The following is a 55,899-nucleotide window of genomic DNA, read 5'->3' as shown; positions in this document are numbered from 1 at the left end:
GACCGTCACGATGGCGGTTGCGAGCGGATCGACGTTTCGGGCGACGATCGTTTGCAGGGCCATGACCAGTGACGCGGCCGCGACGACCGGATCGATCGTCTTGTGCGGAACGGCGCCGTGCCCGCCGTAGCCGACGATTCTGATCCTGACCGTATCGGCCGACGCCATGAACGCGCCGCTCCGGAAGCCGAAGCGACCGGCCGGCAGCCCGGGCATGTTGTGCATCGCGAATACCGCGTCGCACGGGAATCGGTCGAGCAATCCGTCTTCCAGCATCCGTAGCGCGCCGCCGCCGCTTTCCTCGGCCGGCTGGAAAATCATGCAAACGGTGCCGGCGAAGCCGCGGTTCCGCGCGAGGTATTGCGCGGCGGCGAGCAGCATCGCCGTATGGCCGTCGTGACCGCATGCATGCATGACGCCGACGTTGGTGCTCGCATAGGGCAACCCGGTGGCCTCCACGATCGGCAGCGCATCCATGTCGGCGCGCAGGCCGATCGTGCGGCCTGCGCCGTTGCGCAGCATGCCGACCACCCCGGTGCCGCCGATGCCTTCGTGCACGTCGTATCCCCAGCGCGTCAGGCATTCCGCGACCAGCCGGCTCGTATCGAATTCCTCGAAACTCAATTCGGGACGCGAGTGAATCAGCCTGCGCAAGGCGATCATCTCGCGTTCGATGTCGCACATGCCTTGCGGCACGAATTCGTCGATCGGGGTAGGCATGGCGTTTCCGGATGCGTTGGAGGGTCGAGACGGCGCCCATCATAGGCAGCGCGCTTTTCCGCCGGAAGCCGCAATATGGTTATATAGACAACCAACAGTTATCACCGTGATTTGCGCGAGCGTCGTATGAAAATTCACCAGATCCAGGCGTTGGTGGCGGTTGCCGACGCAGGCAGCATCCGGGCGGCCTCCAGGCTGCTCGGGGTGTCCCAGGCGGCGGCGACCAAGGCGTTGCGGGAGCTCGAGAACGAGCAGAAGCTCACGCTGCTCTCGCGCAGTTCGAGCGGCGTGAGCTTCACCGACGCCGGGCATGCGCTGCTGCGCCACGCACGGCTGATCGTCGGGCAGCTCGACCGGGCGGACGACGAGCTGGCCCGGCTGCGGGGCGACCAGTCCGGCAAGCTGACGGTCGCGGTGACGCCGCTGGTCATGCTGACGTTCATGAGCGAGACGGTCAGGCTGTTTCGCGCGCAGATGCCGCGGGTGCAGCTCGAGATGTTCGAGGGCCTGACGGCCGTCGCGTTGCCGCGGCTCCGGGAGGGCACGCTGGATCTGTCGGTCGTGCCGCTCACGTCGGTGGTGTCGAGTCGGGAGTTCGATCACGAACGGCTGTTCTCGTACGAATCGTGCGTGGTCGCCCGACGCGGGCATCCGCTGGCGGACCGGCGCTCGATTCACGACCTGCTCGATCACGACTGGGCCGTGAACTATACGGCGAGCAGCTACGACGGCATGATGCACAGCATCTTCTGGCAGCACGGCGCCGCGATCGACCGCTCCCGCCTGTATTGCGCGCATTCGAATTCGTTGCTGCTGCAGCTGGTTCGCCACAACGACATGCTCAGCCATTGCCCCAGGCCGTTGCTGCTCACCGATACGATGCATGGCTGGGCGCAGCCGCTCGAACTGGACGAGCGCTTCGAGGCCAACCAGGTCGCGATCATCGGTCTGCATAACGCCATGCGCAGCACGGCCAGCCAGTGTTTCGTCGACTGTCTGTCCCAGGCCATCCGCAAGCGCAGCCGTTCCGCGGCGCTCGAGAACCGAAGGCTCTTCGAGCATATCGAATTGCTTTTCTGAGCGGGCGGCGGGCGACGCCGGCGCGCCCCGGATTCCCGGCTACGCCCTTGATGCCAAAGGATTTCAGGGCGCGACGGCGGTCGGTGGCGTGGAGGATGCGAGGCGTGCGCCGTGCCGGTATCGCCGTGGCTCCGGCGGACCTCGGGGCCGCGACCGCCTCGCGCGGGCACGTTCTTAGGCGTCCCATCCCGTCGTGCGCGAACCCGTTGCCGGGCTGTCGCGCGGCGCCGATCGCCGGGCGGCGGGGCAGTCCGTTTCGCTTTTTGGGGGCCTGCTGTTGTAATATCAGGCGTTTTGTCCAAATTACCCGTCACGCATGCTCGATTTCTTTCGTAACCACCAGCGCCTGATGATGGCTCTCCTGCTCCTGATCGTGTTGCCGGGGTTGGGTTTCGTCGGGATTCAAGGCTTCCGCGGCTTCTTCGACGACAGCGCGAACGTCGCGGCAGTCAACGGGCACAAGATCACGCGGGTCGAATTCGACGGCGCCTTCCGCCAGCAGATCGACCAGGCGCGTCAGGCGCTCGGCGGGCAGTTCGACATCAAGATGCTCGACACGCCCGAACACCGCAAGCAGGTGCTCGACGGCCTGATCCAGCAACGCGTGCTGGCCGACGAGACCCAGCGCCTGCACCTGACCGCCTCCGACAATGCCGTGCGCGAAGCGCTGATGAGCGACCCGATGATCGCGTCGCTGAAGAAGCCCGACGGTTCGATCGACGTCGAGCGCTATGCCCAGTTGCTGTCGTTCCAGGGGATGACGCCCGAGCAGTACCAGGAGCGCGTGCGCTACAGCCTCGCGCTGCAGCAGATTCCGGCCAGCATCGTGTCGAGCGCGTTCACGCCTAAGAGCCTCGCGCAACGCCTGTCCGAACTCGCCGCGCAGCAGCGCGAAGTGCAGGCGCTCGTGCTGAAGACGAGCGATTTCGCTGCGAAGGTCCAGCCGACCGACGCGCAGCTCGCCGCATACTATGACGCGCACAAGCAGAGCTTCGCGACGCCCGAGACGGCAACGATCCAGTACCTCGTCTATTCGCCGGCCGCGGCGGCCGCCGGTGCGCAGCCGACCGATGCGGACATCAAGAAGTTCTACGACGACAATCCGACGCACTTCCGCACCGAAGCGCAGGTTCGCGTGAGCCACATCTTCATCGCCGCGCCCGGCAGCGCCAGCGCGGCCGACAAGGCTGCGGCGAAGGCCAAGGCCGACCAGCTGCTGGCCGACGTGAAGGCCCATCCGGACCAGTTCGCGCAGATCGCGCAGAAGAACTCGCAGGACGCGCCGTCGGCCGCGAAGGGCGGCGACCTCGGCTTCATCGCGCGTGGCTCGACCGCGGGCGGCAAGGCGTTCGACGACGCCGCGTTCGCGCTCAAGCAGGGCGACGTGAGCGGTGTCGTGCAGTCGGATCTCGGCTTCCATATCCTGAAGGCGACCGAAGTGAAGCCGGCGGCCGTCAAGCCGTTCGCGGACGTGAAGGACCAGATCGCAGCCGACCTGAAGCAGCAGTACGCGGCGAAGGCGTTCTCGGACAACGCGGAAGGCTTCACGTCGACCGTCTATGAAAAGGCGAAGACGCTGCAGCCGGCCGCGGACAAGTACAAGCTGACGATCCAGACGGCCACCGTCACGCCGACGCCGAATCCGCAGTTGCCGCCGACGAGCCCGCTGAACTATCCGAAGTTCCTGGCCGCGGTGTTCGCGAACGACGCGGTGAAGGGCCAGAACAACACGCAGGCGATCGACGTCGGCAACAACACGCTGATCTCGGCGCGCGTGACCGACTACAAGCCGGCAGCCGTGCCCGCGCTCGACGCGATCAAGGATGCCGTGCGCCAGAAGGTCATCGCCGAGCAGGCCGCTGTGCTCGCGAAGAAGGACGGTGTCGCGAAGCTCGCCGAGCTGCAGAAGTCGAAGTCGGCCGACGGGTTTGCCGCCGCGCAGAAGGTATCCCGCACGCAGTCGCAGGGCCTGACGCCGGCTGCGCTGAGCGCCGTGTACAAGGTCGATGCGAAGACGCTGCCGGCCTATGTCGGCGTCGATCTCGGCGCGGACGGCTATGCGATCTACCGCGTGAACGCAGTGATCCCGGGCTCGGCGGTCGATCCGCAGCAACTGGCGGCCGCGCAGCAGCAGATGGCGCAGGTCGATGCGCAGAGCGAAGGTGAGGCGTACCTTGCCGCGCTGCGCGATCGCTCGAAGGTGAAGCTGTACGGTTCGACGGCCAGCCAGTCGCAGGACGGCGACAACTGAGCCGCGTTTCGCACGCAACGAAAAGCCCCGCTTCACGCGGGGCTTTTTGTTTTTGGGCGGCGCGGTGCGCTCAGCCGCGCGGCTTGCCGAGCAGCGGCTTCAGCGCCGGCCAGACGTTGTCGAGCAGGATGCCCTGTGCCTGTTGCGCGGGATGCATCTGGTCGGCCTGGAACATCTCGGGCCTGTTCTCGATGCCGGCCAGCAGGAACGGCACGAGCGGCACGGCAAGATCCTTCGACAGCCGCGCGTAGACGGCATGGAACTTCTGCGTGTAGTCGGGGCCGTAATTGGGCGGCACGTACATGCCGACCAGCACGACCCTGGCCTGCGCCTGCCGTGCGCCGGCGATGATGTCGCGCAGGTTCTGCTCGGTGGTCGCGAGCGGCACGCCGCGCAGCGCATCGTTCGAGCCGAGCTCGACGACAACGATCGACGGCTTGAGCCGTTGCAGCACCGCGGGCAGCCGCGCGCGGCCGCCGCTCGTGGTGTCGCCGCTGACGCTTGCGTTCGCGACGCTATAATCGATTCGCTCGGTCGTGAGCCGTTGCCGCAGCAGCGCCACCCAGCCGGTGTCGCGCGGCAGCCCGTATTCGGCCGACAGGCTGTCGCCGAGCACGACGATCACGGGCTGGCCCGAGGTCGCCGCCGGCGTCGCGGCGTGTGCCGGCGCGGTGGCGGCCAGCAGGGTGCCCAGCAGCGCGGCGAGTGCCGCGCGTCTTTTCCAGCGAAATGTCGTGTCCATGTTCAAGATTACCGATCCGATCATCGAAGTCCATGACGTGTGCAAGCGGGTCGCCGATGCGACGGGCGAGCTGACGATCCTCGACGGCATCTCGCTCGCCGTGCGGCCGGGCAGCAGCCTGGCGATCGTCGGCGCATCGGGGTCGGGCAAATCGACGCTGCTCGGCCTGCTTGCGGGGTTGGACAGCGCGACGAGCGGCACGGTTCGCCTGCTCGGCCGCGCGCTCGACCAGCTCGACGAGGATGCGCGCGCCGCGCTGCGCAACGGCGCAGTGGGGTTCGTGTTCCAGTCGTTCCAGTTGATGCCGCACCTGACCGCGCTCGAGAACGTGATGCTGCCGCTCGAGCTGCAGGGCGGCATCGGCGCGCGCGATGCCGCCGAGCGCGCACGGGCGCTGCTCGTGCAGGTCGGTCTCGGCGAGCGCACCGCGCACTATCCGAAGCTGCTGTCGGGCGGCGAACAGCAGCGTGTCGCGCTCGCGCGCGCGTTCGTCACGCGTCCGGCGGTCCTGTTCGCCGACGAACCGACCGGCAGCCTCGACGCGGCGACGGGGCATGCCGTCATCGACCTGATGTTCGAACTGAACCGCACGCACGGCGCAACACTCGTGCTCGTCACGCATGATGCCGAACTCGCGCGTCGCTGCGCGACGACCGTGACGCTCGACGCCGGGCGTATCGTCGAGCCGCACGCCGAGCAGCGCGGCGCGTGAATCTTTTCGCCGGCCGCGCGGTTCCTGCCGTGCCGCCGGCAAGCATGCGACGCCGTCGCGTCAGCGCTTGAGCGCCGAGCGTGCGCGCTCGATCAGCGCGGTGGTCGACGAATCGTGCTTCGCGGGATCGAGCGACCCGGCCGTCAGGTCGGCTTCGACGACCTTGCCGAGGATCTTGCCGAGTTCCACGCCCCATTGGTCGAACGGGTTGATGTCCCAGATCGTCGCCTGCACGAGCACCTTGTGCTCGTAAAGCGCGATCAGCGCGCCGAGCGTGCGCGGCGTCAGCGCGTCGACGAGCAGCGTCGTGGTCGGGCGGTTGCCGGGGAACGTCAGGTGCGGCGCGAGCGCCTCCTTGCCGGGCCCGGCAACCTCGCGCGCTTCCTCGAGCGTGCGGCCGAGCATCAGCGCCTCGCTCTGCGCGAAGCAGTTCGCGAGCAGCTTCGGATGATGGCTCGCGAGCGGGTGCTCGGGCGTCAGCACCGCGATGAAGTCGATCGGCACGATCGTCGGCCCCTGGTGCAGCATCTGGAAGAACGCATGCTGGCCGTTGGTGCCCGGCTCGCCCCACGTGACCGCCGAGGTGGGGTAGTCGACGAAGGTGCCGTCCAGGCGCGCGGATTTGCCGTTGCTTTCCATCTCGAGCTGCTGCAGGTACGACGGCAGGTAGTGCAGTGCTTCCGAATACGGCGCGACGAGATAGCTCTGCGAACCGAAGAAGTTCCGGTACCAGATGCCGATCAGGCCGAGCAGCACCGGCAGGTTGCGCTCGAGCGGCGCTTCGCGGAAATGGCGGTCCATGTCGTTCGCGCCGGCCAGCAGCTCGTCGAACTGCTCGGGGCCGATCGCGATCATGATCGACAGGCCGACCGCCGACCACAGCGAATAGCGGCCGCCGACCCAGTCCCACATTTCGAACACGTTGTCCGCGGCGATGCCGAATTTCACGACTTCGGCCGGGTTTGCCGAAACGCCGACGAAGTGCTTCGCGAGCGCGTCCTCGGGGCAGCCGCGCGCGACGAACCAGTCGCGCAGCGAGCGTGCGTTGGTCATCGTCTCGAGCGTCGTGAAGGTCTTCGACACGATGATCGCGAGCGTTTCCTCCGGGTCGACCTGCTCGAGCACGCGCGCGAGATCGGCGCCGTCGACGTTCGATACGAAGTGGGTGGAGATCTCCGGCGTCGCGACGTGGTGCAGCGCGTGCACGACCATCTTCGGCCCGAGATCGGAACCGCCGATGCCGATGTTGATCACGTGGCGGATGCGCTTGCCGGTGTAGCCCGTCCACGTGCCGCCGCGCACGGCGCGTGCGAAGGTCGCCATCTTCGCGCGCTCGGCGCTGATCTGTGCGTGGAACGGCGCGTGCGGGTCGGTCGCGCGCAGCGCGGTGTGCAGCGCGGCACGGCCTTCGGTCGGGTTGACGATCTCGCCCGCGAACATCGCGTCGCGGCGCGCTTCGACGCCCGCGTCGCGCGCGAGCTGCACGAGCAGGCGCAGCGTGTCGTCGTTGATGCGGTTCTTCGAGAAGTCGGCCGCGAGACCGCCGCCCGCGAGCGTGAAGCGCTCGGCGCGGGTCGGCGCACGGTCGTTTTCCGGCGCGAACCAGTCGCGCAGCCGGGCGTGACGGATCTGCCCGAAGTGGGATTGAAGGGCAGTCCAGGCGGGGAACGAATTCAGCGTCATGGCGGTTCGAGTGAGGCGTGAATCGGGAAATGCCGCGCCGGCCCGGCGGAATCGGAAGGCCGGCGGACAAGGGGGCCGCCGTGCGGCGGGGCAGTCAGTATAGCGGCGTTATGTGTCGGCGCGCGGCGACGGGTAAAAAAGGCGGTTGATCAGTGCACGCACCGCAGGCGCGAGTTCGCCGGCCGTGAGCCCGGCCGGGCCGGTGCCCTGCGCGGTCAGCGTGTCGGCCGCGAGGCCGTGCAGGTAGACGCCCGCAAGCGCCGCCTCGTAGGGTGCGACGCGTTGCGCGAGCCATGCGCCGATCAGGCCGCCGAGCACGTCGCCGGTGCCGCCCGTGGCAAGCGCCGCGTTGCCGGTCGGGTTGATCGTCACGCGGCCGTCGGGCGCCGCGATCACCGTGCCCGAGCCTTTCAGCACGACGATGGCCGCATGGCGCGCGGCGAGCGCCTGCGCGGCCGCGATGCGGTCGCGCTGGACCGTTGCGGTATCGCAGCCGAGCAGCCGAGCGGCTTCGAGCGGATGCGGCGTCAGTACACAGGGATTGCCGCGCGCACCGCGCGCGGCGACGGCGGCCGCGAGATCGGCATGGGTCGCCACGAGGTTCAGCGCGTCGGCATCGAGCAGCGTCGCGGCGTCGTGCGCAAGCACGTCGCGCACGAGGGTCGCCGCGGCTTCGCGCGTGCCGAGCCCGCAGCCGGCCGCGATCGCGGTCATCGCGTCGAGCGCAAGGCTGTCGGCCGGATGCAGCATCAGTTCGGGGAACGGCGGGTCGTACGGCGGTGCGCCGGCGCCGAGGAAGCCGACGTGCACCTTGCCGGCGCCCGTGAACAGCGCGGCGCGCGCGGCGAGGATCGGCGCGCCGCACATGCCCGTGTCGCCGCCGAGCACCGCGAGGCTGCCGTACGTGCCCTTGTGGGACGCGAAGGCGCGTGCGGGCAGCGCCGCGGCGAACCGCGCGGGTGCATTCAGCACGATGGCCGGCGCGGCGGGCGGCGCGACGTCGAGCGAGGCGACCTCGATCTCGCCGGCGAGATCGCGGCCTTCGCCGGTGTAAAGGCCCGGCTTCGCGCCGATGAAGGTGAGCGTGTGGGTAGCGGCGACGGCGGCGCCCGCGCCGACGATCTGCCCCGTGTCGCCGTCGAGCCCGCTCGGGACGTCGAGCGCGAGCACGCGGCCGCCGCTGCGCGCATGCGCGGCGATGCGGGCGGCCTGCACGGCGAAGGCGCCGTCGAGCGCGCGGCCGAGGCCGATGCCGAACAGCCCGTCGACGACCCACGCATAGCCGTCCAGCGATGCGGGCGGCGTGGCCGACAACGGTACGCCGGCCGCGCGTGCGAGGCCGAGCGCCCATTGCGCATCGTCGGGTTTCACCGGCACGGGCATCCACGCCTGGGTCGCGACGCCGAGCTGCTGAAGATGCGCGGCGGCAACCAGCGCGTCGCCGCCGTTGTTGCCGGGGCCGACCGCGAACCACACGGGGCGGTCGTCGCCGGCGGCGCGCTCGGACAGCCAGCGCGCGGCGGCCGCGCCTGCGCGCCCCATCAGCGTGTGCGGCGGCAGCGCCGCGGCGGCGTCGGCTTCGGCCGCACGCAGGTCGGCGACGCGCAGCAGCGCGATCGGATCGGAATCGGGAAGCGGGCGGGTCGTGGTCATCGCGGGGTCGTGGCGGCTGGCAGGGCGGCTGCCGGGGACGAGCCCGCGGCGCTCAGGTCGTGAAGCGCCCGGCGCGCAGCGCGGCGAGCGTATCGGCGGGCCAGTGCTGCACGTCGCCGCCGAGGTAGTCGGTCACCACTTTAGCAGACCCGCACGCGAGCCCCCAGCCGGCCGGGCCATGCCCGAAGTTGACGAACACGCGCGGATGCGGGGTCGGACCCACGACCGGCAGGCCGTCCGGGGACAGCAACTGCGTGCCTTGCCAGGACAGGGCGGCCGAGATCCTCGCGGCGCCGGGCGCCCAGTCGTGGACGGCCTGGCCGAGCAGCGCGAGCGCGGCCTCGGACAGCGGCTCGGCGAGCGGTTTCGCGGTGTCTTGCCGGCTCTGCAGCACGGCGCCTCCGCCGACGCGTAGCCGCTGATGGGTGCGCGTGATCGAGATTCGCTTGATCGAATCGACGACGTTCATGTGCGGCGCGTATTCTTCGTAGGCGATCGGCGCGGTGAGCGTATGGACCCGCACCGGATGCAGCGGCGGGCGCCAGCCCAGCCGTTCGAGCAGCGGCAGGCTGCCGACGCCCGCGGCGACCACGATCGCGTCGGCGGAAATCACGTCGACCGCGCGCGCGTTCGACGCGTTGCGGTGGCCCGGTGGCACGAGCTCTACCGCGGCGCGGCCGGTGTCGACACGGATCGCGGCGACGTTGGCGCCGAAGCGGAACTGCACGCCATGCTCGTCGAGGGTTTGCTTGACCAGTTTCGTGAACAGCGGGCAGTTCCCGGTGCGTTCGGTCTCGAGCAGCACGCCGCCGGCGAAGCCGGGTTCGGCGGGCACCGACGGCTCGAGCGCCGCGCATTCGTCGGCGGTGAGCGGGCGGTACGGCTGGTCGAGCGTGCGCAGCAGGTCGAGCGCGGGCTGCAGCGCTTCCCAGTCGCGCGGGTTGCGCACGACGTGCAGGATGCCGGCTTTCTGCTCGAATTCGAGCTTGAGGCGCGCCTCGATGTCGGCGAGTGCGTCGCGCGATGCGTCGATCAGCGGGCGCAGCCGCGCGTACTGGGCGGCGAACGCGTCGGGATCGCGCAGCGCGCCGAGTTGCTTGACGAAGCGGCGCACACCGCCGTTGAAGCCCGGCTTGTAGATGATGCCGCTGTCGCGCGGCTGGCGCTGGCGCATGAAGGTCGGGCCGAACCAGACGTCGAGCGGGCTCGGCAGCAGCGCGCCGCCGTCGCCGTAGGTCGAACCCTGCGCGACGGTCGCGTGGCGCTCGACCACGCACACGTGGTGGCCGGCCGCGCGCAACTGGTAGGCGGTGGCGACGCCGCTGATTCCGCCGCCGATGACGATGACATCCATGGATTGCTTCGATGACGGGCGGCGCGCATGCGCCGTCCGGTGAGAATTCGCTGAGGGCCCCGGCCCGGTGAACCCGGAATGATAGCGCCAAAATCGCGGGAACCGGCGCCGCGCGAGCACGCGCCGGGCCATCGCGCCGCGCGCCCCGGCCGCCGCGCCTGCGCGGGCCGGCCCGGCGGCCCGCCGGGCGCGGCGCGCGGCGCGGCACCGTTGCGGTGCATGCGGGCCGCCGATCGGCCGGTCTTGGGCGACCGACTTCCGGGTATAATTACGGCCTTCCTTTCGCCCCACGTCGCCACCTCGCGCGACTCATCGACGTCAGTCCAGCCCATGGCTCACTTCTCGTGTTTTCCCGGCGCTTCGGCCCTCTCCGATTTCCGTCAAACCCGTCTGCTCGACACGCTCAGGCAAATCGACGGCAACATCGTCGCGGTGCGCGGCCAGTTCCTGCACTTCGTCAATGCTGCCGAGCCGCTGACGGCCGACGACAGCGCGCGCATCGACGCGCTGATGCACTACGGCGCGCCGTTCGTGCCGGCGGCCGAGAAGGGCGCGGCCGAGACCTTCGTCGTACTGCCGCGCTTCGGCACGGTTTCGCCGTGGGCGAGCAAGGCGACCGACATCGCGCAGCACTGCGGCCTCACGCGCGTGCGCCGCATCGAGCGCGGCGTCGAGTTCACGGTCACGCTGAAGTCGGGCTTGCTCGGCGGCAAGAAGGCGCTGTCCGACGACGCGCGCGCAGCCGTCGCGGCCGCGCTGCATGACCGGATGACCGAAAGCGTGGTCGCGGCGCGCGACGACGCGAAGCACCTGTTCGACGAACTGCCGGCCAAGCCGCTGACGAGCGTCGACGTGCTGGGCGTGGGCCGCGGCGCGCTCGAACGCGCGAACGTCGAGCTGGGCCTGGCGCTCGCCGACGACGAGATCGACTACCTGGTCGACGCGTTCCGCAAGCTCGAACGCAACCCGACCGACGTGGAACTGATGATGTTCGCGCAGGCGAACAGCGAGCACTGCCGCCACAAGATCTTCAACGCGCAATGGACGATCGACGGCGAGGCGCAGGACATGTCGCTGTTCGCGATGATCCGCAACACCGAGAAGCTGAGCCCGCAGGGCACGATCGTCGCGTATTCGGACAACTCGTCGATCATGGTCGGCGCCGAAGCCGAGCGCTGGTTCCCGCGCAACGCGGGCGCGACCGGCGAGCCGGGCGAGCGCTACGGCCGCCACACCGAGCTCACGCACACGCTGATGAAGGTCGAGACGCACAACCACCCGACGGCGATCTCGCCGTTCCCGGGCGCGGCGACCGGCGCGGGCGGCGAGATCCGCGACGAAGGCGCGACGGGCCGCGGTGCGCGCCCGAAGGCCGGCCTCACGGGCTTCACCGTGTCGAACCTCGATCTGCCCGACGCACGCCAGTCGTGGGAAAACGCACGCGATGCGGCCCAGCCGGTCGGTGAGCGCAACCCGAACGACGCACACGGCCCGTACGGCCGTCCGGACCGCATCGCGTCGCCGCTGCAGATCATGATCGACGGCCCGCTCGGCGGCGCCGCGTTCAACAACGAATTCGGCCGCCCGAACCTCGGCGGCTACTTCCGTGTGTACGAGCAGAACGTCGACGGCCAGGTGCGCGGCTATCACAAGCCGATCATGATCGCGGGCGGCCTCGGCAACATCGCCGATCAACATACGCACAAGCACGACGTGCCGGCAGGCTCGCTGCTGATCCAGATCGGCGGCCCCGGCATGCGGATCGGCATGGGCGGCGGCGCCGCGAGCTCGATGGCGACCGGCGCGAACACGGCCGAACTCGACTTCGACTCGGTGCAGCGCGGCAACCCCGAAATCGAGCGGCGCGCGCAGGAAGTGATCAACGGCTGCTGGCAGCTCGGCGCGGACAACCCGATCCTGAGCATCCACGACGTCGGCGCGGGCGGCCTGTCGAACGCGTTCCCCGAAATCGTCGACGGCGCCGGCAAGGGCGCACGCTTCGAGCTGCGCAAGGTCGCGCTCGAGGAATCGGGCCTGTCGCCGCGCGAAATCTGGTCGAACGAAGCGCAGGAGCGCTACGTGCTGGCGATCGCGCCGGCCGACCTGCCGCGCTTCGAGGCGATCTGCGTACGTGAGCGTTGCCCGTTCGCGGTGGTCGGTGTCGCGACCGACGAACGCCAGTTGAAACTCGTCGACGACGAGGCGACCGGCGCCGACGAATACCCGGTCGACATGCCGATGGAAGTGCTGCTCGGCAAGCCGCCGCGCATGCATCGCGACGTCGCGCGCGTGGCGACCGAGCGCGCGCCGGTCGACGTGACGGGCATCGCGCTGTCGGAAGTCGCGGTCGACGTGCTGAAGCACCCGACGGTCGGCAGCAAGTCGTTCCTGATCACGATCGGCGACCGTTCGGTCGGCGGCACGTCGGTGCGCGACCAGATGGTGGGCCCGTGGCAGGTGCCGGTGGCCGACTGCGCGGTCACCGCGCTCGACTACAAGGGCTTCAAGGGCGAGGCGATGACGATGGCCGAGCGCACGCCGCTCGCGGTGATCGACGCGCCGGCATCGGGCCGCATGGCGGTCGGCGAGGCGATCACGAACATCGCGAGCGCGCCGATCGCGTCGCTCGACAAGCTGAAGCTGTCGGCCAACTGGATGGCCGCATGCGGCACCGCCGGCGAGGACGCCGCGCTGTTCGACACGGTCAGGGCGATCGGCATGGAGCTGTGCCCGGCGCTCGGGATCGGCATCCCGGTCGGCAAGGATTCGCTGTCGATGAAGACGAAGTGGGACGAGCAGGGCGTCGCGAAGGAAGTCGTGTCGCCGGTGTCGCTGATCATTTCCGCGTTCGCGCCGGTCGAGGATGTGCGCCGTCACCTGACGCCGCAACTGCGCCGCGCCGCCGATGCCGGCGACAGCGTGCTGATCGCGATCGATCTCGGCCGCGGCAAGAACCGGATGGGCGGCAGCATCTTCGCGCAGGTCACGCAGCAGGTCGGCGACGCCACGCCGGACGTCGACGACGCGCAAGACCTGAAGCGTTTCTTCGACGCGATCCAGTCGCTCAATGCGCAGGACAAGCTGCTGGCGTACCACGACCGCTCGGACGGCGGCCTGTGGGCGACGGTGTGCGAAATGGCGTTCGCGGGCCACACGGGCGTGTCGCTGAACGTCGACATGCTGACGCTCGACCCGAATCACGAATCCGACTACGGCGACGCGAAGGACTGGGCCAAGCAGACGAGCGGCCGCCGCGACGACCGCACGCTGCGCGCGCTGTTCTCCGAGGAACTCGGCGCCGTCGTGCAGGTGCGTTCGGCCGACCGCGACGCAGTGCTCGGCGTATTGCGCGAGTTTGGCCTGTCGACGTGCTCGCACGTGATCGGGTCGGTGAACGATCGCGACGTGATCGAGGTGTACCGCGATGCGAAGAAGGTCTTCGACGCACCGCGCGTCGAACTGCATCGCGCATGGAGCGAAGTGAGCTGGCGCATCGCGCGCCTGCGGGACAACCCCGCGTGCGCGGATGCCGAATACGACGCGCTGCTCGACGCGGCCGATCCGGGCATTTCGCCGGTGCTGGGTTTCGATCCGGCCGACGACGTCGCCGCGCCGTTCATCGCGACGGGCGCGCGTCCGCGCGTCGCGATCCTGCGCGAGCAGGGCGTGAACTCGCATCTCGAGACGGCTTACGCGTTCGACCGCGCGGGCTTCGATGCGCACGACGTGCACATGAGCGACCTGCTCGCCGGCCGTGCGACGCTCGCCGATTTCGCGGGCGCGGTCGCATGCGGCGGCTTCTCGTACGGTGACGTTCTGGGCGCGGGCGAAGGCTGGGCGAAGACGATCCGCTTCAACGCGAACCTCGCCGACATGTTCTCGGCATTCTTCGCGCGTCCCGACACGTTCGCGCTCGGCATCTGCAATGGCTGCCAGATGCTGTCGAGCCTCGCATCGATGATCCCGGGCGCCGAAGCATGGCCGAAGTTCACGCGCAACAAGTCCGAGCAGTTCGAGGCGCGTTTCTCGTTCGTCGAGGTGCAGCAATCGCCGTCGATCTTCTTCGCGGGGATGGAAGGCTCGCGGATTCCGGTCGCGGTCGCGCACGGCGAAGGCTATGCGGACTTCTCGCAGCAGGGCGACATCGATCGCGTCGCGGTTTCGATGCGTTTCGTCGACCATCGCGGCGAAGCGACCGAGCGCTATCCGTTCAATCCGAACGGGTCGCCGGCCGGCATCACGTCGGTCACGACGGCCGACGGCCGCTTCTCGGTGCTGATGCCGCACATGGAGCGCGTGCACCGTACGGTCGCGATGAGCTGGCACCCGGAAGGCTGGGGTGAGGCGAGCCCGTGGATGCGCGTGTTCCGCAACGCGCGCCGCTGGATCGGCTGACACGGATGATGGTCGATCCGAACGCACCCGTCGAGGTCGTCACGTTGCGCGACGAGCGCAAGCGCGACGTCGATGCGATCGGCCGCGTGATCGTCGCCGCGTTCGCGGGCGAGCCGCAGGGCGGCGAGTTCGAGCGGCGGATCGTCGACGCGCTGCGCGCGGACGGTGCGTTGAGCGTCTCGCTCGTCGCGGAGCGCGACGGCCGCATCATCGGTCACGTCGCGTGCTCGCCGGTGTCGATCGGCGGCGAACCGTCCGGCAACCAGGGCTGGTACGGGCTGGCGCCGCTCGCGGTGCTGCCCGAATGCCAGCGGCAGAGCGTCGGCGCGGGGCTGGTGCGCACGGCGCTCGACGCGTTGCGCCGGCTGGGCGCGCGCGGCTGCGTCGTGCTCGGCGATCCCGCGTACTACGCGCGGTTCGGGTTCGAGCCGTCCGGCGACATCGTGTTTCCGGACGTGCCGCCCGAGTATTTCCTCGCGCAGTCGTTCGACGCAGTCGCTCCGCGGCCGTCGGGTGCCGTTCGCTATCACGACGTGTTCTATCCCGCTTAGCGAACGCGGCGGGGCGGCCGGTTGCCGGCCGGTGTGACGATGGCCGCTCTTCGGAGCGGCTTTTTTATTGCACGGCGGCCAAGGCGGCCGCACGCACGCCGCGCGCCAAAACAAAAAGCCGCTCCGAGGAGCGGCCTTTCGATCTGCGCGTACGGCGTGCGCGGGCGTTACTGGATCTTCGCCTGCTGGCGCAGGCCTTCCTCGAACGCCTGCAGCTTCTGCTGCACGAGTTGCTGCGCGATCTGCGCCTTCACCTGCTCGAGCGGCGGCGGTGCGATGTCGCGGATGTCGTCGACGCGGATGATGTGCCAGCCGAACTGCGTCTTCACCGGGGCATCGGTCATCTGGCCTTTCTGCAGCTTCTGCGCGGCCGCCGCGAATTCCGGCACGTACGCCTTCGGGTCCGACCAGTCGAGATCGCCGCCGTTCTTGCCCGAACCCGGATCCTTCGAGTATTGCTTCGCGAGATCCTCGAACTTCGCGCCGGCCTTGATCTTCGCGATCAGGTCCTTCGCCTGCTGCTCGTTGTCGACGAGGATGTGGTGCAGGTGATATTCGCGGTTGCCGCCGACGCCCTTGACGAGCTCGTCGTAACGCGCCTTCACCTCGGCGTCGGTCGGCTGGTTCTTCTTCAGGAAGTTCTCGATCATCGAACGCAGCACGACGGTCTGCTGCGCGACTGCCACCTGCGCCTTCACGTCCGGACGGTTCGGGATGCCTTCGCGGATCGCTTCCTGCATCAGGATTTCGCGGTTCACGAGTTCCTGGCGCACGGCCTGCTGCAGTTGCGGGCCGTCGGTCTGTCCTTGCTGGACGAGCTGCGCGACCATCGCGTCGGCGCGCGATTTCGGAATCGGCGTGCCGTTGACGACGGCGATGTTCTGGGCAAATGCCGGTGCCGCCGCGAATGCGGCCGCCGCAACCCACAGGCGGGGGGATTTCAGGATCATCGGGAATTCCTAATGAGACTAGATTGAAGATTCGTTGAATTCTTCGGGCGTGTAAGCCACGATCGCAAGCGCGTGAATGCCGCGCTGCATCGCATCGGCGAGCGCATCATACACCAGCCGGTGCCGCGCGACGCGCGGCTTGCCCGCGAAGGCGGCCGACACGATCGTGACCGTGTAATGGCCGCCGGAGGACGCGCCGGCGTGGCCCGCGTGCTGCGCGCTGTCGTCGCGCACGGCGAGCGACAGCGGGGCGAGCGACGCGGTGAGGCGCGCTTCGATCAGGGCGATGCGCTCGTCGGGCGAGGCGTGGAGAAAGGCGTCCGTCATGTCACTCGTCCTTCAGGTACTTCGTGAGCCACAGGCTCTGCAGGATGATGAACACGACCATTGCGCCCGTCGTGCCGAACAGCTTGAAGTTCACCCACTGCGATTCGGTAAAGTTGTGCACCACGTACAGGTTCGCGACGCCGAGCACCGCGAAGAACAGCGCCCATGCGACGTTCAGCTTGTCCCACACGGGGTGCGGCAGCGTGAGCTGCTTGCCCATCATCTTCTCGATCAGGTTGTTGCCGAACGCATAGCGCGCGGCGAGCAGCCCGATCGCAAACAGCCAGTACAGCACAGTCGGTTTCCATTGAATGAATTTCTCGTCATGCAGGACGAGGGTGGCGCCGCCGAAGACGACGATCACGCCGAGGCTGACCCACAGCATCGTGTCGACCTTCCGGTGCCGGAAGGCCACCCACGCGACCTGGGCCAGCGTCGCGACGATCGCGACAGCCGTGGCGGTGAAGATGCCCCAGACCTTGAAGGCGGCAAAAAACAGGATGATCGGAAACAGATCGAACAGGAATTTCATGGCGCTCGCAGCTGCGTGAAAGGCCGCTTGCGCGGCCTTTCACCGTTGTAGGGACCCGCCAGGCATCGCCGTCGCGGATCGGGGCGGCCGGCCCGAGGCTGGCCGCCCGGCAGATCCGCCCGGCGCCGCTCATTCGTTTTCGGGTCGGGACTCGAAGTTTAACGCAGCCGAATTGATGCAGTAGCGCAAACCGGTCTGGTCGCGCGGGCCGTCCTCGAACACGTGGCCGAGATGCGCGCCGCAATGGTTGCAGCGAACCTCCACGCGCACCATCCCGTGCGAGTAGTCGACCTTTTCGTCGATCACTTCGCCGTTGAGCGGCTTGAAGTAGCTGGGCCAGCCGCAGCCCGAGTGGAACTTGGCGCCGGATTCGAACAGCGGCGTGCTGCAGACGACGCATTTGTAGATGCCGGCGTCCTCGGTGTCGGTGTACTCGCCGGTAAAGGCGCGCTCGGTCGCCGCGTGCTGCGTGACCTCGTACTGCATCGGCGTGAGCCGGCGGCGCAGCTCGGCGTCGTCCTTCCGGTACGGGAAGGTCTTGTCGTCGGAATCGTGGGACATGGGGGTTCTCCTGATCGGTCGGTCGATACGCGCGGGTTGGGTTCAGGACGAGCAGCTCACTTCGAGCGACCCGGCCCAGTCGGGCGGCAACGCCGCGTACGCTTCATGCTCGGGCTGTTCGTCGAACGGCCGGCGCAGGATCTGCGCGAGCCGCTCGACTTCCGAAAAATCCTTCTCCTTCGCGCGCCGGATCGCCACTTCGGCCAGATGGTTGCGAAGCACGTATTTCGGGTTCGCGCGGTTCATCGCGGCCGCGCGTGCCGCGTCGTCGCGTGTTTCCTCGGACAGCCGCGCGCGGTAGAGGTTCGCCCACGCATCGAATGCGTCGCGGTCGATGAACAGGTCGCGCACCGGCGCGTCGCGGCTCGCGTCGTGCTTCGAGATCTGCGCGAGCCGGCGGAACGTCAGCGTGAAATCCGCGTGGCTCGCGTGCATCGTCTCGAGCAGCTTGTTCGCGAGTTCGGCGTCGTTCTCGCGTTCGAGCGCGAGGCCGAGCTTCGCGCGCATCGCGCGTTCGAGCGCGGGGCCGAACCGTTCCGGGAACGTCGCGAGCACGGCCTGCGCATCCTCCACGGCCCGCTCGGCGCGCGCGTCGTCGTCCGCGATGCCGTGCTGCAGCGCGATCAGCGGCAACAGCGCCTGCGCGAGGCAGTAGCAGTTCCAGTGCGCGATGCGCGGCTGCATCCGGTACGCGTAGCGGCCGCTGGTGTCCGAGTGGTTGCAGATGTGGTTCGCGTCGAACGCATCGACGAAGCCGAACGGCCCGTAGTCGATCGTCACGCCGAGGATCGACATGTTGTCGGTGTTCATCACGCCGTGACAGAAACCGACCGCCTGCCATTGCGCGACGAGGTCGGCCGTGCGCAACGTCACGGCCTCGAGCAGCGCGAGGTAAGGATCGTCCGCATCGCGGCAATCCGGATAGAAGCGGTCGATCACGTGGTCGGCGAGCTGGCGCAGCAGGTCGGGGCGATCGTTCGAGAAGAAGTGTTCGAAGTGCCCGAAGCGCACGAAGCTCTCCGACACGCGCGTGACGACGGCCGACGTCTCGATCTCCTCGCGCACCACCGGCTGGTCGGAGCCGATCACCGTCAGCGCGCGGGTGGTCGGGATGCCGAGATGATGCATCGCTTCCGAGCACAGGAATTCGCGGATCGACGAGCGCAGCACCGCGCGGCCGTCGCCCATGCGCGAGTACGGCGTGCGGCCGCTGCCTTTCAGTTGCAGCTCGTAGCGGCGCCCGTCGGCACCGGTGCGTTCGCCGATCGTCAGCGCGCGGCCGTCGCCGAGCTGGCCGGCCCACACGCCGAACTGATGGCCGGAATAGACCGACGCGTACGGCAGTGCGTTCGCGGGCCAGTCGCGCGTCGGGTTGCCGGCGAACAGCTCGGCGAACCCGGGCTGCGCGGCGATCGATGGCGGCAGGCCGAGCAGTTGCGCGACTTCGTCGGAATGGCCGACGACGTACGGCGCGGCGAGCGGCGCGGCCGGCAGCCGTGTATGGAACGCGGCGCCGAGCGCGACGAACGCGCCTTCGGCGGGCGCGCCGAGCGTGGCGGCGAGGTCGGGGAGGGTGTCAGCCGCATCGGCTGCGCTTCGGGAAAACGACATGTTGAGCGCCTCTGGGTAAGCCGATATTGTAAGGCGGCGCCGCGCCGCCCGCATGGCGGCGCGCGTGCCGTGCGCCGCGGCCCGTCCGGGGCCGTTGGCGGGCGCGCGGCACAGGCTGGTCACCGATTCGCATCCTCACGGAGAACAAGACGATGGGTAAGCCGTTGCTGGGCCAGATGATGGACGTGCCGCTGCTGGTCTCCTCGCTGATCGCGCATGCCGCGCGGCACGCGGGCGACACCGAGATCGTGTCGAAGCGCATCGAGGGCGATCTGCATCGCTACACGTACCGCGATTGCGAACGCCGCGCGAAGCAGCTCGCGCAGGCGCTGGCACGGCTCGGCGTCGAACCCGGCGATCGCGTCGGTACGCTGGCGTGGAACGGCTACCGGCACCTGGAGGCGTATTACGGCATCGGCGGCATGGGCGCGGTGTGCCACACGATCAACCCGCGCCTGTTTCCCGAGCAGATCGCGTACATCGTCAATCACGCGGAAGACCGCTACGTCTTCTTCGACATCAATTTCGCTCCGCTCGTCGATGCGATCGCGCCGCAGTGCCCGCACGTGAAGGGCTGGGTCGCGATGACGGACGCCGCGCACCTGCCGTCCGGCGCGACGCCGTTCCTCTGCTACGAAACGCTCGTCGAAGCCGAGGACGGCCGCTACGACTGGCCGCGCCTCGACGAGCAGCAGGCGTCGGGGCTCTGCTACACGTCGGGCACGACCGGCAACCCGAAGGGCGTGCTGTATTCGAACCGCTCGACCGTGCTGCACGCGTACGGCGCCGCGCTGCCCGATGCGATGAACCTGTCCGCGATGGACGCCGTGCTGCCGGTCGTGCCGATGTTTCACGTCAACGCGTGGGGGCTGCCGTACGCGGTGCCGCTCACGGGCGGCAAGCTGGTGCTGCCCGGCAAGGATCTCGACGGAAAATCGCTGTACGAGCTGATGGAGGCCGAGCGCGTGACGTACTCCGCGGGCGTGCCGACGGTATGGCTCGGCCTGCTCAACTACATGCGCGAAGCCGGCGTGCGCTTCTCGACGCTGAACCGCACGGTGATCGGCGGTTCCGCGTGCCCGCCCGCGATGCTGCGCACGTTCGAGGACGAGTACGGCGTGCGCGTGATCCATGCGTGGGGGATGACCGAACTGTCGCCGCTCGGCACGCTCGCGAAGCTCAACTGGGCGCAGTCGCAGCGGCCGCTCGACGCGCAGCGCGCGCTGCTCGAGAAGCAGGGGCGCGTGATCTGCGGCGTCGACATGCGCATCGTCGGCGAGGACGGCCACGCGCTGCCGTGGGACGGCGTCGCGTTCGGCGAACTGCAGGTGCGCGGGCCGTGGGTGATCGACCGCTACTTTCGCGGCGATACGTCGCCGCTGTCGGATGGCTGGTTCCCGACCGGCGACGTCGCGACGATCGATCCCGACGGCTTCCTGCAGATCACCGACCGCAGCAAGGACGTGATCAAGTCGGGCGGCGAGTGGATCAGCTCGATCGACATCGAGAACGTCGCCATCGCGCACCCGGGGGTGGCCGAGGCGGCCTGCATCGCGTGCGCGCACCCGAAATGGACCGAGCGCCCGCTGCTCGTCGTGGTGCCCCGCGAAGGCGCGAACCTGAGCCGCGACGCGCTGCTCGCGTTCTACGAAGGCAAGGTCGCGAAATGGTGGATTCCCGACGACGTCGTGTTCGTCGAGTCGCTGCCGCACACCGCGACCGGCAAGCTGCAGAAGCTGAAGCTGCGCGAGACGTTCCGCGATTACGTGCTGCCGACGGCGGCCTGCGAGCCGTAATTGTTGCGCCCGGGCCGGCGGCGGCCCGCGAGCCGGTCGCCCGATCCGTCCCCGGATCGGGAACAAAATTCAAATTGAACGACCGTGCTTTTTCGTTGTATGCTGCCTCCGTTCGATCCGGACATGCGGCCGTTCGACCGCGCACAATGAAGCGCAGCCACCCCGGCGCGCGATGCATGGAGGCAGGCAGATGGCAGTGGATTACTCGACTCGCGACGGCGTGGCCGTCCTCACGCTCAACAATCCGCCCGTCAACGGGCTCGGCCTGTCGACCCGCCGGGGCCTCATGGACGGGCTCGAGCGCGCCGCGCAGGATCCGTCGGTCACGGCCATCGTGCTGACCGGCGCGGGACGCGCATTCTCGGGCGGCGCCGACATCACCGAATTCGGCACGCCGAAGGCCCTGCAGGAGCCGACGCTGCACACCGTGATCCGCGCGGTGGAGGCGAGCGCGAAGCCCGTCGTCGCGGCGCTGCACAGCGTCGTGATGGGCGGCGGCCTCGAGCTGGCGCTCGGCGCGCATTACCGCGTCGCGGCGCCCGGCGCGCAGGTCGCGCTGCCCGAGGTGAAGCTCGGCCTGCTGCCGGGCGCGGGCGGCACGCAGCGCCTGCCGCGAGCGGTGGGGCTCGAAACCGCGCTGAACATGATCGTGTCGGGCGCGCCCGTGCCGTCGGAGCAACTCGCGAAGAGCGGGCTGTTCGACGCAATGGCCGATGGCGACCTGCTCGACGCGGCCGTCGCGCTCGCGCGCCAGGCCGGCGCCCGGCAGGGGCCGCATCCGCGCGTGCGCGATCGCGAGATCGTCCACGCGAACGCCGCGGGCTTCATCCAGTTCGCGCGCAATTCCGCGCAGGCCGCCGCGCCGAATTTCCCCGCGCCGCACAAGTGCATCGACGCGATCGAGGCCGGCGTGCTGCACGGTTTCGACAAGGGCAGCATTGCCGAGCGCGAGGGTTTCATCGCGCTGATGATGACGCCGGAAAGCCGCGCGCTGCGGCACGCGTTTTTCGGCGAGCGCGCGGCGAGCAAGATTCCCGATGTGCCGGCCGATACGCCGCTGCGCGAGATTCGCCGCGTCGGCGTGATCGGCGCCGGCACGATGGGCGGCGGGATCGCGATGAATTTCGTCAACGCGGGCCTGCCCGTCACGCTGCTCGAGACGAAGCAGGAGGCGCTCGAGCGCGGCGTCGCGACGATCCGCAAGAACTACGACGCGCAGGTGAAGAAGGGCAAGCTCACGCAGGAGAAGCTCGACGCGCGCATGGCGCTGATCACGCCGACGCTGTCCTACGACGACCTGAAGGACGCCGACCTGATCGTCGAGGCCGTATTCGAGGAACTCGGCGTGAAGGAGCAGGTGTTCCGCCGCCTCGACGAAGTCGCGAAGCCGGGCGCGATCCTCGCGTCGAACACGTCGACGCTCGACGTCGACCGGATCGCGGCGTTCACGAAACGTCCCCAGGATGTCGTCGGCATGCACTTCTTCAGCCCGGCGAACGTGATGAAGCTGCTCGAGGTCGTGCGCGGCGCGCAGACCGCGAAGGACGTGCTCGCGACCGTGATGGCGGTCGCGAAGAAGATCCGCAAGACGGCGGTCGTGTCCGGCGTGTGCGACGGCTTCATCGGCAACCGGATGATCGAGCAGTACATCCGTCAGGCGCTGTTCATGCTCGAGGAGGGCGCGCTGCCCGCGCAGGTCGACCGCGCGATCGAGAAGTTCGGCTTCGCGATGGGCCCGTTCCGGATGAGCGACCTCGCCGGCAACGACATCGGCTGGGCGATCCGCAAGCGCCGCTACGTCGAGCAGCCCGACCTGCATTACTCGAAGATCGCCGACCGCCTGTGCGAGCAAGGCCGCTTCGGCCAGAAGACGGGCGCCGGCTGGTACGACTACGTGCCGGGCGAGCGCAAGGCGAAGCCGTCGTCGGTCGTCGACGAGCTGGTCGTCGCGTATGCGAAGGAGCGCGGCGTCGAGCGGCGCAAGATCGGCGACGACGAGATCGTCGAGCGGCTGGTGTTCGCGCTCGTCAACGAAGGCGCGAAGATCCTCGAGGAGAAGATCGCGTCGAAGGCGTCCGACATCGACATGGTCTACCTGACCGGCTATGGCTTCCCGCTGTGGCGCGGCGGCCCGATGCTGTACGCGGACACGGTCGGCCTCTACAACGTCGAGCGCGCGATTCGCCGCTACGCGGCCGCGCCGAACGGCGACGCGTGGCAGCTCGCACCGTCCATCGCGGCGCTGGCGGAAGCCGGCCGCGGGTTCAACGGCTGACGCACCGCATGGCGGCGCGGCCGATTCCGTCTGGAGACATGCGATGAAACGCACCGACGACGTACTGCTCGTGATCGACGTGCAATACGACTTCATGCCGGGCGGCGCGCTCGCGGTGCCGGACGGCGATGCGGTCGTGCCGGCGATCAACGCGCTGGCCCGGCGCTTCGACCAGGTCGTGCTGACGCAGGACTGGCATCCGCGCGAACACGTGTCGTTCGCGGCGAACCATCCGGGCCGCGAGCCGTTCTCCACGCTCGCGCTGCCGTACGGCGAGCAGGTGCTGTGGCCCGTGCACTGCGTGCAGGACACCGACGGCGCGGCGCTGCATCGCGACCTCGACATTCCGCATGCGCGGCTCGTGATCCGCAAGGGCGGCGACGCACAGGTCGACAGCTATTCGGCGTTCGTCGAGGCCGACCGCACGACGCGCACGGGGCTCGCGGGCTATCTGCGCGAGCTCGGCGCGAAGCGCGTGTGGTGCTGCGGGCTCGCGACCGACTATTGCGTCGCGTGGTCGGCGCTCGATGCGCGCGCGGCCGGTTTCGAGGCCGCGGTGATCAACGATGCGTGCCGTGCGATCGACCTGAACGGGTCGCTCGCGCGCGCATGGCAGCAGATGCAGGCGGCGGGCGTCGCACACGTGACGTCCGCGGGCGCGCGCCCTGCGGCGTAGCGCATTTCCCCATCCGAATCAGGACATGAAGCAGGACCGAAGGAGACTCGCATGACCGAAGCCGTAATCGTATCGACTGCCCGCACGCCGCTCGCGAAATCCTGGCGCGGCGCCTTCAACATGACGCACGGCGCCACGCTCGGCGGCCATGTGGTCGCGGCCGCGCTCGAGCGCGCAAAGCTCGACCCGGCCCGCGTCGAGGACGTGATCATGGGCTGCGCGAACCCCGAGGGCGCGACCGGCGCGAACATCGCGCGGCAGATCGCGTTGCGCGCGGGGCTGCCCGTGACGGTGCCGGGGATGACGGTGAACCGTTTCTGTTCGTCGGGGCTGCAGGCCATTGCGCTGGCCGCGCAACGGATCGTCGCGGGCGAAGGCGACGTGTATGTCGCAGGCGGCGTCGAATCGATCTCGTGCGTGCAGAACGAGATGAACCGGCACATGCTCCGGGAAGGCTGGCTCGCCGAGCACAAGCCCGAGATCTACTGGAACATGCTGCAGACGGCCGAGAACGTCGCGAAGCGCTACGGCATCGCGAAGGAGCGGCAGGACGCGTACGGCGTGCAGTCGCAACTGCGTGCCGCGGCGGCGCAGGAAGCCGGGCGCTTTCGCGACGAGATCGTGCCGATCACCGTGCTCGCGGGCATCGCCGACAAGGCGACGGGCCGCCTGTTCACGAAGGAAGTGACGGTGTCGGCCGACGAAGGCATCCGTTCCGATACGACGCTCGAAGGCGTGTCGAAGATCCGTTCGGCCGTGCCGGGCGGCGTGATCACCGCCGGCAACGCGAGCCAGTTCTCGGACGGCGCGTCGGCCTGCGTCGTGATGAGCGCCGATGCCGCGCAGCGCGAAGGGCTGCAGCCGATGGGCGTGTTCCGCGGCTTCGCGGTGGCCGGCTGCGAGCCGGACGAGATGGGCATCGGGCCCGTGTTCGCGGTGCCCAAGCTGCTCAAGCAGGCAGGGCTGACGGTCGACGACATCGGCCTGTGGGAACTGAACGAAGCGTTCGCGGTACAGGTGCTGTACTGCCGCGATACGCTCGGGATTCCTGAGGATCGCCTGAACGTGAACGGCGGCGCGATCGCGGTCGGCCATCCGTACGGCGTGTCGGGTGCGCGCCTGACGGGCCATGCGCTGATCGAAGGCAAGCGGCGCGGCGTGAAATACGTGGTTGTCACGATGTGCATCGGCGGCGGGCAGGGCGCGGCCGGCCTGTTCGAAATCCTCTGATCTTTGGTGCCGGGCGGCCGCGGTTTCGCTTCGGCGAGGCCGGCGGCCGCGACGTGAATCGGTGCGATCGACGCGCGATTCGAAACGATGGGGAAGTAAAAGGCATGCGCCGGACAATGCCGTTTCCCCTGACTTGTCAAACGAATTGCCCCACCTATACTTGCTCTGACATTTGCCTTTCGGCACGATGGGCCGGATCGCGCGTTGCGCGAGCCGTGCCGCCAAGGCGCGAATCCACGCAGCAGACCGACCGGGGATCGAATGAGTACGACCTATGCAGCCGGGGAACCGCCGCGTGTCGTCAGCGCAGCCGCGCGGCTCTATGCGAAATGCCTGCTGGTCGGATTCGCGCTGCTGCCGGCTTATCTGATCGCCTATCTGTGGTTCTTCAGCGACCCGGGCGTCGTGTTCGAGAATCACGCGTTCCATGAAATCGCGATTGCGGCCGCGACCCTCGAGGGCGCGTTCGTCACCTACGTGACGTGGGTGTGCTACCGGTCGTCCGGCGAGCCGCTGCTGCGCTGGTTGACGCTAGGCTTCCTCGGCTTCGCGATGATCTATGCGCTGCACGGCGCCTTCACCGGGATGGCGCACCACAATATCTGGCTGTTCCTGCTGTACGGGCCCGCGTCGCGGCTCGTGATGTCGATCCTGCTGCTGACGGGCCTGCTGTCGTATTCGCGTCCGCCCGACCGTATCGAGAAGCGCACGAGCGTGAGCACGTGGCTGCCGTGGATCGTGTTCTTCGTGATCGTCAACGTGGCCGTGGCGTACGTCGCGTATTCGCCGGTCGCGGGCGCGCCGGGCACGCGGCTGTCGATGGAGGGCGGTGCGCTCGTGTTTTCGTTGCTGAACGTCGCCGTGCTGCTCGCGCGGCGGATCCGCTCGCCGCTCATGGTGATCTACGGCGTGTCGATCATGGCGTTTGCGCTGTCGTCGCTCGCGTTCATTCTCGGCAAGCCGTGGAATCACATGTGGTGGCTTGCGCACGCGATCTTCGCGGGGGGCTTCTTCCTGCTCAGCTACGGCGTCGTGCAGGCGCTGCAGACCACGCGCTCGTTTTCAGCGATCTACAGCCAGGAAGACCTGATGAGCCGGTTGTCGGAGTCGATGGCGCGCACCGAGAGTGCGCTGCAGGAACTGCGACGCACGAACCAGAAGCTCGAATACATGGCCGCGACCGATCCGATGACCGGCGCGTCGAACCGCCGGCAGTTCATCGCGCAGGTCGAGCGCGAAATGGTGCGGGCCGAGCGCGACGGCACGCCGTTTTGCCTGCTGGCGCTCGATCTCGACAATTTCAAGAACATCAACGATGCGTACGGGCACCAGATCGGCGACGAGGTGCTGCGCGGCGTCGTGCGCCAGTGTCTCGATGCGATCCGGCCGGCGGGCGGGCTCGCGCGCGTCGGTGGCGAGGAATTCATGGCGCTGCTGCCGGAAATGCCGCTCGAAGGCGCGCGGATGACTGCCGAGCGCGTGCGCTCGTCGATCGCGAGCTCACCGTTCGGGCTCGATTTCAAGCGCGTGCAGGTGACGGTCAGCGTCGGCGTCGCGCAATACGGGACCGACGGCAGCACCGTCGATGCATTGCTGCGCGTGGTCGACGAACGGCTGTACCAGGCGAAACGGGAAGGGCGGAATCGGGTTGTGTCGCGGTGATGTGCTGTCGCGCGTTGTGATGCGAGGTCGTCGTCGCGATCGCTGGTCGTGCAAGGGGCTATATGCGCGTTTTGGCGGCGCGTGGCCGGGTATTCGTCGTTCTCGCATGGATTCTCCGGTGCGGTCATCCTGTTTCGGTATGTCCTGAGCCCGGCGCCGGGCGGACGCACTTCAAGATACAGTCCATCGATATCGGTAAGTTTGGTAGGCTTGTTGCCTGCCTTCGCTTGTCGCGCCTTGACGTCGGCAAGGGGCATGGCGAAAAAGCGGGGGCGCGTTGGGCGGGGTAACGTGATACCCGCTTTCCCGCCCGCGTTTTCCCGGCCGCGTGCAATTTCAGGCGAACGCGAGCGAACGGCAAGAGGGCCGAAGGTGCCCGACCGACAAGGGTTGCAGGGTCAATCCCGGCGCCAAAACGAACTGGAGCGAACGAAGTGATCAGACATATCGTCATGTGGAAGTTGAAGGAATCGGCCGAAGGCGCGACGCGCGCACAGAACGCGCTGAAGCTGAAGGAAAAGCTCGAAGGCTGCCGCGACCTCGTGCCGGGCACCCTGCAGATCGACGTCGGCGTGGCAACGCCTGGCCTCGACGCGACCGCCGACATCGTGCTCGTGTCCGATTTCGCGGACAAGGCGGCGCTCGATGCCTACCAGGTGCACCCGGTTCACCAGGAAGTGAAGAAATTCGTCGTCGCGGTGGCCGAGTCGCGCGAATGCGTCGACTACATCGTCGACATCGCACGATGAGCGACGCGGCAACCCCGACGGACGGCCCGTCGATCGAAAGCCCGTTCGTCGACCTGCTCGGCGTGCAGCTCGTGTCCGCGAAGGACGGCGCGAGCGAGCTCATGCTGCCGCTCGAAGAGCGGCACATGAACACGTGGAGCATCGCGCACGGCGGCGTGACGATGACGCTCGCGGACATCGCGCTCGCGATGGCCGCACGCAGCCTGACCGACGACGGCGTCGGCGTCGTGACGGTCGAGATGAAGGTGAACTTCATGCAGCCGGGGCGCGGCGAGTTGCGCGCTTACGGGCGCGTGATGCACCGCTCGACGACGATGGCCTACTGCGAAGGCGAAGTACGCGACAGCGACGGCAATTTCGTCGCGAAGGCGCTCGGCACGTTCAAGTACATGCGGCGGCTCGCGGTGGGCCGCGACATCAAGCGGCAGCGCTCGCGCACGGCGCCCGACGCCCAGCCCGGCCCGAGCGACGCGTAAGTGCCGGAACGCACGGCCCTGCCTCGTTGCTACTGGCAGGGCCGTTCTGTTTTGCGGAGCGCATGTGTACGTCGAACGCGTTCACGGCAGGCCGAAGGAGGGCCGGGATTGCGACGCGCGAAGCGCACCACGCCCGCGCGCCGCGGGCGTGGCATCATGTGACGCTTGTCCGTTCACGGCGTCGCACCGGCGCCGTCCCAATCGATGCCGCTGAATCCGAAGATCGCCCAGGTGCTCGACATGATCGAGCGTGCGAAACGTCCGTCCTATCACCGGCAGACGCCGCAGCAGGCGCGCGCCGCATACGAGAAGAGCGCGCCGATTCTCGATGTCGCGCCCGCGCCGATGCACTCGGTCGAGGAATGCGTCGTGCCGACGCGCGACGGCGGCACGATCGGCGCGCGGCTGTACCTGCCGGTCGCGCCGAGCCTTGCGGAGCCGCTTCCCGCGCTCGTCTATTACCACGGTGGCGGCTTTACGGTCGGCAGCGTCGATACGCACGATGCGCTGTGCCGGATGTTCGCGCACGAGGCGCAGTGCGCGGTGCTGTCGGTCGGCTACCGGCTCGCGCCCGAACACCGGTTCCCGACCGCGGTGAACGACGCCGACGACGCGTTGCGGTGGCTGCATCGCGAGGCCGCGGCGTTCGGCATCGATGCCGCGCGATTGGCGGTCGGCGGCGACAGCGCGGGCGGCACGCTCGCGACCGTCTGCGCGGTGCTGGCGCGCGACGCCGGCATTCCGCTGGCGCTGCAACTGCTGATCTATCCGGGCGTAACGGGCTTCCAGGACACCGAATCGCACGCGCGGCTCGCGAACGGCTACCTGCTGACGCAGGACACGATCCAGTGGTTCTTCACGCAATACGTGCGCAACGACGCCGACCGCGACGACTGGCGCTTCGCGCCGCTCGACGGCACGCGCGATGCGCCGTCGTTCGAGGGCGTCGCGCCGGCGTGGATCGCGACGGCCGAGTACGATCCGCTGAGCGACGAGGGCGCCGCGTATGCGGACAAGCTGCGCGCGGCCGGCAACGCGGTCACGCTGGTCTGCTATCCGGGGATGATTCACGAATTCTTCAAGATGGGCGGCTACGTGCCGGAGGTGCGGGCCGCGCATGTCGACGCGGTCGCGGCGCTGAAGGCCGCATTCGACGACGTCTGACGGTGGGCGCTTGGCGGCCTGCGTGCCGCGTGGAGGGCTGCGATGACGAACGGCGGGGTGGAAACGGGCGACTGGACGGTACTGGGCGGCGACGCGGCGCGGATCCGCGACGCGGTATTCGTGCGCGAGCAGCGGATTCCGCCCGAATGGGAGCTTGACGACGACGATCCGCTGTCGCTTCACGCGGTGGCGTACCGGGTCGAAGCGGCAACCGGCGCACGTCGCGCGGTCGCAACGGGGCGGCTGCTGCCGTCCGGCACGATCGGCCGCGTCGCGGTGCTGGCCGATATGCGCGGGCAGGGCGTCGGGTCGGCTGTATTGACCGCGTTGCTGGCGGCGGCGCGGTACCGCGGCGAGCGTGTCGTGCGGCTTTACGCGCAGGATTCGGCCGTGTCGTTTTATCTGCGGCACGGTTTCGCCACGGTCGGCGAACCGTTCGTCGAAGCGGGCGTGCCGCACGTCGAGATGGCGCGCGCACCGTAGCGCGGCGCGCGCCCGATCAGCGCGCCGGCACGTTCAGCGCGGCCGCGTCGCGTCGAGATCGAACGTGAACGCGCGCTCGAACGTGCCGGGGCGGACGGTGCGGTGCGAACCGTCGTCGTCGCAGCGTTCCTTGATCTCGACCGTCAGCCGCACGCCTTCCTTCATCGTGACGCGCAGCGCGGTCGTGCCGCGCGTGCCGTATTCGGGTGTCTCGATGAACGCGGCCGACAGCGCCCGCTCACGCTCGATCGGAATGCCGGTGTGCGGCAGCGCGTCGTCGTCGGCGACATGCGGGTCGCGCATCAGCGCGATCAGTTCATCGAGCGGCGGGGCCGGATTGTCGGTGAGCAGCGTGCCGAGCTCCGCGCGCTTGCGCACCACTTTCGGCCAGGGCGTATCGAGCCGCGCATTCGACAGCGCGTGCACGCCGGGTGCGATGGCGACGGGCGCGGCGACACTGCTTTCGCCGTCGGGCGCGCGGTTGCAGAACCACGCGAGTTCGCGCCGTTTCCAGTCGCCGACGAGCAGGTTGAAGCCGTTGTAGACGGCCGCATGCTCGGCCAGCTGCCCGAGATAGTCGAGCGGCCCAACCGGCTGGCCGCCGAGGAAATCGGACACGAGCTTGCCGCGGGTTGGCGCGCCGGCGCGGATGTCGAACGGCGCGCGGTAGTTCGTCAGCGCGGCGAAGCGGCCGTCGCGCGACACGCCGAGCCACGTGCCGCCGGCTTCGAGATCGCGGCCGGCCAGTACGCCCGGTACATCTTCCCACCACGAGAGCGGTGCACTCGTCCGGCGAAAGAACTCGTCGCGATTGGCGGCGAGGGTAAAGACGGGACCGGCGGCGGCATCGGGCTGCCAGTCGAAGGCAATCAGACACATCGGGCGAATCTCTCGCAGGAAACATCGGGTGCCGGCTGCGACTTGCCAGCCGGCGCGCGAACGGGTTGTCAGTGCGTCACACTTCCGTCGGCCATGCGTACGGCAGTGTGTCGAATGCAAGCACCGGACCGTCGGCCGAACCGAGGTGCACCGTGCCGTTGTCGAGCGCCGCGAGCTTGATTTCGACGAGCGCGTCGACGCCGCCCGCGGGCGCGGCCGCCGCGTTTACGATCATCCCGCACGGCTGGCCGGGATCGTCGCTGTGAAACAGCTCGACGCCGGCATGCACGGCGTCGGTCTCGCCGGCGACGTGCGCGAGCGCGGTGCGGCGCTTGATCGTGCCGCGGTACTGGCTGCGCGCAACGATTTCCTGGCCCGGGTAGCACCCCTTGCGAAAGTTAACGGCACCGATCACGTCGAAGTTGACCATCTGCGGCACAAACTGCTCGACCGCCGGCTGCGTGATGCGCGGTTCGCCCGCGCGGATGTCGAGCCAGTCCCAGACCGCCGGCGACACGACCGGCAGCGTGCCGGCGAGCGCAGCGATGCGCGCATCGACTTCCGCGCGCGAGCCGATCCACAGGTAGCGCTTGCGGCCGGCCGCATCGGGCACGCGGATCAGCGTGCCGGCCGGGCCGTCGACCTTCACGTGCACGCCGTCCGGCAGCGCGTCGAAGATGCCGGACAGCGCGTCGCGCACGTCGCCCGCGAAACCGGCCACCGCGAGCGTGTCGCTCGCATCCGTCAGCTTCGCCTTCGCGCGCAGCACGAACATCGACAGCCGCTTCTGCACGGCCGGCTGCACGTCCTTCGACACCAGCAGGCGCACGCCGTGGCCGGCCCGCCACGCGAGGAACGACCCGAGGAGGCGCCCCTTCGGCGAACAATAGCCGGACAGCCGCGCGCTCGCGGCGTCGAGGTGCTCGATATCGTTGGTGAGCTGGCTGTGCAGGAACGTCGCGGCGTCGTCGCCGGCCACGTCGATCACGCCGAACTGCGGAAGCGGCATGCAGGCGCCCGGCGCGTCGAAATCGGCGGCGGACGGGCGAGGGAACACGGGGAGCGAGGCGGGCGCGGCCGGGACAGCCGGTGAAGCGAACGGTGTACTCATGGAATGAGGGAACAGTCAACCCTGACTTTGACGAAGGCGAGCAAGTATTATATGGGTCTTACCTGAGTCACGTTTCCATGTCCCTACTGAAGAAATGCGCCGCGACGATCGTGGCGCTGGCCGTTGTTGTGGCCGCTGCCGGCGCGGGCGGCGGATATTACTGGGCAACCCGGCCGCTGTTGCTGGGCTCGGCGTCGCTCGACGTCACGATCAAGCCGCGCAGCAGCGTGAAAAGCGTTGCGCTGCAGCTCAGGCGCGGCGGCGTGCCGGTCGAGCCGCTCGGCTTCGTCGCGATGACGCGCGTGCTCGGGCTGTCGAGCCGCCTGAAATCCGGCAACTACGAATTCAAGACCGGCATCACGCCTTACGAGGTGCTGCAGAAGATCGCGCGCGGCGACGTGAACGAGTACGTCGCGACCGTCATCGAAGGCTGGACCTTCAAGCGGATGCGCGCGGAACTCGATGCGAACCCGGATCTTGCGCACGCGACGTCCGGCATGAGCGACGCCGAGCTGCTGCGCGCGATCGGGGCGTCGGACAACGCGGTGCGGCGCGGCAGCGGCGAGGGGCTGTTCTTCCCCGATACCTATCTGTTCGACAAGGGCACGAGCGACCTGAACATCTACCGGCGCGCCTACCATCTGATGCAGACGCGTCTCGACGAGGCCTGGGCCGCGCGCGCGCCGGGCCTGCCGTACCGGACACCTTACGAAGCGCTGACGATCGCGTCGATCGTCGAGAAGGAAACGGGGCATGCGGCCGACCGCGCGTTCGTCGCGGCCGTGTTCGCGAACCGGTTGCGCATCGGCATGCCGCTGCAGACCGATCCGTCGGTGATCTACGGGCTGGGCGACGCGTACGACGGCCGTCTGCGCAAGCGCGACCTGCAGGCCGACACTCCCTACAATACTTACACCCGACGCGGCCTGCCGCCGACGCCGATCGCGTTGCCGGGCGTTGCCGCGCTGCAGGCGGCGATCAATCCGGCCCAGACGAGCGCGCTTTATTTCGTGGCGAAGGGCGATGGCACGAGCGTGTTCTCGGACACCCTCGGCGACCACAACAAGGCCGTGGACAAGTACATACGAGGTCAATAATGGCGAGCGGTAAATTCATCACGTTCGAAGGCATCGACGGGGCGGGGAAAACCACCCACCTGCAATGGTTCTGCGAACGTCTCCAGGGCAAGCTGGCCGCGGCCGGCCGGCAGGTCGTCGTGACCCGCGAGCCGGGCGGCACGCAGCTCGGCGAGAAACTGCGCGAGATCCTGCTGAACCAGCCGATGGATCTCGAAACGGAAGCGCTGCTGATGTTCGCCGCGCGCCGCGAGCACCTGGCGCTGGTGATCGAGCCGGCGCTCGCGCGCGGCGACTGGGTCGTGTCCGACCGCTTTACCGACGCGACGTTCGCGTACCAGGGCGGCGGCCGCGGGCTGCCGCGCGACAAGCTGGAGGCGCTCGAGCGCTGGGTGCAGGGCGGCTTCCAGCCCGACCTGACGGTGCTGTTCGACGTGGCGCCGCAGATCGCGAGCGAGCGGCGCGGCGCGGCGCGCATGCCCGACAAGTTCGAAAGCGAATCCGACGCCTTTTTCGCGCGCACGCGCGGCGAATACCTGCGGCGCGCGGAAGAGGCGCCGCACCGTTTCGCGATCGTCGACGCGACGCAGTCGATTCCCGAGATCCGCCAGCAGCTGGAACGCGTGCTCGCCGCGCTGTAATTCGCAAGGAACGCACCCCATGATCTATCCGTGGCAGACCGACGACTGGAACCGCCTGCAGCAATTGCGCGCGCAATGGCCGCACGCGCTGCTGCTGCATGGCCAGGCCGGGATCGGCAAGCTGCAGTTCGCGCAGCATCTCGCACAGGGCTTCCTGTGCGAATCGCCGCGGCCGAACGGCGAGCCGTGCGGCGCCTGTGCGGCCTGTACCTGGTTCTCGCAGGGCAACCACCCGGACTACCGGATCGTGCTGCCCGAGGCGCTGGCGGGCGAAGCGCCGGGCGCCGCGGACGACGCGAAGCCGGCCGACGCGGACGAAGGCGGCAAGAAGACGCGCGCGCCGAGCAAGGAAATCAAGATCGAGCAGGTGCGCGCGCTGCTCGACTTCTGCGGGGTCGGTTCGCACCGCGGCGGCGCGCGCGTCGTCGTGCTGTATCCGGCCGAGGCGCTGAACGTCGCCGCGTCGAACGCGCTGCTGAAGACGCTGGAAGAGCCGCCGTCCGGCGTGGTGTTCCTGCTCGTGTCGGCGCGCATCGACCGCCTGTTGCCGACGATCATCAGCCGCTGCCGGCAGTGGCCGATGAGCGTGCCGGCGCCGGATGCGGCCGCGGCCTGGCTCGCGGCGCAGGGCGTCGACCACGCGAGCGCGCTGCTTGCCGAGGCCGGCGGCGCGCCGCTCGCCGCGCTGGCGCTCGCGAGCGACGAGAATCGCCCGTTGCGCGACTACACGCTCGGGCAACTCGCGGCCGGTGCGGCGTGCGACCCGTTCGCGTGCGGCGAGGCGCTGCAGAAGCTGCCGGTGCCGCTGGTGCTCGGGTGGCTGCAGCGCTGGCTGTACGATCTGCTCGCACAGCGCATGGCGGGCACGCCGCGTTATTTCCCGACGCACGCCGCGGCGCTCGCGCGCTGCGCGGAATCGGTCGACGCGAACGCGTTCGCGCGCTTCATGAAAGCCGTGACGCGGCAGCGGACGGTCGAGAACCATCCGCTCAACGCGCGGCTCGTATTCGAGGAATTGTTTCTCGGATACCGGGATATGTTCGCGTGATCCCGCCATTGTTTCGCCATGGTTGTGAAGCGATGACCGGGCCGTGCCGCCGCGCGACCGTGGCCGGCCGTTGCCACCTGCCGGCGAGCGCATGAGCGCGCGCCTTACGAATTCAGGAAACACGATGTTCGTCGACTCTCACTGCCACATCAATTTCAAGGGCCTGGCCGACCGCCTGCCGGCCGTGCTCGAAAACATGCGCGAGCACGACGTCACGCACGCGCTGTGCGTGTCCGTCGATTTCGAGACGCTGCCCGAGGTGCTCGCGATCGCCGAAGCGCACGACAACGTCTATGCGTCGGTCGGCGTGCACCCCGATCACGAGGATGCGCACGATCCGACGCTCGCGGAGCTCGTCGAGCTGGCCGCGCACCCGAAGGTCGTCGCGATCGGCGAGACGGGCCTCGACTACTACCGCCTCGAAGGTCGCTCGATCGCCGACATGGAGTGGCAGCGCGAACGCTTTCGCACCCACATCCGCGCGGCGACCGCGACGATGAAGCCGCTGATCATCCACACGCGCTCGTCGTCTGAGGATACGTTGCGGATCATGGCCGAGGAGCGGGCCGACGTGCCGGGCGGCGTGATGCACTGCTTCACCGAGCCGTGGCCGGTTGCCGAGCAGGCGCTCGCGCAGAACTTCCATATCTCGCTGTCGGGCATCGTCACGTTCAAGAGCGCGACCGACGTGCAGGACGTCGCGCGGCGCGTGCCGCTCGACCGGCTGCTGATCGAGACCGACTCGCCGTACCTCGCGCCGGTGCCGTACCGCGGCAAGCCGAATGAACCTGCGTACGTCAGCCATGTCGGACGCTTTATCGCGTCCGAGCGCGGGATCGCCGTCGAGGCGCTCGCCGACGCGACGACGCAGAACTTTTTCCGGCTGTTCAAGATCGCCCGCTGACGACGCGCGCACAGCCGACAACCCAGGGAAGGAGCCCACAACAATGACGAAGTCGACCCATCATTTCTCGAAGCGCGCCCTCGTTGCCGCCGCGCTCGTCGCGAGCGGCCTGTTCGCCGCGGCCGGCGCGCATGCCGAGTCGCTCGACGCGATCGTGAAGGCCGTCAAGTTCGACGACATCGCCGACATCGGCAAGCAGCTCAAGAGCGGCAAGCTCGACCCGAACACGATCGCGCCGAACGGCGATCCGCTGCTGGTGATCGCGGCGCGCGAGAAGTCCGACAAGGTCGCGGCGGCGCTCGCCGCGACGCCGAACGTCGACCTCGAGAAGGAAGACAAGGCTGGCGAGAACGCGCTGATGCTCGCGTCGCTGAACGGCGACCTCGGCCTCGCCAAACTGCTGATCGACAAGGGTGCGGAAGTCAGCAAGAAAGGCTGGGCGCCGCTGCACTACGCGGCGACCAACGGCCAGGACGCGGTCGTGAAGCTGCTGCTCGACCACGACGCGTACATCGATACCGCATCGCCGAACGGCACGACGCCGCTGATGATGGCCGCGCGCGGCAATCATGCGTCGACGGTCACGCTGCTGCTCGACCAGGGCGCCGATCCGCAGGTGAAGAACCAGCTCGGCATCACCGCGCTCGAGTTCGCGAAGCACTACAACGCGCCGGACGCGATCGACATCCTGAGCAAGCGCACGGTGCGCGTCGGTGCATCGGCGCCGGCCGATGGCCAAAAGAGTGCAAAATAACGGCTTTGGGTGCGACCGGCCGGGGGGCAGACGGCGTCCGCCCGGCCGGATTCGGGCCGGGGCGCGGCGTCCGGCGTCGCGCCGGCCAGGACAGCAGGCGGTCTCGGGCCGCATAAACATAAGGAACACCATGTTGCGCGCAATGTTTTGTGCCGCGGCGTTTGCCGTGCCGTTGTCGGCGGCGGCTTTCACGGGCGCGGATCTCGACCGGCTGTGCGCGAAGACGGACGTCAAGTCGCGGGCGTCGTGCGCGGCCTACATCGAAGGCGCCGCCGACGGCGTCTACAACACGATCGATGCGATCGGCGGCACGACGGGGCCGCGCGTCGGCCAGTATTTCTGCCTGCCGCCCGACATCCGGGCGCAGCAGATGACCGACGCGGTGCGCAAGTACATCGCGGAAAATCCGAAGCTGGCCGACTACAACGCGAGCACCGCGGTGTCGCTCGGTCTCGGCAAGGCGTTTCCCTGCAAGGGCGGCAACTGATTTGACGCCGTGTCCGGGCGCAGACGTTGCCCGGACGCCGCCGACGCATCCAGGACGAGGCGCGAGCGCCTCATCAGCCACGGGGCGCCGATGATTTCAATCGAGGAACTGCAGCGCATCGCCGATGCGCCGCTGCATTCATGGCTCGGCACGCTGGCGGTGTCGGTCATCGTCGTGCTGGTCGTCTCGATCGTGCACCGCCTCGGCGCGCGGATCGTCCGGCGCGTCGCGCAGCCGTATCCGCTGACGAGCGCGATCCTGCGCTACATCGACAGGCCGTCGCTGGTCGTGCTCGCGCTGCTGGCGCTCGAATTCCTGTGGGTCCAGGCGGACGACGGCATGTCGTTCGTGCGCGGCATGCGCACGGCGGCGGCAGTCGGCTCCATCGTGGCGCTGACGTGGCTGCTGGTGCGGCTCGCGGCCGGCGTCGGCGACGCGATCATCCAGGCGCATCCGATCGATACGGCCGACAACCTCCAGGCGCGGCGCATCCATACGCAGGCCCGGGTGCTCGTGCGGACCGTGATGGTGCTGATCGTGATCGTCGGCACCGGCGCCGCGCTGATGACGTTCCCGAACGTGCGCCAGGTCGGCGCAAGCCTGCTGGCGTCGGCCGGCGTCGCGGGCCTGGTCGCCGGCATCGCCGCCCGGCCGGTGCTCGGCAACCTGATCGCCGGGCTGCAGATCGCGCTCACGCAGCCGATCCGGCTCGACGACGTGGTCGTGATCCAGGGCGAGTGGGGGCGCATCGAGGAAATCACCGGTTCGTTCGTGTCGGTGCGGCTGTGGGACCAGCGGCGCCTTGTCGTGCCGTTGCAGTGGATCATCGAGAACCCGTTCACGAACTGGACGCGCAGCAGCGCGGAGATCATCGGCACGGTCTACCTGTCGGTCGATTACCGCACGCCGCTCGCGCCGCTGCGCGACGCGCTCGCGCGGCTCGTCCAGGCGGCGCCCGAGTGGGACGGCCGCGTGCAGGTGCTGCAGGTGACCGACGCGACGGAGCGCACGATGCAGTTGCGCGCGCTCGTCAGCTCGGCCGATTCGTCGTCGTGCTGGGATCTGCGCTGCCGCGTGCGCGAAGGCCTGATCGCCTACCTGCAGGATCACTACCCGCAATGCCTGCCGCGCAGCCGCATGGAGCTGTATCCGCACGAATCGGCGCAGGACGCGCCGAACCCCGAACGGCCGCATGCGCGGCCGCCCGCCGCCAGCACGGCGGCCAACACGGCAGCCGATCCGCAGGCCGCCGAACGCCGCTGAACGCGGCCCGGCACCTGTCCGCCATTCCGATCTCCATGACCGCGCTGAACACGCTCGCCATCGCCAATTACCGCTCGCTGCGCGAGCTGATCGTGCCGCTCGCGGCGCTCAACGTCGTCACGGGGCCGAACGGCAGCGGCAAGTCGAGCGTGTACCGCGCGCTGCGGCTGCTTGCCGACACCGCGCAGGGGCGCGTGATTCCGTCGCTCGCCCGCGAGGGCGGATTGCCGTCGACGCTGTGGGCCGGCCCCGAGCGTTTCTCGCGGGCGATGCTGGCCGGCGACGCGCCGGTGACCGGCACGGTGCGCACCGGGCCCGTGGCGCTGAAGCTCGGTTTCGCATGCGACGATTTCGGTTACGCGATCGATCTCGGTTTGCCGACCCCGAGCCGGTCGCAGTTCTCGCTCGACCCGGTCGTCAAGCGCGAGTGCATCTGGGGCGGCCCGTTGCTGCGCCCGTCGACGCTGCTGGTCGACCGGCAGGGCGCGCAGATCCGCGCGCGCACCGCGTCGGGCGACTGGCGGACGATTCCGCAGCCGGTCGCCAGCTTCGACAGCATGATGACCGAGTTCGCCGATCCGACCGGCGCGCCCGAGATGATCGCGGTGCGCGAGCGGATCCGCTCGTGGCGTTTCTACGACCATTTCCGGACCGATGCGCAGGCGCCGGCGCGGCAGTCGCATATCGGCACCCATACGCCGGTGCTCGCGGACGACGGGGCCGACCTCGCCGCCGCGTTGCAGACGATCCGCGAAATCGGCGACGGCGCGGCGCTCGATGCGGCGCTCGACGATGCGTTTCCCGGCGCGTCGGTGCTGATCGACAATCCGGGCGGGCGCGGCCGTTTCGACGTGCTGATGCGCCAGCCGGGGCTGCTGCGGCCGCTCGCGGCGGCCGAGCTGTCCGACGGCACGCTGCGCTACCTGTTGCTCGCGGCCGCGCTGCTGACGCCGCGGCCGCCGGCGCTGATGGTGCTGAACGAGCCGGAGACGAGCCTGCATCCCGATCTGTTGCCGGCGCTCGGGCGCCTGATCGCACAGGCCGCGCGGCGTTCGCAGGTGCTCGTCGTGTCGCATGCGGCGCGGCTCATCGCGACGCTCGAGCGCGAGGCCGGCTGCGAATCGCTGGTGCTCGACAAGCAGCTCGGCGCGACCGCGCTCGTCGATGCCGACACGCGCGACCTGCCGGCATGGAAGTGGCCGTCGCGCTGACGCGCAACGCGGTGTGTGTGCCGGCGCGATCGGGCCTGGCGGGCGGAATGTATCCTGGCTGTAACAACACCCATAAAATGAAAGACGGGCGGTTCCGGGCGCCGGGATCGCGAATAATGAACGGATCGTCGGCGGGCGGCGAAGGCGTCCGCCGGCCGTGCCGCAACGGACCGGACACAGGAGAGACGTGGACCATGAGAATTGCCCAGATCGCGCCGCTGACCGAATCCGTGCCGCCGAAACTGTACGGCGGCACGGAGCGCGTCGTGTCCTACATCACGGAGGCGCTGGTCGAGCTCGGCCATGACGTGACGCTGTTCGCCAGCGGCGATTCGACGACGCGGGCGAAGCTGGAGCCCGTCTGGCCGCGCGCGTTGCGGCTCGACGCGTCGATCCGCGACCGGGTCGCGCCGCACATGTTGCTGATGGAGACCGTCGCACGCCGCGCGAAGGCGTTCGACGTGCTCCATTTCCACATGGACTACTACTCGTTCTCGGTCTTCAACCGGCAGGAGACGCCGTTCGTGACGACGCTGCACGGCCGGCTCGACCTGCCCGAGCAGCAGCCGGTGTTCGACACGTTCAACACGGCTCCGGTGATTTCGATTTCGAATTCGCAGCGCCAGCCGCTGCCGCAGGCGAAATGGCTGACGACCGTCTACCACGGGCTGCCCGAAACGCTGTACCTGCCGCAGCCGATCGAGCCGCGCTATCTCGCGTTCCTCGGGCGTATCTCGCCGGAGAAGCGCGTCGACACGGCGATCCGCATCGCCGCCCAGTGCGGGCTGCCGATCAGGATCGCCGCGAAGATCGACGCGGCCGACCAGGAATACTTCGAGCGCGAGATCAAGCCGCTCTTCGCGTTGCCGCATGTCGAATACATCGGCGAGATTGCCGATCACCAGAAGGCCGAATTCCTGTCGGGCGCGCACGCGCTGCTGTTTCCGATCGACTGGCCCGAGCCGTTCGGCCTCGTGATGATCGAGGCGATGTCGTGCGGCACGCCGGTGATCGCGTTCAATCGCGGCGCGGTGCCCGAAGTGGTGGACGAGGGCGTGTCGGGTTTCATCGTCGAGGATGAAATCAGCGCGGTGGCCGCCGTGCACCGGCTGCACCTGCTGCCGCGTGCGCGCGTGCGGCAGCGCTTCGAGGAGCGCTTCACGTCGCGCCGGATGGCGCAGCAGTATGTCGACGTCTACCAGTCGGTGATCCGCGCCCGGAAGCGCTCGCGTTTCAAGGTGATCGACTCGACGACCTGACGCGTGTCGCGCGCAAAAAAACGGCGATGCCCGCGAGGACATCGCCGTTTGCGCAGGGCCCGCGCATCGCGCGCGGGCGGTGCGCCAGCGTCAGATCTTGAGCTTCGTGACCTTCGTGCCGTTGATCGACACGTCGCCCATCAGGCCCGCGTTCGTCAGCACGACGACCTGGACCGGCGCGGTGGCCGTGGTCGTGTCGATTGCGCCGTTCGCACCCATCTTCACGAGCGCGACCGAGGCGCCGGCGCCGGCTGCCCAGCCGTCCGAGCCGCGGAATTCGTCGAGCGAATCCTGCGTCATGAACAGGAACACGATCGCCTTCGACTGCGCGCCGGCCTGCAGGCCGACCGACAGCGACGACGTGTTGAAGTAGCCGACCGTGCTGCCGCCGACGCGCAGCGCGCCGTTGCCGGACTGGCCGCCGACGATGAAGCCGGCCTGGATCACGTCCGGGAACACGAGCACGCCGCGCGACTTCGCGACGAGCTCGCGCGAACCCTTGACCGTCGAATACAGGCGCGACAGCGTCGCGTCGACGCTCGAATCGATCGCCTGACGCTTCGACGCGTTGGTGGCGGCATTGTCCGGCTTGTCCGGGGTGGTGGTGCAACCGGTGAGCGCGAGGCTACCGACGATGAGCGCTGCGGCAGCTTTCAGCACAAGATTCCGTTTTTGCATCGTTCTTCTCCATCGGATGACGTTCGGAGTGAGTCCCGCTCTGGGAGCGGATCACGTCGGCATTTATATCACAGCGGATTACACCCCCTTTTCGTCGGCGCGTGAAAAAGCGTCAAATCGCCCGGGGATGTCGCGGCGCGCCAACGGACGAACCGGTGCGCGCGCGTCGACCCGCCCCCGCACCGGCGGGCAAGCGCCGGCCAGTCGGGCGCAAGCCGCGCTTGCGGGCGCAGCGGTGCCTGGTCGGTGTGCGATCAGTGCGTGACGGGCGGGACGGGAGGCTTGATCGGCGGGCGGCGCAGCGCCCGGCGGATCAGCGCGATCACGACGCCGCAGGCGAACAGGAACGCGGCCGGGACGACCCAGTAGCCGACGAACGCATGCCACAGGTAGCCCGCAAGCGTGTTGCGGCGCAGCACGTATTCGTCGCGGGCGGCCTGCTGGCGCGGCGCATTGGCGGCGAGCACGTCGGCCGGACAGCCGGCCGCGCGGGCTTCGTCAGGTTCCCCGTGGCACTTCGCGGCGGCACCGGCGGCCTGCTGCGCGTCGGTGAGCTGCCAGGTGGTCAGGGCGAGCTGCAGATCCGCCTTGTTGTAGGCCATTTCCTCGCGGATCTCGCGAACGGCGACGATCGCGACGGGCACGGCCCAGAATACGATCACGATCAGCCAGCGGCGGAACCAGCGGTGTTGTCTCCATGCCATCCAAGCCTCCGTTTGACGCGTGGGCGCGTCTGTCTCGAGGGCGGCCCGATGGCGCTTCTTTTACTTGGGTGGGCCGCATTGCAGCCATCATAGAAGAAAACGCGGCGAATTGCCGCACCATGTCGCGGGGCCGGGACGGCGGACGGGAAGGCGGGTAGGCGGGTAGGGAAGGGCGCGCGTCGATGCGCAGGCAACGAAAACAAAAATGCCGCGCCCGCCGAAGCGGAGCGCGGCATTCGATACGGGAGCGCCGGAACTCAGGCGGCCGGCTGGCTGCTCAGGCAGCTCTTCATGAACGCCTTGCGGTCGTCGCCCTTCTTGTCGGCGGCTTGCGTGTTGCACGCCTTCATCTTGTCCTGCTGCGACATCTTCTTCGCGGGCTTCGCCGACAGGCAGTCCTTCATGAACGCCTTGCGGTCGTCGCCCGTCTTGCCGGCTGCCTGGGTGTTGCAGGCCTTCATCTTGTCCTGCTGGCTGTTCGCCGCGAACGCGGGGGAAGCCAGCATGCCGCCGAGAAGTACTGCGGCTACGAGCGATTGGATTTTCATTTCGACACTCCCATGGGCTGAATTGCGTGTTATCGATGCCGTCACGAAGCACGGTGCGAGGTGGACAGGGCCGTATCGCACTGCGCGTTCCGATTATGGCAAATCAATGTGAAAACACCAAAATGGCACTTCCTGTAACGCTGCGGATGCCACAGCCGTTGACGGCGCCTCCGGCCGGGCGATCGGGACAAACCATGACGCGCGGCCGCCGGCGCCGGATGACACGCCGGCTGCCGCGCCGGAACCTGCCGGATCCCGGCCGCAAGCCATTACAATCGCGGCCATGAATACACCGAATCCCGCATCCCTTCCGTCGACGGCGGCGCTGCCGCGCATCGCCGTGCTCGCCACCGGCGGCACGATCGCCGGCGCCGCGCCCGACGCGACCAGCACGGCCGGCTACCAGGCCGGCGCGCTCGGCGTCAGCTTCCTGGTCGACGCGGTGCCGGCGCTCGCGTCGGTCGCGCGCATCGACGCCGAGCAGGTCGCCAGCATCGACAGCAAGGACCTCGCGCTGCCGCTATGGAATACGCTCGCCGCGCGGATCGACGCGCTGATGGCCGACCCGGCGGTCGACGGCATCGTGATCACCCACGGCACCGATACGCTGGAGGAAACCGCGTATGCGCTGCACCTGGTCGTCAGGGGCGACAAGCCGGTCGTGCTGACGGCTGCGATGCGGCCGGCGACCGCGCTGTCGTCCGACGGCCCGCTGAACCTGCTGAACGCCGTGACGGTGGCCGCGCATCCGTCCGCGCGCGGGCAGGGCGTGCTGATCGCGTTCAACAACCGGATCCATGGCGCACGCGACGTCGTGAAGACGAGCACCTACGCGGTCGACGCGTTCCAGTCGCCGGAACTCGGCGCACTCGGCTGGGTGCAGGACGGCCGCGTCGAATTCGCGCGCCGCGTCACGCGTTCGCGCGACACGCAACTGGCGATCGCCGCAGCGTGGCCACCCGTCGAGGTCGTCGCGAGCTATGCGGGCGTGACGCGCACGGCCGTCGACGCGCTCGTCGCGGCCGGCGTGCGCGGCCTCGTCGTCGCGGGTACCGGCAACGGGTCGATCCACGCGACGCTGCAGGCGGCGCTGGCCGACGCGGCGAACGCGGGGGTGGCGGTGGTGCGCGCGTCGCGAGTCGGCTCGGGGCACGTGATGCGCAACGGCGCCGCGAACGACGATGCGCTCGGCTTCGTCAGCGCAGGGTCGCTGGGCCCGTTCAAGGCGCGCGTGCTGCTGATGCTCGCGCTCGCGAACGGCATTCACGATCGCGACGCATTGCAACGCGCATTCGATACGCTGTAACGCGGCGAACGGCACGCGCGGCGCGGCCCAATGAAAAAGGCAGGCCGACGGCCTGCCTTTTTTCATCGGTCCGGCAAGAATGCTCAGGACTGCGGCGGAATCACGAGCTTCTGGCCCGGATAGATCCGGTCCGGGCTCGACAGCATCGGCCGGTTCGCATCGAAGATCGCCGTGTTCTTCGAGCCGTCGCCGTAGTACTTCTCGGCGATCTTCCACAGGTTGTCGCCGGACACGACGTCGTGGTACTGCACTTGCGGATCGTCCGGCTGCAGATCGTCGTCGTTGACGCCCGCGACGCCCTGCACGTTGCCGGCGGCGACCTTGACCTTGGCCTTCGTGTCGAGGTCGGCCACGCTGCCCGACAGCGTCACGGTGCGCGACGCGCCGTCGAACGCCACGGTGAGGTTCGACGTATCGAGCCCCTGCGCGTTGATGTAGTTCTTGATTGCATCGGCCGCGGTCTGGTTGGCGGCATTCGGGTCGGCGGCCGCTTGCTCGTCGGCGTGACCCAGCAGTTTTTCACCCGCCTCTTTGATAAACGAAAGAAGACCCATCGTTGCACTCCTTAGGTGGTTGAAAAGAAAACGCGCCGTGAAGTGGCGAAAAAAACACCGCGCTGGGCGCGTCCACCGAAGGTGAGCGCAAGCGCGGCGGTTTTCTCGAAAGGCGTGGCGAAAGTGTAGGCGTTCATGGCGACGATTGCATGAAAAATCGCGCGCTTGAACGTAAAGAAATGTAATACGCGAAATCCGACAGGCGGACACCCGACGACGACGTCTGACCGACCAAGGCTTCCCCGGCGCCGCCGGGTGCCGCTGCGGACCCCACCACGCCGCTCTCAGCCCAGAGCGGCGTTTTTCGCCCCGTCGCGCACGTGTTTGACGATGCGCGGCGGGGCGCCCCACCGTGATGCGCGAGTGCGTCGCGCATCGATGCGACCGGCCGCGGCCGGTCCTGCGTATGTCGTACGTGTGTCCGTCGTGGCGACGAACCGCACGTCATCGCATCGGTCGATTGCGGCCCGCGCTCAGCCTGCCGTCTTCTCGATCTCGAAGTTCGACATGATCTCGAGCGCACGCACGAGCGCCGAGTGATCCCATGCCTTGCCGCCGTGCGACGCACACACGCTGAACAACTGCTGCGCGCTCGCGGTGTGCGGCAGCGCGAGGCCGAGCTTGCGTGCGCCGTCGAGTGCGAGGTTCAGGTCCTTCTGGTGCAGTTCGATGCGGAAGCCCGGGTCGAACGTGCGCTTCGTCATCCGCGCGCCGTGCACTTCGAGGATGCGCGACGCGGCGAAGCCGCCCATCAGCGCCTGGCGCACGCGCTCCGGGTCGGCGCCCGAACGGGCGGCGAACAGCAGCGCTTCGCCGACGGCCTCGATGTTCAGCGCGACGATGATCTGGTTCGCGACCTTGCAGGTCTGGCCCGCGCCGTTGTCGCCGACCAGCGTGATGTTCTTGCCCATCCTCTCGAACAGCGGCTTCGCGCGCTCGAAGGCCTGCTCGGGGCCGCCGACCATGATGGTGAGCGACGCCTCGCGTGCGCCGACCTCGCCGCCGGACACCGGCGCGTCGAGGTAGTCGCAGCCGAGTGCGTTGATCTGCTTCGCGAATTCCTGCGTGTCGAGCGGCGAGATCGAGCTCATGTCGATCACGAGCTTGCCGGCCGTCAGGCCCTTCGCGACGCCGTCGTCGGCGAACAGCACGTTACGCACGTCGGGCGTGTCCGGCACCATCGCAATGACGATGTCGGCATGCTGCGCGACTTCGGTCGAGTTCGCGACGACCTTCGCGGCGGCGCGCAGGTCGTCCGGGATCGGGAACGCGCCGTTCAGGACGAGCGGGTAGTCGCCTTTGAGCAGGTTGCGCGCCATGTGCGCGCCCATGATGCCGAGGCCGATGAAACCGATGGTTGCCATGTGAAAGTCTCCTATAGGGCTGAAAACGGGAAGGGCGCTGCTCAGGCGGCGCGGCGCGCCGAACCCGGCGCGCAGCCGGCGACGTGCTGCAGCCAGCCGAGCCCTTCCGTCGTGGTGGTGCGGGGCTTGTATTCGCAGCCGACGTAGCCGGCGTAGCCGAGCCGGTCGAGCAGCGCGAACAGGAACGCGTAGTTGATCTCGCCCGTGCCCGGTTCGTTGCGGCCCGGGTTGTCCGCGAGCTGGACGTGGCCGATCGACGCGAGGTTGCGTTCGATCGTCGCGGCCAGTTCGCCTTCCATGCGCTGCATGTGATAGATGTCGTACTGCAGGAACAGGTTGTCCGAGCCCACCGCGCGGATCACGTCGAGGCCTTCCGACGAGCGGTTCAGCGCGAAGCCCGGGATGTCGAAGCTGTTGCACGGCTCGACGAGCAGGCGGATGCCTTCGCGCTTCAATGCGTCGGCGGCGAAGCGCAGGTTGTCGACGATCGTGACGAACGTCTTGTCGCGCGCCGTGCTGGCCGACGGGATGCCGACCAGGCAGTTCAACTGCGGCACCTTCAGCGCCTTCGCGTACTCGATCGCACGGCCGACACCCTCCTGGAACTCGCCGACGCGGTCGGGCAGGCAGGCGATGCCGCGCTCGCCCTGATCCCAGTTGCCGGCGGGCAGGTTGTGCAGCACGAGGCGCAGGCGATGCGTCTCGAGCCGCTCGGCAAGCTCCTCTTTCGCATACGGATACGGGAACAGGAATTCGACGGCGTCGAAGCCCGCGTCCGCGGCCGCCTTGAAGCGGTCGAGGAACGGCACTTCGTTGAACAGCATGGTCAGGTTTGCAGCGAACTTCGGCATGAGCTAAGCCTCTTCGGTCGGTCGGTCAAAAAATGTCGTGCGGTTCAGTCGAGCATCGAGATCGCGGTCGGCGCATGCTCGGCGGTTTCCGCGAGATCCTCGAATTCGTTGATCGCGTCGATTTCGGCGCCCATCGAGATGTTCGTCACGCGCTCGAGGATCACCTCGACGACCACCGGCACGCTGAACTCTTCCGCGAGCGTCTGCGCCTGGCGCAGCGCCGGTTCGATCTCTTCCGGCTTGAACACGCGCAGCGCCTTGCAGCCGAGGCCTTCCGCCACGGCCACGTGGTCCACGCCATAGCCGTTCAGCTCCGGCGCATTCACGTTGTCGAACGCGAGCTGCACGCAGTAGTCCATGTCGAACGCGCGCTGGGCCTGGCGGATCAGCCCGAGGTACGAGTTGTTCACGACGACGTGCACGTACGGCAGCTTGAATTGCGCGCCGGCCGCCAGCTCCTCGATCATGAACTGGAAGTCGTAGTCGCCGGACAGCGCGACGATCGGGCGGCGCGGATCGGCCGCGCGCACGCCGAGCGCGGCGGGGATCGTCCAGCCGAGCGGGCCGGCCTGGCCGCAGTTGATCCAGTTGCGCGCCTTGAACACATGCAGGAACTGCGCGGCGGCGATCTGCGACAGGCCGATCGTGCTGACGTAGCACGTGTCGCGGCCGAACACCTTGTTCATCTCTTCGTACACGCGCTGCGGCTTGACCGGCACGTTGTCGAAGTGGGTCTTGCGCTGCAGCGTGCGCTTGCGTGCCTGGCAGTCGGCGACCCAGGCGCCGCGATCCTTCAGCTTGCCGGCGGCCTTCCATTCCTGCGCGACCGCGACGAACAGTTCGAGCGCCGCCTTCGCGTCGGACACGATGCCGAGATCCGGGCCGAACACGCGGCCGATCTGGGTCGGCTCGATGTCGACGTGCACGAACTTGCGGCCCTTCGTGTACACCTCGACGCTGCCCGTGTGGCGGTTCGCCCAGCGGTTGCCGATGCCGAGCACGAAGTCGGACGCGAGCAGCGTGGCGTTGCCGTAGCGGTGCGACGTCTGCAGGCCGACCATGCCGGCCATCAGCGGGTGGTCGTCCGGAATCGCGCCCCACGACATCAGCGTCGGGATCACCGGCACGCCGATCGTTTCGGCGAACTGCACGAGCAGGTCTTCGGCTGCCGCGTTGAGCACGCCGCCGCCCGACACGATCAGCGGCCTGTCCGCGTCGTTGAGCATCGCGAGCGCCTTCTCGACCTGTGCGCGCGTGGCCGCGGGCTTGTAGACCGGCAGCGGTTCGTACGTGTCGATGTCGAATTCGATTTCGGCGAGCTGCACGTCGATCGGCAGGTCGACGAGCACCGGGCCCGGACGGCCCGAACGCATCAGATGGAATGCCTGCTGGAACACGCGCGGCACGAGCGCCGGCTCGCGCACGGTGACGGCCCACTTCGTGACGGGCTTCGCGATCGACTCGATGTCGACGGCCTGGAAATCTTCCTTGTACAGGCGGGCGCGCGGCGCCTGGCCCGTGATCGCGAGGATCGGAATCGAGTCGGCCGACGCCGAGTAGAGGCCCGTGATCATGTCGGTGCCCGCGGGGCCCGAGGTGCCGATGCACACGCCGATGTTGCCCGGCGCGGCGCGCGTGAAGCCTTCGGCCATGTGCGACGCGCCTTCGACGTGGCGGGCCAGCACGTGGCTGATGCCGCCGGACTTGCGCAGTGCGGAGTAGAACGGGTTGATCGCCGCGCCCGGCACGCCGAACGCGGTCTGGATGCCTTCCTTCTCGAGCACGAGCACTGCCGCGTCGACGGCTCTCATCTTGGCCATGAATGTCTCCTTGAATGTGGCGGATCTTGCGAATGGATCGGTTGAGGACACTTTAGGGATGCAGGAAAGGTTTGATAAGATCCGCCGGAGTCGCTTATTTCGAAACTAAAAGTATGGAATGACGGCCTGACGGGGTTTCCGCCACGGCCGGAACGGACACGGAGACGCGAGATGGATCGCTTCAAGCAGATCGAGACGTTCGTGCGGGTTGCCGATGCGGGCAGCCTCGCGGCGGCGGCGCTCGAGGAGGGCGTGTCGCCGGTGGTGCTCGGGCGGCGCATCGATGCGCTGGAGAAGCGCCTCGGCGTGAAGCTGATGTACCGCTCGACCCGGCGGCTGGTCGTCAGCGAGGAGGGCGCCGCGTTCCTCGAGCGCTGTCGCGGGCTGCTGTCGGAATGGGATCAGGCCGAGAACGAGCTGGCCGCCGGGCGGCGTGCGGTCAGCGGTCACCTGATCGTGTCGGCGCCGGCCGCGTTCGGGCGCAAGCACGTCGCGCCGCATGCGCCCGGCTTCCTGGCCGACAAGCCCGAGATGCAGCTGTCGTTCAACCTGACCGACCGTGTCGTCGACCTCGTCCGGGAAGGCTACGACCTGTCGATCCGTATCGGTGGCGCGGTCGATCCGAACTTCGTCGCGGTGAAGCTCGCGTCGAACCGGCGCGTCGTATGCGGCACGCCCGGGTATTTCCGGCGGCACGGCCGGCCGAAATCGCTCGACGATCTGCTGAAGCACAACTGCCTGGCCTTCAACCTGCAGGGCGGGCAGAACCGCGGCTGGTATTTCCAGCGCCACGGCAAGATCGCGACGATGCGCGTGACGGGCAATCTCGACTGCAACGACGGCGAGCTGCTGCATCGCTGGGTGGCGGAAGGCCTCGGGCTCGGCTGGCGCTCGACGTGGGAAATCGCCGCGCAGCTCGAGACGGGCGAGCTCGAGACCGTGCTCGACGAGTATGCGCTGCCCGACTACGACATCCTCGCGGTCTACCCGCAGCAGCGTTACGTGCCGGCGCGCGTGCGCTACTTCATCGACTATCTGCGCGCCGCCTACGCGCGCCCCGGTTACTGGAGCACCACGCCTTAGCGGAGCGGGCGGCCCCGGCCACGGGGCCGTTCCGGTTTTTTTACGCGCCAGGGGCGCGGCGCGGGAATAAACTCGACGCAACGACGGTATGGTCGGCAAGCGCGCACCGTGCCGGTCTGTCCGGGCGCCGTGCGCGGAACGGGCGCGGCTTCGGTCGCCGGGACCAGGGAGGCCATGTGGGGCAAGCCGGACAGGCGGTCGATGAACCGAGGGCAGACGACGCGGCCGCGCGCGGCGAGCGGTTTCGCGCGCTCGTGCTGCCGCATCTCGACGCCGCGTACAACCTCGCGCGCTGGCTGAGCGGCAGCGCCGGCGACGCCGACGACGTCGTCCAGGACGCGTGCATGCGCGCGCTGCGCTTCGTCGATTCGTGCCGGGGCGACAACGCGCGGCCGTGGCTGCTGACGATCGTGCGCCACACCTGGTACACCGAGTGGCGGCGCCGCACGCATGCGCACGAGGTCGCGCTGCCCGACACGCTCGACGACACCGACGTGCCCGACGACTGGCAGCCGGCGACGGAGGACCCGCTCGCGCACCTGCTGCGCGGCGAGAACGCGCGGATCGTGAATGCGGCGCTGGCGAAGCTGCCGCCCGAATACCGCGAGGTGCTCGTGTTGCGCGAGATGGAGGACCTGAGTTACCGCGAGATCGCGGCGATCGCGGACGTGCCGGTCGGCACGGTGATGTCGCGGCTCGCGCGCGGTCGCCGCAAGCTTGCCGCGCTGCTGGGCGACGCGCCGGCGGCGGCGAACGAAGGCCGGCCGGGCCGTGCGCCGGCGGGCGGAACCGCATCGGAGGCGATCGATGGACTGTAACGAAGCGCGCGCGTTGCTGGACGCGGACGTCGACCGCGAGCTGTCGGCGCCCGATGCGCTGCGGGTCCAGCAGCATGTCGAAGGGTGCGATGCCTGCCGCCGCGAGCGCGCGCGGATCGTCACGCTGGTACAGGCCGTGCGGCAGGCCGACTATCACCGCGCGCCGGATGCGCTGCGGGCGAGCATTCTTGCGAGCCTGCCGGCCGCCGCCGCGCCTGCCCTGGCTCCCGCCGCCGAACAGCCGCGGGTCGAATCGCGGGTCGAATCGCAACCGCAGGCGCAGCCCAGGCCGCGGTCGGGCGGCCGCCGCTGGTTTGCGTGGTGGCCGGCGGGGCGCGGCGGCGCGGCGCGACCGGCACAGGCCGGTGCATGGCCGGGCGCCGTCGCGCTGCCCGGACTTGGCTGGGGCGTTGCGCTGCTGGTGGCGCTGGCCGCGGCAGGCGGCATGGTGCTGTCCGCGCGTCATGCCGACACCGACCGCACGGTCGACGAACTCGTCGCGAGCCACGTGCGGGCCGACCTGTCGGCGCGCGACATCGACGTCATCTCGACCGACCGGCACACGGTCAAGCCGTGGTTCAACGGCCGGCTCGACTATGCGCCGCCGGTCGAGGATCTCGCGACGAACGGCTTCGCGCTGGTCGGCGGGCGGCTCGACTACGTCGGGCGCCGCCGCGTCGCGGTGCTCGTCTACCGCTACCGGCAGCACGTGATCGACGTCTATGTGCGGCCTGCCGGGGAAGGGCCGGCGGCGCCGTATGCGACCGTGTCGCAGGGCTATGCGCTCGATCGCTGGGACGCGGCCGGAATGACGTGGTGGGCGGTGACGGACGCCGAGCCGTCGGCGCTCGCGGCGTTCAGGACGGCGCTCGACGCACGGCTCTCGGGCACGCGCAGCGAGTGACGGCGGGGCGCCGGCCCGGCGCGCCGATGTTCCGACCCCGGTCGAGCGGCAGCCGAAGGGCGGCCGCTCGTGCCCGTTCGCCGTTTCAAGTCTTTGAAAACATGGCCGAATCCGCAGGCGCGGCGTCGATTGGTCTTGCATGAGCCCCGTATACGGGTTAGAATCTTCGGCTTCTCACTTGCCACACCGGTTCAGACGCCCGGGTGGCTTCAATCCACAAGGAGTGTGTAATGCGTCATTACGAAATCGTATTCATCGTGCACCCCGATCAAAGCGAGCAAGTGCCCGCGATGATCGAGCGTTACAAGACCACGATCACGTCGCACGGCGGTCAGATCCACCGTGTCGAAGACTGGGGCCGTCGCCAACTGGCCTACATGATCGAGAAACTCGCGAAGGCTCACTACGTCTGCATGAACATCGAGTGCGACCAGACGACGCTCGACGAACTCGAACACGCGTTCAAGTTCAACGACGCCGTGCTGCGTCACCTCATCGTCAAGATGAAGAAGGCCGAAACCGGCCCGTCGCCGATGATGAAGGAAGTTCAGCGCGAAGAAGCCAAGAAGGCGGCTGCAGCTCAGCCGACCGAAGCGCAGGCTTAAGTTCGTCATTCATTAAGCCATCAAGGAGCGCGTCACTCACGTGAACAGGTTGCAATTGACGGCGAGCGTCGTCGAACGCGCACCGGTGCGATATACGCCGGCAGGTGTTCCGATCGCAAGCGCCACATTGCATCACCGCACGGAAGTCGTCGAAGCAGGCATTCCCCGTCAGGTCGAAATGACGATCGAGGCGGTGGCGGCCGGTGAGGCGAGCGGCAAGCTGGAGCGTCGTGAAATGGGCGTCGAAACGCTGTTCACGGGCTTCCTGGCAAAGAAAAGCCGCAACGCGAGAACCTTGGTGTTTCACATCACAGCATTGCAGGACATTGGAAAGGACTGAAATCATGCCCCGCCCGACTGGTAAGAAATTCGACAAGCGTCGTCAGCAACAAAACCCGCTCTTCAAGCGCAAGAAGTTCTGCCGTTTCACGGCTGCAGGCGTCGAGCAGATCGACTACAAGGACACGGAAACGCTGAAGGACTTCATCGGCGAAAACGGCAAGATCACGCCGGCTCGTCTGACGGGTACGAAGGCGCACTATCAGCGTCAGCTGGATACGGCCATCAAGCGTGCGCGTTTCCTCGCGCTGCTGCCGTACACCGATCAGCACAAGGCGTAATCAGGCGACGCAATAAGGAGAATTCGAATGCAAATCATTCTGTTGGAAAAAGTCGCCAATCTGGGTAACCTCGGCGACATCGTCAAGGTCAAGGACGGTTACGCTCGCAACTTCCTGATCCCGAACCGCAAGGCTCGCCGTGCAACGAAGGAAGCGATCGCCGAATTCGAAGTTCGCCGCGCCGAACTCGAAAAGATCGCCGCTGAAAAGCTGGCAGCATCGCAGGCAGTCGGCGAGAAGCTGGGCGGCCAGTCGTTCGACATCACGCAGAAGTCGGGCGTTGACGGCCGTCTGTTCGGCTCGGTCACGAACGGCGACGTCGCGGAACTGCTGAAGAAGGCAGGTTTCGAGGTCGAGAAGCTGCAAGTTCGCATGCCGGAAGGCCCGCTGAAGATGATCGGCGAGCACACCGTCCAGGTCGCGCTGCACACGGACGTCGTCGTCGACGTCACGATCAACGTGATCGGCGACCACGCGTAAGCGTATGCAGGCTTCCCGGGCGGCTTCCGCCGTCCGGACAAGGGCAGGCGCCCGGGCAACCGGGGCCTGCCTTTTTTATTGCCGCATCACTATCACTGGCGGCCGGTATGGCGTCGTCCTGTGTAATTCGCGATAATCCCAACCCATGAACGCGCCGCAAGATCCCCAAATCGAATCGCTGAAAGTCCCGCCGCATTCGGTCGAAGCCGAGCAGTCGGTGCTCGGCGGCCTGTTGCTCGACAACGCGGCATGGGACCGGATTGCCGACTTCCTGTCGCAGGGCGATTTCTATCGCTACGACCACCGGATCATCTACGAGCACATCGGCCGCCTGATCGCGTCGACGCGCCCGGCCGACGTCGTGACCGTGTACGAAGCGCTGACCACGTCCGGCAAGGCCGACGACGTCGGCGGCCTCGCATACCTGAACGCACTCGCGCAGAACACGCCGAGCGCGGCGAACATCCGCCGCTACGCGGAAATCGTGCGCGACCGCGCGGTGCTGCGCCGGCTCGTGTCGGTTGCCGACGAAATCTCGGCCGATGCGTTCAATCCGCAAGGCAAGGAAGTTCGCCAACTGCTCGACGAAGCCGAATCGAAGGTGTTCTCGATTGCCGAAGAGGGCGCGCGCGGCAACCAGGGCTTCCTCGAGATCGGTCCGCTGCTCACGCAGGTCGTCGAGCGGATCGACACGCTGTATCACACGGCGAACCCGAGCGACGTCACGGGCACGCCGACGGGCTTCGTCGACCTCGACCGGATGACGTCCGGGATGCACGGCGGCGAGCTGATCATCGTCGCGGGGCGGCCGTCGATGGGCAAGACCGCATTTTCGATGAACATCGGCGAATACGTCGCGGTCGAGTACGGGCTGCCGGTCGCGGTGTTCTCGATGGAAATGCCGGGCACCCAGCTCGTGATGCGGATGCTCGGCTCGATCGGCCGGCTCGACCAGCACCGGATGCGTACCGGTCGCCTGACGGACGAGGACTGGCCGAAACTGACTCACGCGGTACAGAAGATGAGCGAGGCGCAGCTCTTCATCGACGAGACGGGCGGCCTGAACCCGATGGAGCTGCGCTCGCGTGCGCGGCGTCTCGCGCGGCAGTGCGGCAAACTCGGCCTGATCATCGTCGACTACCTGCAGCTGATGTCGGGTTCGTCGCAGGGCGAAAACCGCGCGACCGAAATCTCGGAAATCTCGCGATCGCTGAAGAGCCTCGCGAAGGAGCTCGACGTGCCGGTGATCGCGCTGTCGCAGCTGAACCGCGGTCTCGAACAGCGTCCGAACAAGCGTCCGGTGATGTCGGATTTGCGTGAATCTGGCGCAATCGAACAGGATGCGGACGTGATCCTGTTCATTTACCGTGACGAAGTCTACAACCCCGACAGCCCCGACAAGGGTACGGCCGAAATCATCATCGGCAAGCAGCGTAACGGCCCGATCGGTCCTGTTCGCCTCACGTTCCTGGGGCAATACACGAAGTTCGACAACTTTGCCGGGGCGCAAACCTTCTACGGCGAGTAAAGCCGGTTGTAAACCCCTAAATTGCCAAGCGTTGTATCCAATCCCGTCGCGCGCATAAGTGCGCGGCGCGGCCTGACCGGAAACGGTACAATGTCGCCCGTTTTCGTGACAGTAGTTTGACAATCTCTCAGGAATCCCATGTTCGGTCGATTCATGCCCACCGAGGGCAAGTTCTTTGAACTCTTCAATGCGCACGCGAAGTACATCGTTGCCGGTGGCCGCGAGCTCGAACTGCTGATCGACAATCTCGCCGACGCCGAGATTCACAAGCAAAACGTGCAGACCGCCGAGAAGGCCGCAGACAAGCTCACGCACGAAGCGATCGATCTGCTGCACAAGACTTTCATCACGCCGCTCGATCGCGACGAGATCCACAAGCTGATCACGACGATGGACGACGTACTCGACCTGATGGAAGACGTCGCGACGGCCGTGTCGCTGTACGACGTCCGTGCGGTCACGTCCGAAGCGAGCCAGCTCGCGCATATCGTCACGCAGTCGGCCCAGCACGTGCAGCAGGCGGTCTCGATGCTGTCGGACATGAAGCAGTCGGCACAGATCCTGAAGGCATGCGAAGAGATCGACCGCTGGGAGTCGGAGGCCGACCGCGTGCTGCGCGCCGCCATGTCGAAGCTGTTCCGCGAGGAAGACGACGTGAAGACGCTCATCAAGCTGAAGGCGATCTACGAGCTGCTCGAAGAGATTACCGACAAGTGCGAGGACGTCGCGAACATCATCGAAGGCATCGTGCTGGAAAACGCCTGAGCGGACCACGATGCATTCGATACAACTCGCCCTCTGGATGGTCGCGACGCTCGTGCTCGTCGCGCTCGTATTCGACTTCATGAACGGTTTTCACGACGCGGCGAACTCGATCGCCACCGTCGTGTCCACCGGGGTGCTGAAGCCCCAGCAGGCCGTGGTGTTCGCGGCCGCGTTCAACGTCATCGCGTACTTCATCTTTCACCTGAAGGTCGCGCAGACCGTCGGCAAAGGCACGATCGACCCCGAGATCGTCGATCACTACGTCGTGTTCGGCGCGCTGGTCGGCGCGATCGGCTGGAACGTGATCACCTGGTACTACGGGATTCCGTCGAGCTCGTCGCATGCGCTGATCGGCGGCCTCGTCGGCGCGGCGCTCGCGAAGTCGGGCTGGAGCTCGCTGAACATCGACGGGCTGCTGAAGACGGTCGCGTTCATCTTCATTTCGCCGCTGCTCGGCTTTATCCTCGGCTCGCTGTTCATGCTCGGCGTGTCGTGGCTGTATTTCCGCACCGCGCCCAGCAAGGTCGACCGGCGATTCCGCCGGCTGCAGTTGCTGTCGGCCGGGCTGTACAGCCTCGGTCACGGCGGCAACGACGCGCAGAAGACGATCGGCATCATCTGGATGCTGCTGATCGCATCGGGCTATGCGTCGGCAACCGCCGATGCGCCGCCCGCATGGGTGATCGGCGCGTGCTACCTGTCGATGGGCCTCGGCACGCTGTTCGGCGGCTGGCGCATCGTGCGCACGATGGGCCAGAAGATCACGAAGCTCAAGCCGGTCGGCGGCTTCTGCGCGGAGACCGGCGGCGCGATGACGCTGTTTCTCGCATCGTTCCTCGGCATTCCGGTGTCGACCACGCACACGATCACGGGCGCGATCGTCGGCGTCGGCGCGACGCAGAAGCTGTCGGCCGTGCGCTGGGGCGTGGCCGGCAACATCGTGTGGGCGTGGGTGCTGACGCTGCCCGCCGCCGCGCTGTTCGCGGCCGGCGGCTGGTGGCTCGG

General features: G+C 68.2%; 54 protein-coding genes (1 of these 54 only partly in view). 34 read left to right on the top strand and 20 right to left on the bottom strand.

What is annotated here, in order from left to right; all coding sequences use genetic code 11:
* Positions 1-720 carry the 5' portion of a M20 aminoacylase family protein gene (locus GQ56_RS0114150; protein WP_031399284.1) on the bottom strand. 459 nt of this gene lie to the left of the window's left edge, so 720 of the gene's 1,179 nt are visible here — the first part of the coding sequence; it begins with the start codon at positions 718-720; its stop codon lies off the left edge, out of view.
* 126 nt (positions 721-846) lie between these two features.
* Here GQ56_RS0114150 and GQ56_RS0114145 point away from each other — a divergent pair, with 126 nt between their 5' ends.
* Both GQ56_RS0114145 and GQ56_RS0114140 read left to right on the top strand, forming a co-directional pair.
* Entirely contained in the window at positions 847-1,800 is a 954-nt protein-coding gene (locus tag GQ56_RS0114145; protein WP_031399283.1) for a LysR substrate-binding domain-containing protein, read from the top strand.
* A gap of 316 nt (positions 1,801-2,116) precedes the next feature.
* On the top strand, positions 2,117-4,051 hold the full coding sequence (locus tag GQ56_RS0114140; RefSeq protein ID WP_031399282.1) for a SurA N-terminal domain-containing protein: 1,935 nt from the start codon (positions 2,117-2,119) through the stop codon (positions 4,049-4,051).
* Positions 4,052-4,121: 70 nt separating this feature from the next.
* On the opposite strand, the gene GQ56_RS0114135 is transcribed toward GQ56_RS0114140, so the two are convergent.
* Positions 4,122-4,793, bottom strand: coding sequence for an arylesterase (locus GQ56_RS0114135; RefSeq protein ID WP_031399281.1), 672 nt, complete (start codon positions 4,791-4,793; stop codon positions 4,122-4,124).
* Between GQ56_RS0114135 and GQ56_RS0114130 the strand changes: the two genes are divergently transcribed.
* Positions 4,792-5,505: an ABC transporter ATP-binding protein gene (locus GQ56_RS0114130; protein WP_031399280.1), complete on the top strand. Its 714-nt coding sequence runs from the start codon at positions 4,792-4,794 to the stop codon at positions 5,503-5,505. The two genes, GQ56_RS0114135 and GQ56_RS0114130, sit on opposite strands and share 2 nt — an antisense overlap.
* 60 nt (positions 5,506-5,565) lie before the next feature.
* Here the strand turns inward: GQ56_RS0114130 and pgi are convergent, their stop codons facing one another.
* From pgi to GQ56_RS0114115, 3 genes are all read right to left on the bottom strand, one after another.
* Positions 5,566-7,188, bottom strand: a complete 1,623-nt coding sequence (pgi, locus tag GQ56_RS0114125) for a glucose-6-phosphate isomerase (RefSeq protein ID WP_031399279.1) — start codon at positions 7,186-7,188, stop codon at positions 5,566-5,568.
* A gap of 108 nt (positions 7,189-7,296) precedes the next feature.
* Positions 7,297-8,841, bottom strand: a complete 1,545-nt coding sequence (locus GQ56_RS0114120; RefSeq protein ID WP_031399278.1) for an NAD(P)H-hydrate dehydratase — start codon at positions 8,839-8,841, stop codon at positions 7,297-7,299.
* 52 nt (positions 8,842-8,893) lie between these two features.
* Positions 8,894-10,195, bottom strand: a complete 1,302-nt coding sequence (locus GQ56_RS0114115) for an FAD-dependent oxidoreductase (protein ID WP_031399277.1) — start codon at positions 10,193-10,195, stop codon at positions 8,894-8,896.
* 330 nt (positions 10,196-10,525) lie between these two features.
* Between GQ56_RS0114115 and purL the strand changes: the two genes are divergently transcribed.
* Both purL and GQ56_RS0114105 read left to right on the top strand, forming a co-directional pair.
* Positions 10,526-14,590: a phosphoribosylformylglycinamidine synthase gene (gene purL, locus GQ56_RS0114110; RefSeq protein ID WP_031399276.1), complete on the top strand. Its 4,065-nt coding sequence runs from the start codon at positions 10,526-10,528 to the stop codon at positions 14,588-14,590.
* A 5-nt stretch (positions 14,591-14,595) separates the two neighbouring features.
* A complete protein-coding gene (locus GQ56_RS0114105; RefSeq protein WP_031399275.1) occupies positions 14,596-15,141 on the top strand; it encodes a GNAT family N-acetyltransferase in 546 nt (181 codons plus the stop codon).
* A gap of 167 nt (positions 15,142-15,308) precedes the next feature.
* Here GQ56_RS0114105 and GQ56_RS0114100 read toward each other — a convergent pair whose 3' ends face one another.
* The 5 genes from GQ56_RS0114100 to GQ56_RS0114080 form a co-directional block, all read right to left on the bottom strand.
* Positions 15,309-16,091, bottom strand: a complete 783-nt coding sequence (locus GQ56_RS0114100; protein ID WP_031399274.1) for a peptidylprolyl isomerase — start codon at positions 16,089-16,091, stop codon at positions 15,309-15,311.
* 18 nt (positions 16,092-16,109) lie between these two features.
* A complete protein-coding gene (locus GQ56_RS0114095; protein ID WP_031399273.1) occupies positions 16,110-16,418 on the bottom strand; it encodes a BolA family protein in 309 nt (102 codons plus the stop codon).
* Between the two features lies 1 nt (position 16,419).
* Positions 16,420-16,950, bottom strand: coding sequence for a septation protein A (locus GQ56_RS0114090; RefSeq protein ID WP_011352350.1), 531 nt, complete (start codon positions 16,948-16,950; stop codon positions 16,420-16,422).
* A gap of 129 nt (positions 16,951-17,079) precedes the next feature.
* Positions 17,080-17,511, bottom strand: coding sequence for a peptide-methionine (R)-S-oxide reductase MsrB (msrB, locus tag GQ56_RS0114085; protein WP_031399272.1), 432 nt, complete (start codon positions 17,509-17,511; stop codon positions 17,080-17,082).
* 42 nt (positions 17,512-17,553) lie between these two features.
* Positions 17,554-19,122 (bottom strand): protein adenylyltransferase SelO, encoded by a 1,569-nt coding sequence (locus GQ56_RS0114080; RefSeq protein ID WP_031399271.1) that lies wholly within the window; start codon positions 19,120-19,122, stop codon positions 17,554-17,556.
* 152 nt (positions 19,123-19,274) lie between these two features.
* Here GQ56_RS0114080 and GQ56_RS0114075 point away from each other — a divergent pair, with 152 nt between their 5' ends.
* The 9 genes from GQ56_RS0114075 to GQ56_RS0114035 all read left to right on the top strand — a co-directional run bounded on the left by GQ56_RS0114075 (position 19,275) and on the right by GQ56_RS0114035 (position 29,633).
* Positions 19,275-20,918: a 3-(methylthio)propionyl-CoA ligase gene (locus tag GQ56_RS0114075; protein WP_031399270.1), complete on the top strand. Its 1,644-nt coding sequence runs from the start codon at positions 19,275-19,277 to the stop codon at positions 20,916-20,918.
* 190 nt (positions 20,919-21,108) lie between these two features.
* Entirely contained in the window at positions 21,109-23,193 is a 2,085-nt protein-coding gene (locus GQ56_RS0114070) for a 3-hydroxyacyl-CoA dehydrogenase NAD-binding domain-containing protein (RefSeq protein WP_031399269.1), read from the top strand.
* 43 nt (positions 23,194-23,236) lie between these two features.
* The gene (pncA, locus tag GQ56_RS0114065) at positions 23,237-23,869 is read left to right on the top strand and encodes a bifunctional nicotinamidase/pyrazinamidase (RefSeq protein WP_031399268.1); all 633 of its coding nucleotides are present in this window, start codon (positions 23,237-23,239) and stop codon (positions 23,867-23,869) included.
* 51 nt (positions 23,870-23,920) lie between these two features.
* A complete protein-coding gene (locus GQ56_RS0114060) occupies positions 23,921-25,099 on the top strand; it encodes an acetyl-CoA C-acyltransferase (RefSeq protein ID WP_031399267.1) in 1,179 nt (392 codons plus the stop codon).
* Between the two features lie 261 nt (positions 25,100-25,360).
* On the top strand, positions 25,361-26,761 hold the full coding sequence (locus GQ56_RS0114055; RefSeq protein ID WP_031399266.1) for a sensor domain-containing diguanylate cyclase: 1,401 nt from the start codon (positions 25,361-25,363) through the stop codon (positions 26,759-26,761).
* Between the two features lie 434 nt (positions 26,762-27,195).
* Positions 27,196-27,510 (top strand): Dabb family protein, encoded by a 315-nt coding sequence (locus tag GQ56_RS0114050; protein WP_031399265.1) that lies wholly within the window; start codon positions 27,196-27,198, stop codon positions 27,508-27,510.
* The gene (locus GQ56_RS0114045) at positions 27,507-27,986 is read left to right on the top strand and encodes a PaaI family thioesterase (protein ID WP_031399264.1); all 480 of its coding nucleotides are present in this window, start codon (positions 27,507-27,509) and stop codon (positions 27,984-27,986) included. The genes GQ56_RS0114050 and GQ56_RS0114045 overlap by 4 nt, the downstream gene beginning before the upstream one ends.
* A 204-nt stretch (positions 27,987-28,190) precedes the next feature.
* Complete coding sequence (locus GQ56_RS0114040; protein WP_031399263.1) at positions 28,191-29,150, top strand: alpha/beta hydrolase; 960 nt, start codon at positions 28,191-28,193, stop codon at positions 29,148-29,150.
* A 42-nt stretch (positions 29,151-29,192) separates the two neighbouring features.
* Positions 29,193-29,633, top strand: a complete 441-nt coding sequence (locus tag GQ56_RS0114035; protein ID WP_031399262.1) for a GNAT family N-acetyltransferase — start codon at positions 29,193-29,195, stop codon at positions 29,631-29,633.
* Between the two features lie 33 nt (positions 29,634-29,666).
* Here GQ56_RS0114035 and GQ56_RS0114030 read toward each other — a convergent pair whose 3' ends face one another.
* Positions 29,667-30,512: an NRDE family protein gene (locus GQ56_RS0114030; protein ID WP_031399261.1), complete on the bottom strand. Its 846-nt coding sequence runs from the start codon at positions 30,510-30,512 to the stop codon at positions 29,667-29,669.
* A 76-nt stretch (positions 30,513-30,588) separates the two neighbouring features.
* Positions 30,589-31,623 carry a CAF17-like 4Fe-4S cluster assembly/insertion protein YgfZ gene (gene ygfZ / locus GQ56_RS0114025; protein ID WP_031399260.1) on the bottom strand — a complete coding sequence of 345 codons (1,035 nt, stop codon included), beginning with the start codon at positions 31,621-31,623 and terminating at the stop codon, positions 30,589-30,591.
* A 77-nt stretch (positions 31,624-31,700) separates the two neighbouring features.
* Between ygfZ and mltG the strand changes: the two genes are divergently transcribed.
* The 9 genes from mltG (at position 31,701) to GQ56_RS0113980 (ending at position 40,266) form a co-directional block, all read left to right on the top strand.
* Positions 31,701-32,720 carry an endolytic transglycosylase MltG gene (mltG, locus tag GQ56_RS0114020; RefSeq protein WP_031399259.1) on the top strand — a complete coding sequence of 340 codons (1,020 nt, stop codon included), beginning with the start codon at positions 31,701-31,703 and terminating at the stop codon, positions 32,718-32,720.
* Positions 32,720-33,340 carry a dTMP kinase gene (gene tmk / locus GQ56_RS0114015; RefSeq protein ID WP_031399258.1) on the top strand — a complete coding sequence of 207 codons (621 nt, stop codon included), beginning with the start codon at positions 32,720-32,722 and terminating at the stop codon, positions 33,338-33,340. The genes mltG and tmk overlap by 1 nt, the downstream gene beginning before the upstream one ends.
* 19 nt (positions 33,341-33,359) lie before the next feature.
* Entirely contained in the window at positions 33,360-34,388 is a 1,029-nt protein-coding gene (locus GQ56_RS0114010) for a DNA polymerase III subunit delta' (RefSeq protein ID WP_031399257.1), read from the top strand.
* Positions 34,389-34,512: 124 nt separating this feature from the next.
* Positions 34,513-35,292 carry a TatD family hydrolase gene (locus GQ56_RS0114005; RefSeq protein ID WP_031399256.1) on the top strand — a complete coding sequence of 260 codons (780 nt, stop codon included), beginning with the start codon at positions 34,513-34,515 and terminating at the stop codon, positions 35,290-35,292.
* A gap of 43 nt (positions 35,293-35,335) precedes the next feature.
* The gene (locus tag GQ56_RS0114000; protein WP_031399255.1) at positions 35,336-36,046 is read left to right on the top strand and encodes an ankyrin repeat domain-containing protein; all 711 of its coding nucleotides are present in this window, start codon (positions 35,336-35,338) and stop codon (positions 36,044-36,046) included.
* Positions 36,047-36,176: 130 nt separating this feature from the next.
* On the top strand, positions 36,177-36,533 hold the full coding sequence (locus tag GQ56_RS0113995; RefSeq protein ID WP_031399254.1) for a Rap1a/Tai family immunity protein: 357 nt from the start codon (positions 36,177-36,179) through the stop codon (positions 36,531-36,533).
* A 90-nt stretch (positions 36,534-36,623) separates the two neighbouring features.
* Positions 36,624-37,796 carry a mechanosensitive ion channel family protein gene (locus GQ56_RS0113990; RefSeq protein WP_031399253.1) on the top strand — a complete coding sequence of 391 codons (1,173 nt, stop codon included), beginning with the start codon at positions 36,624-36,626 and terminating at the stop codon, positions 37,794-37,796.
* A gap of 35 nt (positions 37,797-37,831) precedes the next feature.
* Positions 37,832-39,007 carry an AAA family ATPase gene (locus tag GQ56_RS0113985; protein WP_031399252.1) on the top strand — a complete coding sequence of 392 codons (1,176 nt, stop codon included), beginning with the start codon at positions 37,832-37,834 and terminating at the stop codon, positions 39,005-39,007.
* A gap of 194 nt (positions 39,008-39,201) precedes the next feature.
* Positions 39,202-40,266: a glycosyltransferase family 4 protein gene (locus GQ56_RS0113980; RefSeq protein ID WP_031399251.1), complete on the top strand. Its 1,065-nt coding sequence runs from the start codon at positions 39,202-39,204 to the stop codon at positions 40,264-40,266.
* 90 nt (positions 40,267-40,356) lie between these two features.
* On the opposite strand, the gene GQ56_RS0113975 is transcribed toward GQ56_RS0113980, so the two are convergent.
* The 3 genes from GQ56_RS0113975 to GQ56_RS0113965 form a co-directional block, all read right to left on the bottom strand.
* Positions 40,357-40,944, bottom strand: a complete 588-nt coding sequence (locus tag GQ56_RS0113975) for a BPSL1445 family SYLF domain-containing lipoprotein (RefSeq protein WP_031399250.1) — start codon at positions 40,942-40,944, stop codon at positions 40,357-40,359.
* A gap of 254 nt (positions 40,945-41,198) precedes the next feature.
* Complete coding sequence (locus GQ56_RS0113970; protein ID WP_031399249.1) at positions 41,199-41,648, bottom strand: membrane protein; 450 nt, start codon at positions 41,646-41,648, stop codon at positions 41,199-41,201.
* Between the two features lie 257 nt (positions 41,649-41,905).
* On the bottom strand, positions 41,906-42,196 hold the full coding sequence (locus tag GQ56_RS0113965; protein WP_031399248.1) for a PsiF family protein: 291 nt from the start codon (positions 42,194-42,196) through the stop codon (positions 41,906-41,908).
* A gap of 283 nt (positions 42,197-42,479) precedes the next feature.
* Between GQ56_RS0113965 and GQ56_RS0113960 the strand changes: the two genes are divergently transcribed.
* Entirely contained in the window at positions 42,480-43,502 is a 1,023-nt protein-coding gene (locus GQ56_RS0113960) for an asparaginase (protein WP_031399247.1), read from the top strand.
* Positions 43,503-43,585: 83 nt separating this feature from the next.
* Here GQ56_RS0113960 and lysM read toward each other — a convergent pair whose 3' ends face one another.
* The 5 genes from lysM to gcl all read right to left on the bottom strand — a co-directional run bounded on the left by lysM (position 43,586) and on the right by gcl (position 48,091).
* Positions 43,586-44,056, bottom strand: coding sequence for a peptidoglycan-binding protein LysM (gene lysM, locus GQ56_RS0113955; RefSeq protein ID WP_031399246.1), 471 nt, complete (start codon positions 44,054-44,056; stop codon positions 43,586-43,588).
* Between the two features lie 11 nt (positions 44,057-44,067).
* On the bottom strand, positions 44,068-44,193 hold the full coding sequence (locus GQ56_RS46910; RefSeq protein ID WP_265183113.1) for a hypothetical protein: 126 nt from the start codon (positions 44,191-44,193) through the stop codon (positions 44,068-44,070).
* Between the two features lie 336 nt (positions 44,194-44,529).
* Positions 44,530-45,420, bottom strand: a complete 891-nt coding sequence (locus GQ56_RS0113945; protein WP_031399245.1) for a 2-hydroxy-3-oxopropionate reductase — start codon at positions 45,418-45,420, stop codon at positions 44,530-44,532.
* A gap of 41 nt (positions 45,421-45,461) precedes the next feature.
* A complete protein-coding gene (gene hyi, locus GQ56_RS0113940) occupies positions 45,462-46,271 on the bottom strand; it encodes a hydroxypyruvate isomerase (protein ID WP_031399244.1) in 810 nt (269 codons plus the stop codon).
* Between the two features lie 44 nt (positions 46,272-46,315).
* Complete coding sequence (gene gcl / locus GQ56_RS0113935) at positions 46,316-48,091, bottom strand: glyoxylate carboligase (protein ID WP_031399243.1); 1,776 nt, start codon at positions 48,089-48,091, stop codon at positions 46,316-46,318.
* A gap of 171 nt (positions 48,092-48,262) precedes the next feature.
* On the opposite strand from gcl, the gene GQ56_RS0113930 reads away from it, so the two are divergent.
* From GQ56_RS0113930 to GQ56_RS0113885, 10 genes are all read left to right on the top strand, one after another.
* Positions 48,263-49,174, top strand: a complete 912-nt coding sequence (locus tag GQ56_RS0113930) for a LysR family transcriptional regulator (protein WP_031399242.1) — start codon at positions 48,263-48,265, stop codon at positions 49,172-49,174.
* Between the two features lie 176 nt (positions 49,175-49,350).
* Positions 49,351-49,992 (top strand): RNA polymerase sigma factor, encoded by a 642-nt coding sequence (locus tag GQ56_RS0113925; protein WP_031399241.1) that lies wholly within the window; start codon positions 49,351-49,353, stop codon positions 49,990-49,992.
* A complete protein-coding gene (locus GQ56_RS0113920) occupies positions 49,982-50,896 on the top strand; it encodes an anti-sigma factor family protein (protein ID WP_031399240.1) in 915 nt (304 codons plus the stop codon). The genes GQ56_RS0113925 and GQ56_RS0113920 overlap by 11 nt, the downstream gene beginning before the upstream one ends.
* A 230-nt stretch (positions 50,897-51,126) precedes the next feature.
* Positions 51,127-51,501 carry a 30S ribosomal protein S6 gene (rpsF, locus tag GQ56_RS0113915; protein ID WP_006402295.1) on the top strand — a complete coding sequence of 125 codons (375 nt, stop codon included), beginning with the start codon at positions 51,127-51,129 and terminating at the stop codon, positions 51,499-51,501.
* A 40-nt stretch (positions 51,502-51,541) separates the two neighbouring features.
* A complete protein-coding gene (gene priB / locus GQ56_RS0113910; protein WP_031399239.1) occupies positions 51,542-51,841 on the top strand; it encodes a primosomal replication protein N in 300 nt (99 codons plus the stop codon).
* Between the two features lie 4 nt (positions 51,842-51,845).
* Positions 51,846-52,121 (top strand): 30S ribosomal protein S18, encoded by a 276-nt coding sequence (gene rpsR / locus GQ56_RS0113905; protein WP_006486248.1) that lies wholly within the window; start codon positions 51,846-51,848, stop codon positions 52,119-52,121.
* Positions 52,122-52,148: 27 nt separating this feature from the next.
* Positions 52,149-52,601, top strand: coding sequence for a 50S ribosomal protein L9 (gene rplI / locus GQ56_RS0113900; RefSeq protein WP_031399238.1), 453 nt, complete (start codon positions 52,149-52,151; stop codon positions 52,599-52,601).
* Positions 52,602-52,746: 145 nt separating this feature from the next.
* The gene (locus GQ56_RS0113895) at positions 52,747-54,129 is read left to right on the top strand and encodes a replicative DNA helicase (RefSeq protein WP_006486249.1); all 1,383 of its coding nucleotides are present in this window, start codon (positions 52,747-52,749) and stop codon (positions 54,127-54,129) included.
* 138 nt (positions 54,130-54,267) lie between these two features.
* Complete coding sequence (locus tag GQ56_RS0113890; protein WP_031399237.1) at positions 54,268-54,894, top strand: DUF47 domain-containing protein; 627 nt, start codon at positions 54,268-54,270, stop codon at positions 54,892-54,894.
* 10 nt (positions 54,895-54,904) lie between these two features.
* Positions 54,905-55,899 (top strand): inorganic phosphate transporter (locus GQ56_RS0113885; protein WP_043301394.1); only part of this gene is annotated, 995 nt, incomplete at its 3' end.

Origin of the sequence: Burkholderia paludis (assembly GCF_000732615.1) — a bacterium.
Lineage (GTDB): Bacteria > Pseudomonadota > Gammaproteobacteria > Burkholderiales > Burkholderiaceae > Burkholderia > Burkholderia paludis.
Note: the sequence above shows the minus strand (reverse complement) of the source record. Positions and strands in the feature narration are given on the sequence as shown.

Coding starts and splice junctions, on each gene's coding strand:
- mltG (WP_031399259.1), top strand. CDS start 31,701: ATGTCCCTACTGAAGAAATGCGCCGCGACGATCGTGGCGCTGGCCGTT.
- GQ56_RS0114080 (WP_031399271.1), bottom strand. CDS start 19,122: ATGTCGTTTTCCCGAAGCGCAGCCGATGCGGCTGACACCCTCCCCGAC.
- GQ56_RS0114120 (WP_031399278.1), bottom strand. CDS start 8,841: ATGACCACGACCCGCCCGCTTCCCGATTCCGATCCGATCGCGCTGCTG.
- GQ56_RS0114145 (WP_031399283.1), top strand. CDS start 847: ATGAAAATTCACCAGATCCAGGCGTTGGTGGCGGTTGCCGACGCAGGC.
- GQ56_RS0113895 (WP_006486249.1), top strand. CDS start 52,747: ATGAACGCGCCGCAAGATCCCCAAATCGAATCGCTGAAAGTCCCGCCG.
- lysM (WP_031399246.1), bottom strand. CDS start 44,056: ATGGGTCTTCTTTCGTTTATCAAAGAGGCGGGTGAAAAACTGCTGGGT.
- GQ56_RS0114130 (WP_031399280.1), top strand. CDS start 4,792: ATGTTCAAGATTACCGATCCGATCATCGAAGTCCATGACGTGTGCAAG.
- GQ56_RS0113980 (WP_031399251.1), top strand. CDS start 39,202: ATGAGAATTGCCCAGATCGCGCCGCTGACCGAATCCGTGCCGCCGAAA.
- GQ56_RS0114000 (WP_031399255.1), top strand. CDS start 35,336: ATGACGAAGTCGACCCATCATTTCTCGAAGCGCGCCCTCGTTGCCGCC.
- GQ56_RS0114005 (WP_031399256.1), top strand. CDS start 34,513: ATGTTCGTCGACTCTCACTGCCACATCAATTTCAAGGGCCTGGCCGAC.
- GQ56_RS0113965 (WP_031399248.1), bottom strand. CDS start 42,196: ATGAAAATCCAATCGCTCGTAGCCGCAGTACTTCTCGGCGGCATGCTG.
- GQ56_RS0114095 (WP_031399273.1), bottom strand. CDS start 16,418: ATGACGGACGCCTTTCTCCACGCCTCGCCCGACGAGCGCATCGCCCTG.
- gcl (WP_031399243.1), bottom strand. CDS start 48,091: ATGGCCAAGATGAGAGCCGTCGACGCGGCAGTGCTCGTGCTCGAGAAG.
- GQ56_RS0114105 (WP_031399275.1), top strand. CDS start 14,596: ATGATGGTCGATCCGAACGCACCCGTCGAGGTCGTCACGTTGCGCGAC.
- GQ56_RS0114055 (WP_031399266.1), top strand. CDS start 25,361: ATGAGTACGACCTATGCAGCCGGGGAACCGCCGCGTGTCGTCAGCGCA.
- purL (WP_031399276.1), top strand. CDS start 10,526: ATGGCTCACTTCTCGTGTTTTCCCGGCGCTTCGGCCCTCTCCGATTTC.
- GQ56_RS0114030 (WP_031399261.1), bottom strand. CDS start 30,512: ATGTGTCTGATTGCCTTCGACTGGCAGCCCGATGCCGCCGCCGGTCCC.
- hyi (WP_031399244.1), bottom strand. CDS start 46,271: ATGCCGAAGTTCGCTGCAAACCTGACCATGCTGTTCAACGAAGTGCCG.
- GQ56_RS0113985 (WP_031399252.1), top strand. CDS start 37,832: ATGACCGCGCTGAACACGCTCGCCATCGCCAATTACCGCTCGCTGCGC.
- rpsF (WP_006402295.1), top strand. CDS start 51,127: ATGCGTCATTACGAAATCGTATTCATCGTGCACCCCGATCAAAGCGAG.
- msrB (WP_031399272.1), bottom strand. CDS start 17,511: ATGTCCCACGATTCCGACGACAAGACCTTCCCGTACCGGAAGGACGAC.
- tmk (WP_031399258.1), top strand. CDS start 32,720: ATGGCGAGCGGTAAATTCATCACGTTCGAAGGCATCGACGGGGCGGGG.
- GQ56_RS0114040 (WP_031399263.1), top strand. CDS start 28,191: ATGCCGCTGAATCCGAAGATCGCCCAGGTGCTCGACATGATCGAGCGT.
- GQ56_RS0114010 (WP_031399257.1), top strand. CDS start 33,360: ATGATCTATCCGTGGCAGACCGACGACTGGAACCGCCTGCAGCAATTG.
- GQ56_RS0113995 (WP_031399254.1), top strand. CDS start 36,177: ATGTTGCGCGCAATGTTTTGTGCCGCGGCGTTTGCCGTGCCGTTGTCG.
- GQ56_RS0114135 (WP_031399281.1), bottom strand. CDS start 4,793: ATGGACACGACATTTCGCTGGAAAAGACGCGCGGCACTCGCCGCGCTG.
- GQ56_RS0113945 (WP_031399245.1), bottom strand. CDS start 45,420: ATGGCAACCATCGGTTTCATCGGCCTCGGCATCATGGGCGCGCACATG.
- GQ56_RS0114035 (WP_031399262.1), top strand. CDS start 29,193: ATGACGAACGGCGGGGTGGAAACGGGCGACTGGACGGTACTGGGCGGC.
- GQ56_RS0113890 (WP_031399237.1), top strand. CDS start 54,268: ATGTTCGGTCGATTCATGCCCACCGAGGGCAAGTTCTTTGAACTCTTC.
- GQ56_RS0114100 (WP_031399274.1), bottom strand. CDS start 16,091: ATGATCCTGAAATCCCCCCGCCTGTGGGTTGCGGCGGCCGCATTCGCG.
- ygfZ (WP_031399260.1), bottom strand. CDS start 31,623: ATGAGTACACCGTTCGCTTCACCGGCTGTCCCGGCCGCGCCCGCCTCG.
- rpsR (WP_006486248.1), top strand. CDS start 51,846: ATGCCCCGCCCGACTGGTAAGAAATTCGACAAGCGTCGTCAGCAACAA.
- GQ56_RS0114115 (WP_031399277.1), bottom strand. CDS start 10,195: ATGGATGTCATCGTCATCGGCGGCGGAATCAGCGGCGTCGCCACCGCC.
- GQ56_RS0114090 (WP_011352350.1), bottom strand. CDS start 16,950: ATGAAATTCCTGTTCGATCTGTTTCCGATCATCCTGTTTTTTGCCGCC.
- pncA (WP_031399268.1), top strand. CDS start 23,237: ATGAAACGCACCGACGACGTACTGCTCGTGATCGACGTGCAATACGAC.
- pgi (WP_031399279.1), bottom strand. CDS start 7,188: ATGACGCTGAATTCGTTCCCCGCCTGGACTGCCCTTCAATCCCACTTC.
- rplI (WP_031399238.1), top strand. CDS start 52,149: ATGCAAATCATTCTGTTGGAAAAAGTCGCCAATCTGGGTAACCTCGGC.
- GQ56_RS0114140 (WP_031399282.1), top strand. CDS start 2,117: ATGCTCGATTTCTTTCGTAACCACCAGCGCCTGATGATGGCTCTCCTG.
- GQ56_RS0113975 (WP_031399250.1), bottom strand. CDS start 40,944: ATGCAAAAACGGAATCTTGTGCTGAAAGCTGCCGCAGCGCTCATCGTC.
- GQ56_RS0114060 (WP_031399267.1), top strand. CDS start 23,921: ATGACCGAAGCCGTAATCGTATCGACTGCCCGCACGCCGCTCGCGAAA.
- GQ56_RS0114070 (WP_031399269.1), top strand. CDS start 21,109: ATGGCAGTGGATTACTCGACTCGCGACGGCGTGGCCGTCCTCACGCTC.
- GQ56_RS0114045 (WP_031399264.1), top strand. CDS start 27,507: ATGAGCGACGCGGCAACCCCGACGGACGGCCCGTCGATCGAAAGCCCG.
- GQ56_RS46910 (WP_265183113.1), bottom strand. CDS start 44,193: ATGAACGCCTACACTTTCGCCACGCCTTTCGAGAAAACCGCCGCGCTT.
- GQ56_RS0113960 (WP_031399247.1), top strand. CDS start 42,480: ATGAATACACCGAATCCCGCATCCCTTCCGTCGACGGCGGCGCTGCCG.
- GQ56_RS0113970 (WP_031399249.1), bottom strand. CDS start 41,648: ATGGCATGGAGACAACACCGCTGGTTCCGCCGCTGGCTGATCGTGATC.
- GQ56_RS0113990 (WP_031399253.1), top strand. CDS start 36,624: ATGATTTCAATCGAGGAACTGCAGCGCATCGCCGATGCGCCGCTGCAT.
- GQ56_RS0114075 (WP_031399270.1), top strand. CDS start 19,275: ATGGGTAAGCCGTTGCTGGGCCAGATGATGGACGTGCCGCTGCTGGTC.
- GQ56_RS0113930 (WP_031399242.1), top strand. CDS start 48,263: ATGGATCGCTTCAAGCAGATCGAGACGTTCGTGCGGGTTGCCGATGCG.
- GQ56_RS0113920 (WP_031399240.1), top strand. CDS start 49,982: ATGGACTGTAACGAAGCGCGCGCGTTGCTGGACGCGGACGTCGACCGC.